General features: G+C 70.6%; 49 protein-coding genes and 1 pseudogene (1 of these 50 running past the window's edge). 27 read left to right on the top strand and 23 right to left on the bottom strand.

The window, feature by feature from the left end:
- From rplB to GVL03_RS06440, 14 genes are all read right to left on the bottom strand, one after another.
- A protein-coding gene (gene rplB, locus GVL03_RS06505) for a 50S ribosomal protein L2 (protein WP_159500180.1) crosses the window boundary here: on the bottom strand, positions 1 to 787 show its 5' portion. It extends 53 nt beyond the left edge of the window; 787 of the gene's 840 nt are visible here — the first part of the coding sequence; its start codon is at positions 785 to 787; its stop codon lies off the left edge, out of view.
- 24 nt (positions 788 to 811) lie between these two features.
- Positions 812 to 1,111: a 50S ribosomal protein L23 gene (gene rplW / locus GVL03_RS06500; RefSeq protein ID WP_159500179.1), complete on the bottom strand. Its 300-nt coding sequence runs from the start codon at positions 1,109 to 1,111 to the stop codon at positions 812 to 814.
- Positions 1,108 to 1,767 (bottom strand): 50S ribosomal protein L4, encoded by a 660-nt coding sequence (gene rplD / locus GVL03_RS06495; protein ID WP_159500178.1) that lies wholly within the window; start codon positions 1,765 to 1,767, stop codon positions 1,108 to 1,110. Before rplD ends, rplW begins: the two co-directional genes overlap by 4 nt.
- Positions 1,768 to 1,771: 4 nt before the next feature.
- Positions 1,772 to 2,431 carry a 50S ribosomal protein L3 gene (rplC, locus tag GVL03_RS06490; protein WP_159500177.1) on the bottom strand — a complete coding sequence of 220 codons (660 nt, stop codon included), beginning with the start codon at positions 2,429 to 2,431 and terminating at the stop codon, positions 1,772 to 1,774.
- A gap of 8 nt (positions 2,432 to 2,439) precedes the next feature.
- The gene (gene rpsJ / locus GVL03_RS06485) at positions 2,440 to 2,748 is read right to left on the bottom strand and encodes a 30S ribosomal protein S10 (RefSeq protein WP_045246810.1); all 309 of its coding nucleotides are present in this window, start codon (positions 2,746 to 2,748) and stop codon (positions 2,440 to 2,442) included.
- A gap of 526 nt (positions 2,749 to 3,274) precedes the next feature.
- Positions 3,275 to 3,799: a hypothetical protein gene (locus GVL03_RS06480; RefSeq protein ID WP_159500176.1), complete on the bottom strand. Its 525-nt coding sequence runs from the start codon at positions 3,797 to 3,799 to the stop codon at positions 3,275 to 3,277.
- Between the two features lie 235 nt (positions 3,800 to 4,034).
- Entirely contained in the window at positions 4,035 to 5,228 is a 1,194-nt protein-coding gene (gene tuf, locus GVL03_RS06475; RefSeq protein ID WP_159500175.1) for an elongation factor Tu, read from the bottom strand.
- Positions 5,229 to 5,431: 203 nt separating this feature from the next.
- Positions 5,432 to 7,546 carry an elongation factor G gene (gene fusA, locus GVL03_RS06470; protein WP_159500174.1) on the bottom strand — a complete coding sequence of 705 codons (2,115 nt, stop codon included), beginning with the start codon at positions 7,544 to 7,546 and terminating at the stop codon, positions 5,432 to 5,434.
- Between the two features lie 126 nt (positions 7,547 to 7,672).
- Positions 7,673 to 8,143: a 30S ribosomal protein S7 gene (gene rpsG, locus GVL03_RS06465; RefSeq protein ID WP_150893261.1), complete on the bottom strand. Its 471-nt coding sequence runs from the start codon at positions 8,141 to 8,143 to the stop codon at positions 7,673 to 7,675.
- Positions 8,144 to 8,148: 5 nt separating this feature from the next.
- A complete protein-coding gene (rpsL, locus tag GVL03_RS06460; RefSeq protein WP_018171438.1) occupies positions 8,149 to 8,517 on the bottom strand; it encodes a 30S ribosomal protein S12 in 369 nt (122 codons plus the stop codon).
- A gap of 288 nt (positions 8,518 to 8,805) precedes the next feature.
- Positions 8,806 to 10,437: a DUF5684 domain-containing protein gene (locus GVL03_RS06455; RefSeq protein WP_159500173.1), complete on the bottom strand. Its 1,632-nt coding sequence runs from the start codon at positions 10,435 to 10,437 to the stop codon at positions 8,806 to 8,808.
- Positions 10,434 to 11,108 (bottom strand): spermidine/putrescine ABC transporter substrate-binding protein, encoded by a 675-nt coding sequence (locus GVL03_RS06450; protein WP_159500213.1) that lies wholly within the window; start codon positions 11,106 to 11,108, stop codon positions 10,434 to 10,436. The genes GVL03_RS06455 and GVL03_RS06450 overlap by 4 nt, the downstream gene beginning before the upstream one ends.
- A gap of 69 nt (positions 11,109 to 11,177) precedes the next feature.
- Positions 11,178 to 11,660: a hypothetical protein gene (locus GVL03_RS06445; RefSeq protein WP_235038044.1), complete on the bottom strand. Its 483-nt coding sequence runs from the start codon at positions 11,658 to 11,660 to the stop codon at positions 11,178 to 11,180.
- Positions 11,661 to 12,623 carry an ABC transporter gene (locus GVL03_RS06440; RefSeq protein ID WP_159500172.1) on the bottom strand — a complete coding sequence of 321 codons (963 nt, stop codon included), beginning with the start codon at positions 12,621 to 12,623 and terminating at the stop codon, positions 11,661 to 11,663.
- A gap of 116 nt (positions 12,624 to 12,739) precedes the next feature.
- Between GVL03_RS06440 and GVL03_RS06435 the strand changes: the two genes are divergently transcribed.
- On the top strand, positions 12,740 to 13,330 hold the full coding sequence (locus GVL03_RS06435; protein ID WP_159500171.1) for a hypothetical protein: 591 nt from the start codon (positions 12,740 to 12,742) through the stop codon (positions 13,328 to 13,330).
- A 39-nt stretch (positions 13,331 to 13,369) separates the two neighbouring features.
- On the opposite strand, the gene GVL03_RS06430 is transcribed toward GVL03_RS06435, so the two are convergent.
- The 5 genes from GVL03_RS06430 to GVL03_RS06410 all read right to left on the bottom strand — a co-directional run bounded on the left by GVL03_RS06430 (position 13,370) and on the right by GVL03_RS06410 (position 24,803).
- Positions 13,370 to 13,978, bottom strand: a complete 609-nt coding sequence (locus tag GVL03_RS06430) for a hypothetical protein (protein ID WP_159500170.1) — start codon at positions 13,976 to 13,978, stop codon at positions 13,370 to 13,372.
- A 153-nt stretch (positions 13,979 to 14,131) separates the two neighbouring features.
- Complete coding sequence (gene rpoC, locus GVL03_RS06425; protein WP_159500169.1) at positions 14,132 to 18,007, bottom strand: DNA-directed RNA polymerase subunit beta'; 3,876 nt, start codon at positions 18,005 to 18,007, stop codon at positions 14,132 to 14,134.
- A 131-nt stretch (positions 18,008 to 18,138) separates the two neighbouring features.
- Positions 18,139 to 21,642, bottom strand: coding sequence for a DNA-directed RNA polymerase subunit beta (gene rpoB, locus GVL03_RS06420; protein ID WP_159500168.1), 3,504 nt, complete (start codon positions 21,640 to 21,642; stop codon positions 18,139 to 18,141).
- 501 nt (positions 21,643 to 22,143) lie between these two features.
- Entirely contained in the window at positions 22,144 to 24,054 is a 1,911-nt protein-coding gene (locus GVL03_RS06415; RefSeq protein ID WP_235038043.1) for a 5-oxoprolinase/urea amidolyase family protein, read from the bottom strand.
- The gene (locus GVL03_RS06410; protein ID WP_159500167.1) at positions 24,048 to 24,803 is read right to left on the bottom strand and encodes a 5-oxoprolinase subunit PxpA; all 756 of its coding nucleotides are present in this window, start codon (positions 24,801 to 24,803) and stop codon (positions 24,048 to 24,050) included. The genes GVL03_RS06415 and GVL03_RS06410 overlap by 7 nt, the downstream gene beginning before the upstream one ends.
- Before the next feature lie 142 nt (positions 24,804 to 24,945).
- On the opposite strand from GVL03_RS06410, the gene GVL03_RS06405 reads away from it, so the two are divergent.
- The 6 genes from GVL03_RS06405 to GVL03_RS06380 all read left to right on the top strand — a co-directional run bounded on the left by GVL03_RS06405 (position 24,946) and on the right by GVL03_RS06380 (position 29,926).
- Positions 24,946 to 25,812, top strand: a complete 867-nt coding sequence (locus GVL03_RS06405) for a spermidine synthase (RefSeq protein ID WP_159500166.1) — start codon at positions 24,946 to 24,948, stop codon at positions 25,810 to 25,812.
- A 201-nt stretch (positions 25,813 to 26,013) separates the two neighbouring features.
- Positions 26,014 to 27,069: an ABC transporter substrate-binding protein gene (locus GVL03_RS06400; protein WP_159500165.1), complete on the top strand. Its 1,056-nt coding sequence runs from the start codon at positions 26,014 to 26,016 to the stop codon at positions 27,067 to 27,069.
- Positions 27,070 to 27,101: 32 nt separating this feature from the next.
- Positions 27,102 to 27,905: an ABC transporter ATP-binding protein gene (locus GVL03_RS06395; protein WP_159500164.1), complete on the top strand. Its 804-nt coding sequence runs from the start codon at positions 27,102 to 27,104 to the stop codon at positions 27,903 to 27,905.
- Entirely contained in the window at positions 27,902 to 28,747 is an 846-nt protein-coding gene (locus GVL03_RS06390; protein WP_159500163.1) for an ABC transporter permease, read from the top strand. Before GVL03_RS06395 ends, GVL03_RS06390 begins: the two co-directional genes overlap by 4 nt.
- A gap of 132 nt (positions 28,748 to 28,879) precedes the next feature.
- Positions 28,880 to 29,407: a hypothetical protein gene (locus tag GVL03_RS06385; protein WP_159500162.1), complete on the top strand. Its 528-nt coding sequence runs from the start codon at positions 28,880 to 28,882 to the stop codon at positions 29,405 to 29,407.
- Between the two features lie 30 nt (positions 29,408 to 29,437).
- Positions 29,438 to 29,926 (top strand): SprT-like domain-containing protein, encoded by a 489-nt coding sequence (locus GVL03_RS06380; protein WP_159500161.1) that lies wholly within the window; start codon positions 29,438 to 29,440, stop codon positions 29,924 to 29,926.
- A 227-nt stretch (positions 29,927 to 30,153) separates the two neighbouring features.
- Here the strand turns inward: GVL03_RS06380 and GVL03_RS06375 are convergent, their stop codons facing one another.
- Complete coding sequence (locus GVL03_RS06375; protein ID WP_159500160.1) at positions 30,154 to 30,783, bottom strand: 2-phosphosulfolactate phosphatase; 630 nt, start codon at positions 30,781 to 30,783, stop codon at positions 30,154 to 30,156.
- Positions 30,784 to 31,062: 279 nt separating this feature from the next.
- Here GVL03_RS06375 and GVL03_RS06370 point away from each other — a divergent pair, with 279 nt between their 5' ends.
- Complete coding sequence (locus GVL03_RS06370; RefSeq protein WP_159500159.1) at positions 31,063 to 31,563, top strand: hypothetical protein; 501 nt, start codon at positions 31,063 to 31,065, stop codon at positions 31,561 to 31,563.
- 186 nt (positions 31,564 to 31,749) lie between these two features.
- Here the strand turns inward: GVL03_RS06370 and GVL03_RS06365 are convergent.
- Positions 31,750 to 32,175 (bottom strand): annotated as a pseudogene (locus GVL03_RS06365) (LuxR C-terminal-related transcriptional regulator); the annotation flags it as partial.
- A 54-nt stretch (positions 32,176 to 32,229) separates the two neighbouring features.
- A complete protein-coding gene (locus GVL03_RS06360; protein WP_159500158.1) occupies positions 32,230 to 33,597 on the bottom strand; it encodes a PLP-dependent aminotransferase family protein in 1,368 nt (455 codons plus the stop codon).
- Between the two features lie 180 nt (positions 33,598 to 33,777).
- On the opposite strand from GVL03_RS06360, the gene GVL03_RS06355 reads away from it, so the two are divergent.
- The 11 genes from GVL03_RS06355 to GVL03_RS06305 all read left to right on the top strand — a co-directional run bounded on the left by GVL03_RS06355 (position 33,778) and on the right by GVL03_RS06305 (position 46,867).
- Entirely contained in the window at positions 33,778 to 34,626 is an 849-nt protein-coding gene (locus GVL03_RS06355; RefSeq protein WP_159500157.1) for a nitrilase-related carbon-nitrogen hydrolase, read from the top strand.
- A 16-nt stretch (positions 34,627 to 34,642) separates the two neighbouring features.
- Positions 34,643 to 36,085, top strand: a complete 1,443-nt coding sequence (gene hydA / locus GVL03_RS06350; RefSeq protein ID WP_159500156.1) for a dihydropyrimidinase — start codon at positions 34,643 to 34,645, stop codon at positions 36,083 to 36,085.
- A 41-nt stretch (positions 36,086 to 36,126) separates the two neighbouring features.
- Positions 36,127 to 37,143: a TIGR03842 family LLM class F420-dependent oxidoreductase gene (locus tag GVL03_RS06345; RefSeq protein WP_159500155.1), complete on the top strand. Its 1,017-nt coding sequence runs from the start codon at positions 36,127 to 36,129 to the stop codon at positions 37,141 to 37,143.
- A gap of 107 nt (positions 37,144 to 37,250) precedes the next feature.
- Positions 37,251 to 38,114 carry an ABC transporter permease gene (locus GVL03_RS06340; RefSeq protein ID WP_159500210.1) on the top strand — a complete coding sequence of 288 codons (864 nt, stop codon included), beginning with the start codon at positions 37,251 to 37,253 and terminating at the stop codon, positions 38,112 to 38,114.
- The gene (locus tag GVL03_RS06335) at positions 38,111 to 38,926 is read left to right on the top strand and encodes an ABC transporter ATP-binding protein (RefSeq protein ID WP_159500154.1); all 816 of its coding nucleotides are present in this window, start codon (positions 38,111 to 38,113) and stop codon (positions 38,924 to 38,926) included. Before GVL03_RS06340 ends, GVL03_RS06335 begins: the two co-directional genes overlap by 4 nt.
- Positions 38,926 to 39,708 (top strand): ABC transporter permease, encoded by a 783-nt coding sequence (locus tag GVL03_RS06330; RefSeq protein ID WP_159500153.1) that lies wholly within the window; start codon positions 38,926 to 38,928, stop codon positions 39,706 to 39,708. Before GVL03_RS06335 ends, GVL03_RS06330 begins: the two co-directional genes overlap by 1 nt.
- 63 nt (positions 39,709 to 39,771) lie before the next feature.
- Positions 39,772 to 40,923: an ABC transporter substrate-binding protein gene (locus GVL03_RS06325; RefSeq protein ID WP_159500152.1), complete on the top strand. Its 1,152-nt coding sequence runs from the start codon at positions 39,772 to 39,774 to the stop codon at positions 40,921 to 40,923.
- A 74-nt stretch (positions 40,924 to 40,997) separates the two neighbouring features.
- Positions 40,998 to 42,305, top strand: a complete 1,308-nt coding sequence (locus GVL03_RS06320; RefSeq protein ID WP_159500151.1) for an aspartate aminotransferase family protein — start codon at positions 40,998 to 41,000, stop codon at positions 42,303 to 42,305.
- A 91-nt stretch (positions 42,306 to 42,396) separates the two neighbouring features.
- On the top strand, positions 42,397 to 43,890 hold the full coding sequence (locus tag GVL03_RS06315; RefSeq protein ID WP_159500150.1) for a CoA-acylating methylmalonate-semialdehyde dehydrogenase: 1,494 nt from the start codon (positions 42,397 to 42,399) through the stop codon (positions 43,888 to 43,890).
- A gap of 243 nt (positions 43,891 to 44,133) precedes the next feature.
- Positions 44,134 to 45,582 carry a DUF6421 family protein gene (locus GVL03_RS06310; protein WP_159500149.1) on the top strand — a complete coding sequence of 483 codons (1,449 nt, stop codon included), beginning with the start codon at positions 44,134 to 44,136 and terminating at the stop codon, positions 45,580 to 45,582.
- A 199-nt stretch (positions 45,583 to 45,781) separates the two neighbouring features.
- Positions 45,782 to 46,867: a low specificity L-threonine aldolase gene (locus tag GVL03_RS06305; RefSeq protein ID WP_200847079.1), complete on the top strand. Its 1,086-nt coding sequence runs from the start codon at positions 45,782 to 45,784 to the stop codon at positions 46,865 to 46,867.
- Positions 46,868 to 47,139: 272 nt separating this feature from the next.
- Here the strand turns inward: GVL03_RS06305 and GVL03_RS06300 are convergent, their stop codons facing one another.
- Positions 47,140 to 47,769: an NUDIX hydrolase family protein gene (locus tag GVL03_RS06300; protein ID WP_159500147.1), complete on the bottom strand. Its 630-nt coding sequence runs from the start codon at positions 47,767 to 47,769 to the stop codon at positions 47,140 to 47,142.
- Between the two features lie 95 nt (positions 47,770 to 47,864).
- Between GVL03_RS06300 and GVL03_RS06295 the strand changes: the two genes are divergently transcribed.
- The 8 genes from GVL03_RS06295 to GVL03_RS06260 all read left to right on the top strand — a co-directional run.
- Positions 47,865 to 48,524, top strand: a complete 660-nt coding sequence (locus GVL03_RS06295; RefSeq protein WP_159500146.1) for an alpha/beta hydrolase — start codon at positions 47,865 to 47,867, stop codon at positions 48,522 to 48,524.
- Between the two features lie 124 nt (positions 48,525 to 48,648).
- Positions 48,649 to 48,804 carry a hypothetical protein gene (locus tag GVL03_RS06290; RefSeq protein WP_159500145.1) on the top strand — a complete coding sequence of 52 codons (156 nt, stop codon included), beginning with the start codon at positions 48,649 to 48,651 and terminating at the stop codon, positions 48,802 to 48,804.
- Between the two features lie 103 nt (positions 48,805 to 48,907).
- Positions 48,908 to 50,653: an ABC-F family ATP-binding cassette domain-containing protein gene (locus GVL03_RS06285; protein ID WP_159500144.1), complete on the top strand. Its 1,746-nt coding sequence runs from the start codon at positions 48,908 to 48,910 to the stop codon at positions 50,651 to 50,653.
- 154 nt (positions 50,654 to 50,807) lie between these two features.
- Positions 50,808 to 51,782, top strand: a complete 975-nt coding sequence (locus tag GVL03_RS06280; RefSeq protein WP_159500143.1) for an intradiol ring-cleavage dioxygenase — start codon at positions 50,808 to 50,810, stop codon at positions 51,780 to 51,782.
- Between the two features lie 33 nt (positions 51,783 to 51,815).
- On the top strand, positions 51,816 to 52,067 hold the full coding sequence (locus GVL03_RS06275) for a twin-arginine translocase TatA/TatE family subunit (protein ID WP_159500142.1): 252 nt from the start codon (positions 51,816 to 51,818) through the stop codon (positions 52,065 to 52,067).
- Positions 52,064 to 52,873 (top strand): twin-arginine translocase subunit TatC, encoded by an 810-nt coding sequence (gene tatC, locus GVL03_RS06270; RefSeq protein WP_159500141.1) that lies wholly within the window; start codon positions 52,064 to 52,066, stop codon positions 52,871 to 52,873. The genes GVL03_RS06275 and tatC overlap by 4 nt, the downstream gene beginning before the upstream one ends.
- Positions 52,854 to 53,414 (top strand): hypothetical protein, encoded by a 561-nt coding sequence (locus GVL03_RS06265; RefSeq protein WP_159500140.1) that lies wholly within the window; start codon positions 52,854 to 52,856, stop codon positions 53,412 to 53,414. The genes tatC and GVL03_RS06265 overlap by 20 nt, the downstream gene beginning before the upstream one ends.
- A gap of 231 nt (positions 53,415 to 53,645) precedes the next feature.
- On the top strand, positions 53,646 to 57,671 hold a 4,026-nt coding region (locus GVL03_RS06260; RefSeq protein WP_159500139.1), incomplete at its 3' end, for a DEAD/DEAH box helicase.

Raw genomic sequence — 57,671 nt, 5'->3', positions numbered from 1 at the left:
CCTTGTTGGCGTGACGGGTACGGCCCTCAGGCTGGCCCCACGGCGTGACCGGGTGGCGTCCACCGCTGGTCTTGCCCTCACCACCACCGTGCGGGTGGTCGACCGGGTTCATCGCGACGCCGCGGACGGTCGGGCGGATGCCCTTCCAGCGGTTGCGGCCGGCCTTGCCCCAGTTGATGTTCGACTGCTCGGCGTTGCCGACCTCGCCGATCGTCGCACGGCAGCGCGCGTCGACGTTGCGGATCTCGCCCGAGGGCAGACGCAGCTGAGCGTACGGGCCGTCCTTGGCGACCAGACGCACCGAGGCGCCCGCCGAACGGGCCAGCTTCGCTCCGCCGCCGGGACGCAGCTCGATCGCGTGGATCACGGTACCGGTGGGGATGTTGCGCAGCGGCAGGTTGTTGCCGGGCTTGATGTCGGCCGAGGCGCCCGACTCCACGATGTCGCCCTGCTGCAGCTTGTTCGGCGCGAGGATGTAGCGCTTCTCGCCGTCCAGATAGTGCAGGAGCGCGATGCGCGCGGTGCGGTTGGGGTCGTACTCGATGTGAGCGACCTTCGCGTTGATCCCGTCCTTGTCGTTGCGACGGAAGTCGATCACGCGGTATTGACGCTTGTGCCCACCGCCGATGTGGCGGGTCGTGATGCGGCCCTGGTTGTTCCGGCCGCCGGTCTTGGCGAGCGGACGGAGCAGCGACTTCTCAGGCGTCGATCGCGTGATCTCGGCGAAGTCCGCCACCGACGAGCCACGGCGACCCGGGGTCGTCGGCTTGTACTTGCGAATAGCCATAATCTGTGTCCTCTATCCCGACCGTCAGCCGACTGCCGTGAAGATGTCGATGGTGCCCGACTTCAGCGTGACGATCGCGCGCTTGGTGTCCTTGCGCTTGCCTGCGCCGAAGCGGGTGCGGCGGACCTTGCCGACGCGGTTGATCGTGTTGACCGAAGCGACCTTGACGCCGAAGATCTTCTCGATGGCGAGCTTGATCTCGGTCTTCGTCGCGCGGGTATCCACGTAGAACGTGTACTTACCCTCGTCGATGAGACCGTAGCTCTTCTCCGAGACGACCGGCTTCAGGATGATGTCGCGCGGGTCCTTGTTCACGGCGGTCATGCCGAGACCTCCTCGGTGGCGGTCTTCGACGCGACGAAGGCGTCGAAGGCGGCCTTGGTGAAGACGATGTCGTCGGAGACGAGCACGTCGTAGGCGTTCAGCTGGTCGAAGGTCAGCACGTGGACGTACGCGAGGTTGCGCACGCTCTTCACGCTGATCTCGTCGCCACGCTCGATGACGACGAGGACGTTCTTCGTCGGCGCGAGGGTGGCGAGCACGGTCGCGGCGGTCTTGGTCGAGGGCACGCCCTCGATGCCGAAGGTCTCCACGATGTGCAGACGCTCGCCGCGGGCGCGGTCGCTCAGCGCGCCGAGAAGGGCCGCTGCGACCATCTTCTTGGGGGTGCGCTGCGAGTAGTTGCGCGGCTTCGGACCGTGGACGATGCCACCGCCGGTCATGTGCGGGGCGCGGATCGAGCCCTGACGGGCGTTACCGGTGCCCTTCTGCTTGAACGGCTTGCGGCCGGCGCCGGAGACCTCGCCACGACGCTTGGTCGAGTGCGTGCCCTGGCGTGCCGCGGCGAGCTGCGCCACGACGACCTGGTGGATGAGCGGGATGTTCGTCTTGACGTCGAACAGCTCGGCGGGCAGCTCGACCGAACCGGTCGTCTTTCCGCCGGCGGCCTGGACGTCGAGCGCGAGAGTCGAGTCAGCCATGTGCTCAGGCCCCCTTCACTGCGTTGCGGACGTAGACGATGCGGCCACGCGCGCCGGGGACGGCGCCCTTGACGAGCAGCAGACCCTTCTCGGCGTCGACGGCGTGCACCGTCAGGTTGAGGACGGTCACGCGCTCGCCACCCATACGGCCGGCCATGCGCATGCCCTTGAAGACGCGGCTCGGGGTCGACGATGCGCCGATCGAGCCGGGCTTGCGGTGGTTGCGGTGCGAACCGTGCGAGGCGGACACACCCTTGAAGTTGTGGCGCTTCATGACGCCGGCGGTGCCCTTGCCCTTGCTGGTGCCGACCACGTCGACCCGCTGTCCGGCATCGAAGACGCCGTCGACCGTGAGCTCCTGACCGAGTGAGTAGTCAGCGGCGTTCGCGGTGCGGATCTCGGTGACGTGGCGACGCGGGGTGACGCCCGCTGCGTCGAAGTGGCCCTCGAGGGGCTTCGTGACCTTGCGCGGGTCGATCTGGCCGGCGGCGATCTGGACGGCGTTGTAGCCGTCCTTCTCGGGCGTGCGCACCTGCGTGACGACGTTCGGGGTGATCTGGATGACCGTGACCGGGACGAGCTTGCCCTGCTCGTTCCAGACCTGCGTCATGCCGAGCTTGGTGCCGAGAAGGCCCTGGGAGATCTTGGAGTTGATGTCAGCCATGTCGAGCCTCAGAGCTTGATCTCGATGTTGACATCGGCCGGGAGGTCGAGACGCATCAGCGAGTCGACGGCCTTGGGCGTCGGGTCGATGATGTCGATGAGGCGCTTGTGGGTGCGCATCTCGAAGTGCTCGCGGCTGTCCTTGTACTTGTGCGGCGACCGGATGACGACGACGACGTTCTTCTCGGTCGGCAGGGGCACGGGGCCCACGACCGTCGCGCCGGCACGGGTCACGGTGTCGACGATCTTGCGCGCCGAGCTGTCGAGCCCCGCGTGATCGTACGACTTCAGGCGAATGCGGATCTTCTGTCCCGCCATTGTCTGCTCACTCTCTTTCTCGCGTCATACCTCTGCGCCTGTTCGGCGGCAGGGCATCGGACGCACGGTGACGCTTTCGCGCCAGGGCACTCCCCCCGCTCTCACGGGGAGTCGGCACCACTGTTCTCATGTCAGACCGGAGCCGGTGGCCCCGGTCCCGCACCTCGCACGCGCGAAGCGCCCGTCTCCGGGTCGCGTGGTGTGGGATGTGATGCACTTCGTCTCGGGCTTACGCCTTCGCTCAGTACGAGTTCTGCTGCCCGCGGCCTAGGCCGTCGCGCTCTCGCGCCGCCTATGCACTGCCCTGGCAGTGATCCGGGGCGTGAGCCGCCGGAATGTGGAACCTGAACAGTCTACGTGTCGCCCGGGCGTGTCGCAAACTCGGGCGTGTCGCGATCGGCGTGTCGCGGCATCCTGGAGGATGCCGGGCTCGTCCGCGGCGCCGGGCGGTCGGAACACCGTCCGGACACACGCAGAACCCCCGGGGCCGTATGGCCCCGGGGGTTCTGCGTGTCTACGTGAGGCGTCAGACGCCCTGGCGCTGACGACGGACCGCGAACACCGTCACGGCGAGACCGCCGAGCAGGAGCACGCCGCCGCCGATCCAGACGCCCATGAGGGACGCACTGTCGACACCGGTGGCCGGCAGGCCGCCGCCGGCGGCCGACGCCGTGATGGTGACCGTGGCGGAGGCGTTCGAGGACGCACCCGTACCAGTGAGGGTGTACGTGCCGGTCGCGTTGCTCGGAAGCGTGACCGTGACCGAGACGGCGCCCGTCGACGAAGCTGCCTTCGTGAGAGACGTCGAGTTGACGACCGTCTTGACGGCCGCAAGCGTGGCGCCCGCGGCGTTCTCACCGGTCAGGGTGAAGTTGACACTCTCGTTCGGCGCGAAGCCCGTGAACGGGACGGTGACGGTGCCGCCGGGGGCGACGGTCACACTCGTGCCGCCGGGGGCGACCGGCGTGTAGGCGTTGGCGGCGGCAGGGACAGCAACCATGGCTGCGACCGCGATGACGACCGCAGCGATCTTTGTGCGAAGGCTCTTCATAATGATCTCCGTGGGGGTCTGAGGCGAAGCCTCATTGACGTGGAATAGGCCATGGGAGCGGTCTACGACGAATCATAGGTTTCTACCCCCACCCGAAGACTAGCGGCATGTTCAGCCGATTCACAAGTTCTGCGGGGGGCCGTGACGTTTCTTTACCTGCGCGAAACGTCCGGCAGGAAGGAAGCGGCCCCCGGGCCGAGGGTCCGGGGGCCGCTCATCCTGCGGATTCTCGCGGCTACTTGACGATCTTCGTGACCGTGCCGGCGCCGACGGTGCGGCCACCCTCACGGATCGCGAAGCCGAGACCCTCTTCGAGGGCGATCGGCTGGATCAGCGCGACCGTCAACTCGACGGTGTCGCCCGGGAGGACCACCTCGGTGCCCTCGGGCAGCGTGATGACGCCGGTGACGTCGGTCGTGCGGAAGTAGAACTGCGGGCGGTAGTTCGTGTAGAAGGGGTTGTGACGGCCGCCCTCCTCCTTGGAGAGGATGTACGCCGTGCCCTCGAAGTCGGTGTGCGGCGTGACCGAACCCGGCTTGACGATGACCTGCCCGCGCTCGACGTCGTCGCGCTTGGTGCCGCGCAGCAGCAGACCGGCGTTCTCGCCCGCCCATGCCTCGTCGAGCTGCTTGTGGAACATCTCGATACCCGTGACCGTGGTCTTGGTCGTCGGGCGCAGGCCCACGATCTCGACCTCGGAGTTGATGGGCAGGATGCCGCGCTCGACACGACCGGTGACGACCGTGCCACGACCGGTGATCGTGAAGACGTCCTCGACCGGCATCAGGAAGGGCTTGTCCTTGTCGCGCACCGGCTCCGGGATCGACTCGTCGACCGCGGCGACCAGGTCGACGATCGACTGGACCCACTTCTCGTCGCCCTCGAGCGCCTTCAGCGCCGAGACGCGGACGACCGGGGCGTTGTCGCCGTCGAAGTCCTGGCTGGAGAGCAGCTCGCGGACCTCGAGCTCGACGAGCTCCAGGATCTCCTCGTCGTCCACGGCGTCCGACTTGTTCAGCGCGACGAGCAGGTAGGGCACGCCGACCTGCTTGGCGAGCAGCACGTGCTCACGCGTCTGGGCCATCGGGCCGTCTGTGGCGGCGACCACGAGGATCGCGCCGTCCATCTGGGCGGCACCGGTGATCATGTTCTTGATGTAGTCGGCGTGGCCCGGGGCGTCGACGTGGGCGTAGTGACGCTTCGGGGTCTCGTACTCGACGTGCGAGATGTTGATCGTGATGCCGCGCTGGCGCTCCTCGGGAGCGGAGTCGATCGACGCGAAGTCGCGCTGGACGTTGGTGGCCGACGGGTACGTGTCGGCGAGCACCTTCGAGATCGCGGCGGTGAGCGTGGTCTTGCCGTGGTCGACGTGACCGATCGTTCCGATGTTCACGTGCGGCTTGGTCCGCTCGAACTTGGCCTTAGCCACTGGGTCCTCCTCAGGACGGTTGTGTAGGGATCCCGGGCACTGGTTTGCGACCGGTTCGCTACGGGGTTGGTTCTCAGTTTAGTAGAGAGTGCGGTGTGAAGTTGTGAGCCCGTCGGGAGGCTTCGATCGACTCCCGACGGGAACCAGCGGAACCGGGATGCGGCGGCGGACCGCCGCATCCCGGGCGAGGCCTCCGGCGGAGGCTACTCGCCCTTGTTCTTCTGGACGATCTCGTCGGCCACGGCACGCGGGACGTCCGCGTAGCTGTCGAACTCCATCGAGTACACGGCGCGGCCGGAGGTCTTCGAGCGGAGGTCGCCGATGTAGCCGAACATCTCCGACAGCGGCACGTTGGCCCGGACGACCTTGACGCCGGCGGCATCCTCCATCGACTGGATCTGACCGCGGCGGGAGTTCAGGTCGCCGATGACGTCGCCCATGTACTCCTCGGGCGTACGCACCTCGACGGCCATGATCGGCTCGAGGATGACCGGGTTCGCCTTGCGGACGGCCTCCTTGAAGCCCATGGAGCCGGCGATCTTGAACGCCATCTCGGACGAGTCGACGTCGTGCGACGCGCCGTCGAGCAGGATCGCCTTGACGCCCACCATGGGATAGCCGGCGAGCACGCCGACGTTCATGGCGTCCTGGAAGCCCTGGTCGGTCGGCGAGATGTACTCGCGCGGGATGCGGCCACCGGTGACCTTGTTCTCGAACTCGTAGGTCTTCTCGGCCGTGACCTCGAGCGGCTCGAGAGCGAACTGGATCTTGGCGAACTGGCCGGAGCCGCCGGTCTGCTTCTTGTGCGTGTAGTCGTGGCGCTCGACGGCCTTGCGGATCGTCTCGCGGTACGCGACCTGCGGCTTTCCGACGTTCGCCTCGACCTTGAACTCGCGCTTCATGCGGTCCACGAGGATGTCGAGGTGCAGCTCGCCCATGCCCTTGATGACCGTCTGGCCGGTCTCGCCGTTCTGCTCGACGCGGAAGGTCGGGTCCTCCTCGGCCAGCTTCTGGATCGCGATGCCCAGCTTCTCCTGATCCGCCTTGGTCTTCGGCTCGATCGCGACCTCGATGACCGGCTCCGGGAACGTCATCGACTCGAGGACGACCTGGTTGTTCGAGTCCGACAGGGTGTCACCGGTGGTGGTGTCCTTCAGACCGATGACCGCATAGATGTGGCCCGCGGTGACGGAGTCGACCGGCATCTCCTTGTTGGCGTGCATCTGGAAGATCTTCCCGATGCGCTCCTTCTTGCCCTTGGTCGCGTTGACGACCTGGGCGCCGGAGTCGAGGTGCCCCGAGTAGACGCGGATGTAGGTGAGGCGGCCGAAGAACGGGTGCGTCACGATCTTGAACGCGAGCGCCGCGAACGGCTCCTCGCGGTCGGCGTGACGCTCGATGACGATCTCCTCGTCCTTCGGGTCGTGCGCCTCGATGGCCGGCACGTCGAGGGGCGACGGCAGGTAGTCCACGACCGCGTCGAGCATCGGCTGCACACCGCGGTTCTTGAACGCGGAGCCGCACAGGACCGGGTAGAGCTCGCCCGCGACGGTGAGCTTGCGGATGGCGCCCTTGACCTCGGCGACCGTGAGCTCCTCGCCGCCGAAGTACTTCTCCAGCAGCACGTCGTCGGACTCTGCGACGGTCTCCAGCAGCTGCTGACGGTACTCCGCGGCACGGTCGACCAGATCGGCCGGGATCTCCTGGATCTCGTACTTCGCGCCCATCGTCACGTCACCCTTGGCATCGCCCGGCCACACCAGCGCGCGCATCTCGACGAGGTCGACGACGCCCACGAAGTCGTTCTCCGCACCGATCGGCAGCTGCAGCACGAGCGGCTTCGCCTTCAGGCGGTTGATGATCGTGTCGACCGTGAAGTAGAAGTCCGCGCCGAGCTTGTCCATCTTGTTGACGAAGCAGATGCGGGGGACGTCGTACTTGTCGGCCTGGCGCCACACGGTCTCGGACTGGGGCTCGACGCCCTCCTTGCCGTCGAAGACGGCGACGGCGCCGTCGAGGACGCGGAGCGAGCGCTCCACCTCGACGGTGAAGTCCACGTGACCGGGGGTGTCGATGATGTTGATCTGGTTCTTGTCCCAGAAGCAGGTCACCGCGGCGGACGTGATCGTGATGCCGCGCTCCTGCTCCTGCTCCATCCAGTCCGTCGTCGCCGCACCGTCGTGGGTCTCGCCGATCTTGTGGTTGACGCCCGTGTAGAACAGGATGCGCTCGGTCGTCGTCGTCTTGCCGGCATCGATGTGCGCCATGATGCCGATGTTGCGGACCTTGTGGAGGTCGGTGAGCACTTCTTGTGCCACGGGGTGTCCTTATCTGATGGTCAGACGGGTGTCTATGGTTGATCTCCGGCGCCGGGTCGCGAGACACGACCCGGGGCGGTAGCCGGGGGCCAGAGATGGCCCCCGGCTACCGCTGCTGAGCTTCGCTCACCAGCGGTAGTGCGCGAACGCCCGGTTCGACTCGGCCATCTTGTGGGTGTCCTCGCGGCGCTTGACCGCGGCACCGAGGCCGTTCGAGGCGTCGAGGATCTCGTTCTGCAGGCGCTCGGTCATCGTCTTCTCACGACGGCCCTTCGCGTAGCTGACGAGCCAGCGCAGCGCGAGCGTGTTCGCGCGGTGCGGCTTGACCTCGACCGGAACCTGGTAGGTCGAGCCGCCGACGCGGCGGCTCTTGACCTCGAGGGTGGGACGGACGTTGTCGAGCGCCTTCTTGAGCGTCGCGACGGCGTCCTGGCTGTTCTTCGCCTCGACGCCGCGGAGGGCGTCGTAGACGATCGACTCGGCGAGCGACTTCTTGCCGTCGACGAGGATCTTGTTGACGAGCTGGGTGACGATGGGGGCACCGTACACCGGGTCGTTGACGACGGGGCGCTTCGGGGCGGGACCCTTACGAGGCATCTTCCTTAACCCTTCTTCGCGCCGTAGCGGCTACGGGCCTGCTTGCGGTTCTTGACGGCCTGGGTGTCCAGGGCGCCGCGGACGATCTTGTAGCGGACACCCGGAAGGTCCTTCACACGACCGCCGCGCACGAGCACGAGCGAGTGCTCCTGCAGGTTGTGGCCCTCACCCGGGATGTAGGCGGTGACCTCGGTGCCGTTGCGGAGCTTCACACGGGCGACCTTGCGCATCGCCGAGTTGGGCTTCTTGGGCGTGGTCGTGTACACGCGGGTGCAGACGCCCGCCTGCTGCGGGTTCGCCTTCAGAGCCGGCGCCTTGGTCTTCGAGACCTTCGGCGAGCGGCCCTTGCGAACCAACTGCTGAATGGTTGGCACGTTCTCTCCTTGTTTGTGCTGCACGGTGACAGCGTCGTGGTCTCCCCCGATCCACCCGGATTCTTGCGCTCCGTGTCGGTTCGGGCTCACGCGGACCCACCGAGACGGCAGAATGACTGACGCCTGTTCGTGGTGGATATGCCGTGGGGGTGCCCTGTTCGCAGAGCCTTCCCTGAGATGGCGGCTCCGGCGCTCCGCATCGCACCGAGGCACGACACTGGGCGCGCATGAGCGCACACCCGGTCAATGATACGCGCCCCCGGGGGAAGGGGTCAAACGCGAGTCGTCTCAGGCGTCCGCGCGCATGAGGCGCAGGACCGCATCGCCGAGCAGGAACGTCCCCTGCACCTCGCGATCGACGCCCGGGGCGACCTCGACCTCCGCGTCACCCTCGAGCACGACGACTCCGTTGGTGGAGCCGAGGTCGGCGATCATCCAGACGTCCGCGCGGCGACGGAGCAGGGCGTGGGTCTTCGAGACGGTGCGGGTCTCGTCGACGACGAGCACGAGCTGCGCTCCCGGGGCCGAGTGGACCGGCACGGGACGACGTCCGAGCACCGCGCTGTCGCCGGACAGCTCGAACGGCGTGCCGTCCGGCAGCAGCAGAGCCCACTTCGGGCGACGACGGGAGGCGATGACGGTGTCCTCGACGAAATCGCCGACTCCCGGCCGGGAGGCCGAGACGGATGCGGTCGCCGACCGCGGCGGTCCGGCGGTCGGCGAGCCGACCACGGCCGACACCTCGCCCGAGGCCTCGGGGAAGGCATCCGACTCGGGCAGGTACGACTCGCGCAGGACCGGAGGGGATGCGGGGGGTGCGAAACCCGCCGACGACTCCGCGACGGGGGCGTCGGCCGGCGCGACGGGCGCCTCTGGCGTCGGCGGAGCACTCGCTGCGACCGCGTCGGCTGCGGGAGCCTGGGCCGGGGGGACCGGACGCGCCCAGTCGGGGATGTCGACCGCGGCTTCCCCCGCGTCGTCGGCCCGATCGGACTCGTCCGCCTCCTCCACGATCGCCGGCTGCCACCACGACATGACCTGCGGCGCGGGGGTCTCAGGCTCGGCGGCGGGCGGCGCGTACGGGTCGGCCCCGGGCGGCGCGTACGGGTCGGCCCCGGGCGGCGCGTACGGGTCGGCCCCGGGCGGCGCGTACGGGTCGGCCCCGGGCGACGCGGAGGGGTCCGTGGCGGGGGCGGACTGCACGGCCGCGGCGTAGACGTCGGCCGAGAGCGTCGCGTACGGGTCGACGGCGGGCGCGACGTACGGATCCGCCGCGGGCACGACGAAGGGGTCTACGGCGGCCGCGGGGGCACGGTAGGGCTCTCCCCAGGCCGGCGCCGGGGCGACGTCGGCGCCGAACGCGGGCGCGGCGGCCGGCGACGGCCCGACGGTGGGCATGGGCGGCGCGGGCGGGATCCACGCCGACGGCGACGGCACCGATCGCCGGGCGGCCAGGTCGTCGTGGCCACGGTCGAACTGCGCCGAGAACGACTGCAGATCGTCGCCGCCGCGCGCCTCACGGGCGCTGGACCGACCGGGCACGGGGTGAACGGGTCGCGAGGCACCGAAACCCAGCACGCTCGCCCACACCGGGAACAGTAGAGCGGCGAGCACCGTCATCCCGGCACCGTGCCCGAACGCCGCGTTGATGCGATGGGCTGCGGTGACGACCGCGACGAACACGAAGATCGGGCCGAAGACCGGGATGAGCAGAAGCAGGAGCAGCCATCCGGACAGCCCGCCGAGCCCCAGCAGCACGACCTGGTTGTAGACCGGCACCCAGGCCTTCCACCGCTCGACGCCGAGCTTGGCGAAGACCGCGCCGAGGCCGATCGCGGTCCAGACGTAGACGAGGAGCCCGAAGATCACCGACGGGAGGAGTACCGCCAGCACGTACCAGGAGGGAAGGGAATCAGTCATTGAGGTGCCTCTGGGGTCGGTTCGTCGAAGTCGCGGGGGTCGAACGGGGCGTCGAGCGATCGGGTCAACTCTTCCAGCATGGCGGCGATCTGCGGTTCGACGTACTGCGAGACGGCGCCCTGGATCCGGATGCGGTGGTGCAGAAGGACGGCGCACACCTCTCGCCCGACCATGCTCGCGTAGTCGTCGGCGAGACCGACCTCCTGTCGGAGTGCGGCCTTCGCCTCGTCGCTGAGCGGCGGGAGAGCGGGGACGTCGGCGTCGGAATCGGCCGCGAGTCCCGAGATCGTGAAGAGGAAAGGCGCTCCCGGCAGCGGATCGGGATCGAGCGGCAGGCCGTCGAACTCCGGCTCGAGCCCCTCCGCGGGGCGGTAGCTGCGCGCGCGGTTCCGGGCGGCCTGCTGGTCGAGCTCGGCCTGCAGGAGGGGCAGGTTCCGGGCGGTGTACTCCGCGACGGAGTGGTCGATCACGGCCTTCGCGCGAGTGGACAGCCCGTGCTGCACCCCGTGCGGCACGTCCGACCCGAGACCGGCCGCCGAGAGGATCGGAGAGCCCAGGCATCTCCGGCACACGGCGACGCGCCCGCGGTGGGTCGCCGGCTCCCAGCGGGGCAGCCAACGCAGCCAGGCGTCCACCGCCTGGCTGACCTGCGTCTCGAGCGAACGCTCCACGGTCTCCACGGTATCCGTCATCGGCGGTTCATCCGTGTTTTGACCGCAATGCATCGGCGTTCAAGGGGGTCATTCGTCCTCGTCGCGCTCCCACGGCCACCTGGGCCGCCTCGCCCGCGTGCGGACGAGCGCGATCGCCGCCCATGCCGCGACGGCGGCCGACGCGGCGATCACGGCCCCCGGCCACCCGACCAGGAGCGACCCCGTGACGGCGACGGCCCGCGCCGGTCCGCCCGTCACCGCGAGCGCGGCGGCACCCGCGACCGTGCCGTACGCGAGATAGGCGGCCAGAGCCCCCCAGAACGCCCCGACGAACCGCGGATGCGGCGCGCGCACCGTCGTCCAGACCACCCAGGCGAAGGCCCCGCCCGCTCCGACCAGCCCGACGGCTCCCGGCACGGGACCGAGCCCCGGCACCTCGACGACCTCGGTGTCCGTCGCCAGGCTCGCGAGCCCCAGGCCCGCGATCACGAGCGTGAAGAACCCGATCGTGGCCAGCGCCAGGGAGACGGACGGCGACACCGATCCCGAGGGTTCGGTGCTGCCCGACATCTACGGACGGAGCAGCTGCGGACCGGCCTCGAGCGTGCGCTCGTACTCGCGCTGCGCCTGCTCGTTGAGCTCGGTGATGCGCCTGCCACGGGCGGACACCCACGCGCCGAACCAGATGGTCAGCTCACGACCGAGCACGAAGGCGAGGATCGCCGAGGGGAAGAAGAGCTGAGCCTCGAGGAGCTCACGGCCTTCGCGCGCCGTCAGCGTCCAGAACGGGGCCTGGAAGAGCACGCCGAGCAGGTATCCGCCGTACGAGGCGACACCGACCAGCAGACCCCAGATGACCCAGTGGGCCCAGCGCCCACGGTTCAGGATCGCACCGAGCAGCCAGAAGGCGAGGTAGAACGCGACGACGGGGACCCAGAAGATCGGGGCCACCACGATCGCGGTCGCGTACTCGGCCGCCGAGGCCGCGTCGACGCTGCCGAGGAGGAAGCCGAATCCGAAGATGACGGCGAAGAACAGCACGGCGAACGCGAGCGCCGCCAGCAGGCCGATCGCACCCGCCGCGCCTCGGTTGCCGAGGGGACGGGGCGCCTCGGGCGCCTGGACGAAGATCGGCTGCGGAGCGCTGTACGCCGGTTCCGCGACGGGATGGACCGGCTCCGGCTCCGGCTCGGTCGCCGGCGCGGCGGAGGACACGGGCTCGTCGATCGGATCGAGGGGGACGGAGTCGGGCCGGTCGTACCAGGGCACCTCGTCGTCCGCGGGCGTAGCGGCGCGGTCGGTCGGCTCCACGGACTCGACGACCACCGTCTCCTCGACAGGCGCCCCGTCGGCATCCGTGCCGCTCGCGGCGATCACGGTCTCCTCGACGACGACCTCGTCGTCGCCCGGGGCGGCATCCCGCTGGGCCGCCTCGGCCTCGGCGAGTCCCTCGTTGGCGCGGCCCACGACATCCTCGACCGAGTTGGGCTCGTCGACGGGGTCTCCGGCCGACGGCGTCTTCTGGTCACTCATCGCATTCCGCTCCTCACGCGGGGCTGGCGCCCGCCCTCGTGAGATTACTGCTCCGTCGCCCGCGTGCCGCGGAGGCGCGCAGGCGCGTGGGCGGATCGTCGGGCTAACGTGGAGTCATGCTTCGCGTCCGTGCCGCCGTCGGTGTCTTCTCCGGCGCGCTCCTGATGGTCGCCCTGGCGGCGTGCGCCCCCGATCCCTCGAGCGGCCCGTCGCGGACACCGCCTTCGGGTGGCACGGCCCCGGCCGCCTCGTCGACGCCCACGGCTACCCCGACTCCCACGGCGACGTCCGTCGCCCTCCCGGCGGACTGCGAGACGCTCGTCTCCGATTCGGTGCTCGCCCAGCTCGCCGACATCCCCCTGAACGACCCGGCGAACGGGGTCGCCGTCGGCGTCCAGGGCGACGGGAGCCTCGTCTGCCTGTGGCGGCAGCCCGAGGCGGACACCACCTCTCTCCAGACCACGGTCTCGCGGATGTCCCGCGGCCCCGCTCTCGACCTGCTCAACCGGCTCGCGGACGACGAGGGCTTCACCTGCTACACGCCCGACGGCGGCACGCGCTGCGAGAAGGTGTGGATCAACGAGCAGTACCCGGTCAACGACGGTCGCACGCTCTTCTGGCGCGACGACGTCCTGATCGACACGCAGTACTCGAACCTCGCGCCGAGCGGGTACACCGACTCGGTCATCGCCCACGTCTTCGGCTGAGCGCCTCGGCGACGCGCCGTCCGAGCCCGCCCGGGCGCGTCAGGGCCAGAGCTGCGGACCCATGCGCTCCAGGTAACGGTCGGGGCGCCAGCCGGTGAAGACGTTCGAGACCCAGACGCCGGCGCGGACGACCTGTTCCTCCACCCCGTCGGCGGTGGCGCGCTCGCACCGGATGCCGTCGCCGAAACCGGTACAGCCGAACCCGTTCGTCTCGAGCGTCGCACGGGCGACGGCGGCCGCATCCGGGGAGACGTCCGAGACCGTCGTCACGATGTGGCCGGTGTTCGTTCCGGCGAATGCGCAGGTGACGCGCACCTGCGGCGCGAGCGCGGTCGCGAGACTCTCCACCGAGGTCGTCGGCGGCGCCGTGTCCTGCACCGGATCGCCACCCGCCCGCTGCGTGAGCGCCGCCCAGAGAGCCTCGGTGTAGAGCCCCCGACACACCGGCGTGGCCGTCTCGACGTCGTCGGACGGCGCCGTGCCGGCCGCCTCCGGCGCGGAGGCGGCCGCGCGCAGGGTGTCCCCCATCAGCTGCACGCTCGCCGGGATCGCCGGGATCGCCAGCACGACGAGCACACCGACGACGGCGGCGCAGCCGAGCCCGACCACCCATGCCACGGCGCTGTTGCGCCCACCGATCCGTGCCACGTCCCCTCCCCCGTCCACGGTAGACGCGCACCGCGGCAGCGAGCGGCAGCGGCGCGCGGCGCGGAACGCCGCGGAACGCCGAAGTGCCCCGAGCACGAGGCTCGGGGCACTTCGGGACCGTCCGGATGCGGCGGGCGGCCGCATCCGGCCCGATCAGTTGTAGGTGCCGGGCGTGAAGTCGTCCGTCGAGAAGCTGTCGAAATCGACGTAGCTCAGATCGGAATCGCTGTACGCACCGTCGGACGCGAAGATGCGGTTGGGGTACCGCTCGCTCTTGGCCTCCTCCGTCGCCTCGACCGTGACATTGCGGTACTTCGCGAGCCCGGTTCCGGCGGGGATCAGCTTTCCGATGATCACGTTCTCCTTCAGGCCCACCAGCGGGTCGCTCTTGCCCTCCATCGCGGCCTGCGTCAGCACGCGGGTCGTCTCCTGGAACGACGCGGCCGACAGCCACGACTCGGTCGCGAGCGACGCCTTGGTGATACCCATCAGCTCCGGACGGCCCGACGCGGGACGCTTGCCCTCGCCCACCGACTGGCGGTTGATGTCGATGAAGCGACGCGAGTCGACGAGCTCGCCCGGAAGCAGCGTCGTGTCGCCGTGGTCGACCACGGTGACCTTCCGCAGCATCTGGCGCACGATGACCTCGATGTGCTTGTCGTGGATCGGCACACCCTGCGAGCGGTACACGCCCTGGACACCGCCGACGAGGTACTTCTGCACCTCGCGGGCGCCCATGACGCGCATGATCTCCTTCGGGTCGAGCGTTCCCACCTGCAGCGCCTGGCCGACCTCGACGCGCTGGCCGTCCTCGACGAGGAGGGTGGCGCGCTTGAGCACCGGGTAGACGTGCGGCTCGTCGCCGTTGTCGGGCGTGAGGATGACCTTCTTCTGCTTGTCGGTCTCCTCGATCGTGATGCGCCCGTCGGCCTCGGCGATCGGGGACGCACCCTTGGGGGTACGCGCCTCGAAGAGCTCCTGGACACGCGGCAGACCCTGCGTGATGTCCTCGGCCGACGCCGAGCCACCGGTGTGGAAGGTGCGCATCGTCAGCTGGGTGCCCGGCTCGCCGATCGACTGGGCCGCGATGATGCCGACGGCCTCGCCGATGTCGACGACCTTTCCGGTCGCGAGCGAACGGCCGTAGCACTTCGCGCAGACACCGACCGCGGAGTCGCAGGTCAGCACCGAGCGCACCTTGATGGAGGTGACGCCCGCCTCGACCAGGCGGTTGATCAGCACGTCGCCGACGTCGGAGCCCGCCTCGGCCAGCACCGTGCCGGACTCGTCCACGACATCCGCGGCGAGGGTACGGGCGAACACCGAGTTCTCGACGTTGGCGTCCTTGACCAGTGCCCCGTCGGCGCCCGCGGCGGCGATCGGCAGCTCCAGCCCCTTCGAGGTCGCGCAGTCCTCCTCACGGATGATGACGTCCTGCGAGACGTCCACGAGGCGACGCGTGAGGTAACCCGAGTCGGCCGTACGCAGGGCCGTGTCGGCCAGGCCCTTACGGGCACCGTGCGTCGCGATGAAGTACTCCGCCACCGACAGCCCCTCGCGGTACGAGGAGATGATCGGACGGGCGATGATCTCGCCCTTCGGGTTGTTCACAAGGCCCCGCATACCGGCGATGTTCCGGATCTGCAGCCAGTTGCCACGGGCGCCCGAGGACACCATCCGGTTGATCGTGTTGTCGGCCGGGAAGTGCGCCTTCATCGCGACCTGCACCTCGTCGGTGGCGGCCGTCCAGATCTTGATGAGCTCCTGACGACGCTCGGCGTCGGTCGTGAGGCCCTTCTCGTACTGTGCCTGGACCTTCGCCGCCTGCTTCTCGTAGCCGGCGATGATCTCGGCCTTGTTGGGCGGCGTGAGGACGTCGCTCAGCGCGACGGTGACACCCGAGCGCGTGGCCCAGTGGAAGCCCGCGTCCTTGATCCGGTCGAGCGAGGCCGCGACCTCCACCTTCGGGTACTCCTCGGCGAGCTTGTTCACGATCTGCGACAGCTTGCCCTTGTCGGCCTGCTCGCGGACGAACGGGTACCCCTTGGGCAGGGTGTCGTTGAAGATCGCCTGGCCGAGCGAGGCATCCAGGAGGCCGTGGCGCTCGTAGCCTTCGGGGGCTTCGCCCTCGAGGAACGTGAGACCCGGGACGCGGATGCGGACCTTCGCCTGCAGGTCGAGGGTTCCCTCGTCCTTCGCCAGGATCGCCTCGCCGACCGAGCCGAACACGCGTCCCTCACCGGCCGCACCCTCCTTGACCGTGGTCAGGTGGTGAAGGCCGATGATCATGTCCTGCGACGGCAGGGTGACCGGACGCCCGTCGGAAGGCTTCAGGATGTTGTTCGAGGCGAGCATCAGGATGCGCGCCTCGGCCTGGGCCTCGACCGACAGCGGCAGGTGGACAGCCATCTGGTCGCCGTCGAAGTCCGCGTTGAAGGCGGCGCAGACGAGCGGGTGCAGCTGGATGGCCTTGCCCTCGACGAGCTGGGGCTCGAAGGCCTGGATGCCCAGGCGGTGGAGCGTGGGGGCGCGGTTGAGCAGCACCGGACGCTCGCGGATGATCTCCTCGAGCACGTCCCAGACCTCGGGGCGCGTGCGCTCCACGGCGCGCTTGGCGGCCTTGATGTTCTGCGAGTGGCCCAGGTCGATCAGACGCTTGATCACGAACGGCTTGAACAGCTCGAGCGCCATCTGCTTGGGCAGACCGCACTGGTGCAGCTTCAGCTGGGGTCCGACGATGATGACCGAACGGCCCGAGTAGTCCACGCGCTTGCCGAGCAGGTTCTGGCGGAACCGGCCCTGCTTGCCCTTCAGCATGTCGCTGAGGGACTTCAGCGCACGGTTGCCCGTGCCCGTGACCGGACGACCGCGGCGGCCGTTGTCGAACAGCGCGTCGACGGCCTCCTGCAGCATGCGCTTCTCGTTGTTGACGATGATCTCGGGAGCCCCGAGGTCGATCAGACGACGCAGACGGTTGTTGCGGTTGATCACGCGGCGGTACAGGTCGTTCAGGTCGCTGGTCGCGAAGCGGCCGCCGTCGAGCTGCACCATCGGGCGCAGCTCCGGCGGGATGACCGGCACGACGTCCAGCACCATCGACGCGGGGCTCATCCCCGTGGTCAGGAACGAGTTGACGACCTTGAGGCGCTTGATCGCACGGATCTTGCGCTGGCCCTTGCCCTCCGAGATCTGCAGGTGCAGGCTCTCGGCCTCGGCGGCCAGGTCGAACGCCTCGAGGCGACGCTTGATCGACTCCGCGCCCATGTGGGCCTCGAAGTACTGACCGAACCGGTCGACGAGCTCGTTGAAGACCTCGTCCTCGGGCTTCAGGGCGCCGACCTCGAGCGAGCGGAAGTCCTCCCAGACGCGCTCGAGCTTGCCTATCTGCTCGTCCGCGTTCTTGCGGATCGAGGACATGTCCTTCTCGGCGGCGTCCTTGACCTTCTTCTTCGCGTCGGCCTTGGCGCCCTCCGCCTCGAGAGCGGCGAGCTCCTCCTCCAGCTTGGCCAGACGCGCCGCCACACGGGCGTCGCGGCGGTCGCCGAGGTTCTTGATCTCCAGGCGCAGGTTGTTCTCGTGCGTCGGGAGGTCGCGGTGACGCGCCTCCTCGTCGACCGAGATCACCATGTAGGCGGCGAAGTAGATGACCTTCTCGAGGTCCTTCGGCGCCATGTCGAGCAGGTACCCGAGGCGCGAGGGCACGCCCTTGAAGTACCAGATGTGCGTGACGGGAGCGGCGAGCTCGATGTGCCCCATCCGCTCGCGACGGACGGAGGACTTGGTGACCTCCACGCCGCAGCGCTCGCAGACGATGCCCTTGAAGCGGACGCGCTTGTACTTGCCGCAGGCGCACTCCCAGTCACGGCTGGGTCCGAAGATCTGCTCGCCGAACAGGCCGTCCTTCTCCGGCTTCAGCGTGCGGTAGTTGATCGTCTCGGGCTTCTTGACCTCGCCGAAGGACCAACGACGGATGTCGTCGGCGGTCGCGAGGCCGATGCGAAGCTGATCGAAAGTGGTTGATTCGAGCACTGGTTCTCCTGTGTCTCAATGATTCTCAAAGTTGGCGGAGAGATGTCGGTTCGGCGACGCTGGCACCGGGACTGGCGGGCGACGGCCGAAGGCCGTCGCGGGCATGCGTCGCCGAGCCGACATCCAGAGCCCTAGATCTCGTCGATCGACGAGGACTCGAAGCGGCTCGAGATGTTGATGCCCAGCTCTTCTGCTGCGCGGAACGCGTCATCGTCCGTGTCACGGAGGTTGACCGGCGTGCCGTCGGCCGAGAGGACCTCGACGTTCAGGCAGAGCGACTGCATCTCCTTCATCAGCACCTTGAACGACTCGGGGATGCCGGGCTCCTGGATGTTCTCGCCCTTGACGATCGCCTCGTAGACCTTCACGCGGCCGAGGATGTCGTCGGACTTGATCGTCAGGAGCTCCTGGAGGGCGTACGCGGCACCGTATGCCTCGAGCGCCCACACCTCCATCTCGCCGAAGCGCTGTCCGCCGAACTGCGCCTTCCCACCCAGCGGCTGCTGCGTGATCATCGAGTACGGACCGGTGGAGCGCGCGTGGATCTTGTCGTCCACCAGGTGATGCAGCTTCAGGATGTACATGTAGCCGACCGAGATGGGCGCCGGGAACGGCTCACCCGAACGACCGTCGAACAGACGGGTCTTGCCCGTGCGGTCGATGAGTCGCTCGCCGTCCCGGGTCGGGAGCGTCGAGTCGAGCAGACCCGCGATCTCGTCCTCGAACGCGCCGTCGAACACCGGGGTGGCGACCTTCGTCCCGGGAGACGCCTCGCGGGCGACCTCGGGCAGGTGGGCGGCCCATTCGGGGGTGCCCTCGACCTTCCATCCCTGCTGGGCGATCCAGCCGAGGTGGAGCTCGAGCACCTGGCCGAAGTTCATGCGCCCCGGGATGCCGAGCGGGTTCAGGATCACGTCGACCGGCGTGCCGTCGCTGAGGAACGGCATGTCCTCGACGGGCAGGATCTTGGCGATGACGCCCTTGTTCCCGTGGCGGCCGGCGAGCTTGTCGCCCTCGGTGATCTTGCGCTTCTGGGCGATGTAGACCACGACACGGCGGTTGACGCCCGAGCCGAGCTCGTCATCGCCGTCCTCGGCGTTGAACTCCTTGACCGCGATGATCGTGCCCTGCTCGCCGTGGGGCACCTTCAGCGACGTGTCGCGGACCTCGCGGCTCTTCTCGTTGAAGATCGCGCGGAGCAGTCGCTCCTCGGCGCTCAGCTCGGTCTCCCCCTTGGGGGTGACCTTGCCGACGAGGATGTCGCCGGGGCGGACCTCGGCGCCGATGCGGATGATGCCGCGCTCGTCCAGATCCTTCAGCAGGTCGGGGCTCACGTTCGGGAGGTCCCGCGTGATCTCCTCCTTGCCGAGCTTCGTGTCGCGGGCGTCGACCTCGTACTCCTCGATGTGGATCGAGGAGAGGGTGTCGTCCTTCACGAGCTCCTGGCTCAGGATGATGGCGTCCTCGAAGTTGTGACCCTCCCACGTCATGAACGCGACGAGGAGGTTCTTGCCGAGCGCGAGCTCGCCGTTCTCCGTCGCCGGGCCGTCGGCGATGACCTCGCCGGCCTCGATGCGGTCGCCCGCCGAGACGATGACGCGCTGGTTGTAGGACGTGCCCTGGTTCGAGCGGTCGAACTTGCGCAGGAAGTAGTCCTGCGTGCCGCCCTCGTCGAGCTGGATGGTCACGACGTCGGCCGAGACCTCGGCGACGACACCGGACTTCTGCGCGGTGACGACGTCACCGGCGTCGATCGCGGCGTAGCCCTCCATGCCGGTGCCGACCACGGGCGACTCGCTGCGCACGAGCGGCACGGCCTGACGCTGCATGTTCGCGCCCATGAGCGCGCGGTTCGCATCGTCGTGCTCGAGGAACGGGATGAGCGACGTCGCGACGGAAACCATCTGGCGCGGTGAGACGTCCATGTAGCCGATCTCGTCGACCGGGAAGAGGTCGACCTCGCCGCCCTGTCCGCGGCGGGCCAGGACGCGGTCCTGCGTGAAGCGGCCCGAGGCGTCGAGCTCGGCACCGGCCTGCGCGACGATGAAGTCGTTCTCCTCGCTCGCGGTCAGGTAGTCGATGTCCGTCGTGACCAGGCCGCTGACGACGCGGCGGTACGGGGTCTCGATGAAACCGAAGGAGTTGATCCGCGCGAACGACGCGAGCGAGCCGATCAGGCCGATGTTCGGGCCTTCCGGAGTCTCGATCGGGCACATGCGGCCGTAGTGCGAGGGGTGGACGTCGCGGACCTCGACGCCGGCACGCTCGCGCGACAGACCGCCCGGGCCCAGCGCCGAGAGGCGCCGCTTGTGGGTCAGGCCCGCGAGCGGGTTGTTCTGATCCATGAACTGCGACAGCTGCGACGTTCCGAAGAACTCCTTGATCGCCGCCACGACGGGTCGCACGTTGATCAGGGTCTGCGGCGTGATCGCCTCGATGTCCTGCGTGGTCATGCGCTCGCGGACGACGCGCTCCATGCGCGACAGACCCGTGCGGACCTGGTTCTGGATGAGCTCGCCGACCGCGCGGATGCGGCGGTTGCCGAAGTTGTCGATGTCGTCGATGTCGATGCGGATGTCCGCGGTCTTGCCCGCGCGGACGCCCTCGAACGTGGCGTCGCCGCGGTGCAGGCGCACGAGGTACTTGATCGTCGCGACGATGTCCTCGACGGTCAGCACCGAGTCGCTGAGCGGCTTGTCGAGACCGAGCTTCTGGTTGATCTTGTAACGACCCACCTTCGCGAGGTCGTAGCGCTTCGGCGAGAAGTAGAAGTTGTCCAGCAGCGCGCGGGCGGCCTCGGCGGCGACCTGCTCGCCCGGACGGAGCTTGCGGTAGATGTCGCGAAGGGCATCCTCCTTGGTGAGGATGGTGTCCTTCTCGAGCGTCTCCTCGATCGAGGCGAAACCGGCGAACTCGCTCAGGATGTCCTCGCTGGACAGGCCGAGGGCCTTCAGGAAGACGGTGACGGACTGCTTACGCTTGCGGTCGATGCGGACGCCGACCTGGTCGCGCTTGTCGATCTCGAACTCGAGCCAGGCGCCGCGGCTGGGGATCACGCGGGCGGACACGATGTCCTTGTCGCTCGTCTTGTCGGCGACGCGGTCGAAGTAGACGCCCGGGGAACGCACGAGCTGCGACACGACGACGCGCTCGGTGCCGTTGATGATGAACGTGCCCTTGCCGGTCTGCAGGGGGAAGTCGCCCATGAAGACGGTCTGGGTCTTGATCTCACCGGTCTGGTGATTCATGAACTCGGCCTCGACGTAGAGCGGCGCGGCGTACGTCTTTCCGCGCTCCTTGCACTCCTCGATGGAGTACTTCTCGGGCTCGAGGTAGGGGTTCGTGAAGCTCAGCTGCATCGTCTCGCTGAGGTCTTCGATCGGGGAGATCTCCTCGAAGATCTCCTCGAGACCGCTCGTGCCGGGCACGTCGGTGCGGCCCGCGGCCTCGGCCTCGGCGACGCGCTGCTTCCATGCGTCGTTGCCGACCAGCCAGTCGAACGACTCGGTCTGCAGCGCGAGGAGGTCGGGGACCGTCAGCGTGTCGGAGATCTTGGCGAACGAGAGGCGGGATGCTCCGCGTCCGTTCCGGGGGGTCTTGGTGGTGGGGGTGCTTGCGTGGGGCGCGGCAGCCAAGGGATAACCTCCATGGCCCGAAAGGGCCTCGTGATCCTCGTGTCAGTGAGGCGGGTCACTGACATTCCGTGATGATGCAGAGGTCCTCCGCCTCGCGGCTGGCCTCTGTATCGGATGGAGTGCTCGATCATCCCCGAAGCGTCCGCACCGCACGCCGCTATCTGCGGGGGCACGTTCGCACAGCCGACCACCATATGAAGACAGGGGGATCTAGAGCGCAACTACCAACTATAGGCGCCAGGGCACGCCATGTCCAGTCGCATTCTTGACGACCTTCCCGACCTGCGGTATACGCGCGGGGGGTTCCTTGGTTGTTCCTTCGCGTGTGCGCGGGTTTCGGGTGCGGGCTCGGGCTCACACCACGACCGCGATGGCGCTCTTTACCGGGGATGGCGCGTGAAGTTCGAGGCGCCATCCCAGGTAATCGGCGCCATACCAGGTGGTAGGCGCCATCCCGGGTAACTGGCGCCGTCGCGGGAGGTGACGGAGGGGCGGGGCGGGTCAGCGCAGGGCGCGGCGGAAGCGGAGGCGGGCACCCGGCGCGGCCTGCGCCAGGCGGTCGAGCGCGGCATCCGTCACCACCGCGATCACCGGGTATCCGCCGGTCACGGGTCCGTCCGCGAGCAGGACGGCGGGGCGCCCGCTGGGCGGCACCTGCAGCGCACCGGGCACCATCCCCTCACTCGGCAGCTCGCCCGGCCGGATGCGGTCGAGCATCGGGCCGTCGAGCCGCATCCCGATCCGGTCGGCCTGCGCCGACACCGTCCAGTCCGCGTCGAAGAGCGCCCGATGCGCGGATGCGGCGAACCAGTCGGCCCGAGGCCCCGGCATGAGGTCGACCTCGACCGGGTCGGGCGGCCAGCCCCACGGGGCGATGTCGAGGGACGGCACGGGTGCGGCAGGCTCGGCGCCGACCGGAAGCTCGTCGCCGGCGCGGAGTGCGGCGGGGCCGAGGCCGGCCAGCGTGTCGGTCGACCGGGAGCCGACGGATGCGGACGCCTCGATGCCGCCGCGCACCGCGAGGACGGCCCTGGCTCCGTGCGTGAGCCAGCCGATCTCGAGGACCTCCCCGGCGGGCCAGCGCACGGCGGTGTAGCTGTCGACCGGGCGGCCGGCCAGGCGGATCGGCCCCCAGGCGCCCGTGATCGCGATCCACAGGTCGCGGTGGGCGCGAGCGGCGAGCCCGCCGAGCGCGACCTCGATCGCCGCCGCATCCTCGGCGTTGCCGACGAGCCGGTTCGCGAGCCGCAGCGCTCCTCGGTCGAGCGATCCGGAGCGCGCGATGCCCAGGCGGCCCCGCCCGGGCCGGCCGAGGTCCTGCACGGTCGCCGCCCCGGCCCGCTCGACGCGGAAGGCCCCGGGAGCCGATCCGGTCACCCGGGCCGCGTCCGGGGCCAGGGGCGTGGCGCCGGAGGTGCCGGCTCGGCCGGCGGTGCGGGGCGGAGCTTCGGGCGAGCCGGGCGCGACACGGATGCTGGATCGGTCGGGCGCGCGCGACTCGACGTGGGCCTCCGCGGAGCGGGGACTCTCCGAGGCGCTGGACCCGCCCGGAGCGCCGGAGTCGTCGCGCTCTCCCGAAGCGCGGGCGGCGCAGAGCTCGAGAGCAGGATCGGCGGGCGGCGCCTCGTCGGAAACACGCGGGACGGCGGGCGGTCCGGCGGAGCAGGTCACGCGAGACGAGCGCGTGACCGCGCGGAATCGCACGGAGGTGCCCGGGGAGAGCAGCACGGGATCGGCGGATGCCGGATCGAACAAGGTCGCGGACGTCGTGCCGATGAGGCGCCATCCGCCCGGGGTCTCCCGAGGATAGGCACCGCTGAACGCTCCCGCGAGCCCCACCGAGCCCGGCAGCACCCGCGGCCGCGGAGCATCCAGCCGCGGGATCTCGTAGGGCCAGTCGTCGCTGACGAGATAGCCGAACCCGGGGGCGAAGCCGGTGAACGCCACCCGCCAGCGGGCGCGCGAGTGCCGCTCCGCGAGCTCGTCGGCGGAGAGGCCGAGCGCCGCCGCCGCCGAGGCGAGGTCGGGGCCGTCATAGATGACGTCGAGGACGACGTCGTCGGGCGCGGATTCGACGACCGTCGAGCGTGCGGCGGAGCGGGTTGCCGAAGCGGAGGGTTCGGGAGCAGCCGGTTCGGGAGCGGCGCCCGTCGGGCACGTGGAGGCCGTGGGCAGGGATGCAGGCGCGGGCGCCGCATCCGCCACCCAGGCGCGCACCCGCGCCTGCCCGACGCGCGCCGGATCATACCGGACGAGCAGGGTGCGCGCGGCGGGCACGACCTCGTCGATGCCCGCGAGCGGGGATGCGGCGAGCGCGGCGGCGAGCGCCAGCACTCCGTCGAGGCCGTCGAGCTCGACGAGGACCGCCCGCTCCCCCATCGGCAGGATGCGGCGGCGTCCGCCGGTCACCACGGCGCGCGCACCTCGACCGCGGCTGCGGCCAGCGCCGCGCGCACGGCCCGCGCCATCGCGACCGCCGCGGGGCTGTCGCCGTGCAGGCAGAGGGATGCCGCATCCGGACTCACGATCGCTCCGTCCACGGCGACGATCTCGCCGTGCTCCACGAGCCGCAGCGCGCGGTCGGCGACCGCATCCGGATCGGAGAGGAGCGCGCCGGGAGCACCGCGGGGCACGAGCGCGCCGGATGCGGTGTATCCGCGGTCGAGGAACGCCTCGCGGAGGAAGGGGAGGCCTACGGCCCTGGTCGCGCGAGCCAGCTCGTCGCCGAGGCCGAGCACGGGCAGCGGCCGGCCGAGATCGGCGGCGAGGTCGGCGACCGCCGCGACGACGGCGGCCGCCGCCGTGGGGTGGATCCCCGCCGCGTGGTAGAGCGCGCCGTGCGGCTTCACGTAGCGGATATCGGCGCCGGCGGCTCCGAGGGCGGCGAGCTGCTGCGCGACGCTCTCGCGGAGGCCCTCGGCATCCATCGTCATCGCGGCGCGGCCGAAGCCGGGGCGATCGGGATACGAGGGGTGCGCCCCGATCGCGACGCCGTGACGCTGCGCACGCGCGACGGAGTCCCGCATGGAGAGGTCGTCGCCGGCGTGGCCGCCGCACGCCACGTTCGCGCTCGAGACGACCGCGAACATCGCCTCGTCGTCGGCCGTCGGCACCCCGTCGACCGTCTCGCCGAGGTCGGCGTTGAGGTCGATCGCGCGCATGGCCCCACGGTAGCGCCCGTCCGGTCCGGACGGGTGGGTGGAGGCGTCGGATCGAGGCCTCGGATGGTGGCGACATGGTGGGTGACGGCGGAGGGGCGGCGACGCACTGCCGGCGGTGCGGGGGCGGGGCTACGGTGGGTGCATGGCACGGGCGCGGCGCGAGGATGTCCCCCGGCCCGAGGCGCGCCTCTCCGACGGCTCGATCGCCCGGGTCGTGCCGTCGAGCTTCACGAGCGGGTACGAGCTCGAGGTGGCCGGGACGCCCCAATCGCACGTCGACCTCGACGATCCGACCCACCTGCACTTCGAGTACGTCGCGCGGATGGGCGCCGTGATCGACCGGCTCCGGATGCCGGGGCAGCCCCTCACCGCCGTGCACCTCGGCGGCGGGGGGCTCACGATCCCGCGGTACGTGGAGCACACTCGGCCCGGATCGCGCCAGCAGGTCATCGAGCTGGAGCCGGCGCTCGTCGAGCTGGTGCGGGCGGAGATGCCGCTGCCCCGGGGCGCGGCCATCCGCATCCGTATCGGCGACGCCCGGGAGGGTCTCGGTCGGCTGCCCGACGCCATGACCGGCAAGGTCGACCTTCTCGTCTCCGACGTGTACGCCGGCGCCCAGACCCCCGCGCACCTGACGACCGTCGAGTTCTACCGCGCCGCAGCCGACCTGCTCGCCCCCGACGGGGTGCTGCTCGTGAACGTCGCCGACGGCGCGGGGCTCGCGTTCGCCAGGCGTCAGGTCGCCACGGTGCGGGCGGTGCTCCCCGAGGTCGCGCTGCTCGCCGAGGTGCAGACGCTGAAGGGCCGGAGGTTCGGCAACCTGGTGATCGCCGCATCCGCCGCCCCGTTGCCGACCGAGTGGCTTCCGCGGCTGATGGCTGCGGGTCCGCATCCGGCGAAGGTCGCCCACGGCGAGGAGCTCGACGACTTCGTGCGCGGCGCGATCCCGGCCACGGATGCGGACGCCACCCCGTCGCCGCGGCCCGCCTCGTCGATCTTCGAGCGCTGAGCGCGGCGCGGGCGCCGTGACGGCATCTGGCGCGCCTGCTTTCCGCATGCATACATGAGAACTTATACATGCGAGAACGCGTATCAGTCCGCGCCTCATTGATACTTCTGCTCCGAACTCACGCGACAACATAATGGGGGGCGATCCAAACGCGGGTCGGCCTCAGCCATCCCGCGATCCCACACGATTCAAGGAGGAATTGTGTTCTCATTCATGCGCTCCGTCGGCGCCGCCTCGGCCCTGGTGCTCACCGCAGCCCTCGTCGCCGGCTGCACGGGCCCCGCACCCTCCGCGACGAACGACCTCGCGCACGTGACGGTAGCCACGCCGTCCCCCTCCGCCCTCGCGTGGATGTACTACTACATCGCCGAGCCCCTGGGCTTCTACGAGGAGGAGGGCCTCGAGGTCGAGCTCGTCGGCTCGGTGCCGGGGAACAACCCTGCGCAGGCGATCGCCACCGGGAGCGTCGAGTATGCGGGAGCCCAGCTGTCCCTCGCGCTTCCCGTGATCGAGTCCGACGACGCCGATCTGGTGTATCTCGGATTCAGCGACCGCTGGCCCTTCCGGATCAGCGTCCTCGACGACTCACCCATCACGTCGTACGCCGGTCTCAGCGGAAAGGAGATCGGCATCCGCGACGAGGGCGACGTCGCACCGGCGACCGCGATGCTCACCGACGCCGGGCTCGAAGAAGACGACTACGAGCTGGTCCGTCTCGGGCAGGGAGCGACCGTCGCCGCCTCACTGGTGTCGGGCGACATCGACGCGATGTACGCGTCGCCGCTCAACGAGAACTTCGTCAAGACGCAGACGGGCACCGCGGTCCGCCGCTTGCCGAGCGCCCACTTCGACGAGTTCGTCAACTCCGGGTTCCTCGCCGACCGTGCCCACATCGACGTCGGCACACGCATCGCCCGGGCGATCGCCAAGGCATTCGTCTGGTCGGAGGAGAACCTCGACAGCGCGATCGACCTGCTCGCCGAGGTGCAGCCGGAGGCTGTGACAGACAGGGATGCGGCGATCGAGACCATGAGCATCGGCATCGTGGACTCGTTGGAGCAGCTCCACACCGAATGGGACATCGACCCGAACGTCCTGGACGCACAGATCCAGGTGTTCTCGCCCGGCAGCACGCTGACCGCACAGGACATCGTCGACGACGATGCGCGCGCCGCCGTATGGGCCTTCGACCTGAATGCTCTTCGGGCCGCGGCGAGGGCGGGTGATGTCGCCGCGGCGAAAGGGCTGAACCACTGACCATCCGACCACGACGGAGGACATGAACGCCCATGGACGTCATATTCGATGCAATAGGCAAGTCGTACCAAACGCGAAGCGGACGACCGGTGCGGGCGGTGGCGCACGTCGACCTGGCGATACCCCACGGGACGTTCGTCTCCTTGGTCGGTCCCAGTGGATGCGGGAAGACCACGCTGCTGGATATCCTGCTCGGCGTGACGGCCCCGACGACCGGTCGGGTCCTTCTGGACGGCCGCGACCAGCACGACGGAGCGGAAACCTCGGCGGAACGCCCGGCGGTCGTGCTGCAGGCACCCACCCTCCTGCCCTGGCGCACGGTGCGGTCGAACGTGACCCTGCTGGCCGCATGCGGGCCGGCCGCGATGCGACGTCCACGACCGGTCCGGAACGAGGTGCGCGCGCGGGCGGACGCATTGCTGGATCTCGTAGGCGTCGGCGACTTCGCCGACCGGTACCCCTCGGAGCTGTCGGGAGGCATGCAGCAGCGCGTCGCAATCGCCCGTGCGCTGTTCACCCGATCGCCGCTCATGTGCTTCGACGAGCCGTTCAGCGCGCTCGACGAGTTCACCCGCGAATCGCTGCACGACGAGCTCCAGCGCATCTGGAGCACGGAGGGCTTCACCGCGGTCTTCGTCACGCACAACATCCAGGAGGCGGTCCTGCTCTCCGACCGGGTCATCGTGATGGCACCGCGGCCGGGGCGCGTCGTGGCCGACATATCCATCGACCTGCCGAGGCCGCGCCTGCACGAGCGCATGACCGATCCCGCTTTCGGCGACCTCGTGCTCCGGATCAGGGAAGCGCTGCGAGAGGGGCTGGTGGAGGCGGCATGACCACGACAGAGAACACCACTGCCACCCTGGCGGTCCTGGACTCCGGACGACTGCCGTCCCGCGCAGCGCTCGCATTCCTGGGGCGCTCGCTCCTCGTGGTCGGATTCGGGACGATCGTCGTGGCGATCGTCGAGGTCCTCACCGCGACGGGTCTCATCAGCCCCCTCGTGATGCCGCGGCCGTCGCTGGTCGCAAGCCGTGTCGTCGACATCCTCACCCAGGTCCTCACGGGCGGTGCGAGCGCGGCGTTCGCGTGGCAGACCGCATCCGCCCTGTTGGTGAGCCTCGTCGTCGCGGTCGGCCTCGGGGTGGCCATAGGCACCTTGCTGGCGCAGTCGAGGCTGGCGATGCTGACGCTCTACCCGTACGTCCTCGCCCTCAACGCCGCGCCGCGCGTCGTCTTCGCACCGATGTTCGTGATCTGGTTCGGCCTCGGCATGACCTCGCGCGTCGTGATGGCCGTGTCGATCGGCATGTTCCCCGTCATCGTCGGCACGCTCGCCGGTCTCGCGCGCGCCGAGGGACAGACGCACAAGCTCATGGCCGCCGCCGGAGCCAGCCGGTTCCAACGGTTCCGACTCGTGGAGTTCCCCTCGGCCCTGCCGTTCATCGTCGCAGGGAGCGAGACGGCCGCCGTTCTGGTCGCAGTCGGCGTGGTGATCGGCGAGTTCACCGCGGGGAACGAGGGACTCGGGTACCTCGTGATCGTCGCCCAGGAGAACTACGACCTGCCGACAGTCTTCGCGCTCGTCGTCATCATCGCGTTGATGGGCATTCTCCTGAACGGTCTCGTCATGCTGCTCGGCCGCCGATTCGTGTTCTGGGGCCGCGCCCAGTCCTGAGTCGCAGGTCTCGGGGCGAACCGGATACCGCGGCGCGCCCTCATCGGGGATGAGCGGGGCTTCAGGCACACTTGAGGGGCCGAGGTGCCAGGGCGAGGGGGCCGAGGCGTCGCCGACGCGGAGAGGAGAGTCGTGAGCTACATCAGGGGATACCACCCGGACACGCTGCGCGAGATCGTGGACCTGCGCGAATGCCGCGACCGCCTCGACGAGATCGGCCCGCAGCGGAGCCTTCCCGCCCTGATGGAGCGCGTCTGGCTGCTGAAGGTCACCGGCGAGCTGGATGACGCGCTGCTCGTCTCCGACCAGTCGGTGCGCACGGCCCGCATGGCCGGAACCCGCAAGGACCTGCTGCGCGCCCGCATCCTGCACGCCACCGTCCAGCAGGAACGCGGTCAGCTCGCGGCCGCCGATCAGGAGCTGACCGCCTGCGCCGAGGAGGCCGAGGGCCAGGGCTGGGCGGGGATCGCCGCCTTCGCCTACCAGCACCGCGGCAAGGTGCGCCTCGACGGCGACGACCTCGACGGCGCGCGCGCCGACTTCAAGCGCACCCTCTTCCTCCGCCAGCAGGCCGGGGCCCCCGAGGAGCAGCTCGAGTCGACGCTCCTCGCGATCGACTCGGTCGACCGCCGGCGCGTGGCCGCGTCCGTCGCCAGCTGAGTGTCGTAGATACGTTCTATCATCCCGATCATGTCGGATCTGCATCGTGTGCGCGTCTGGGCTGACGCGCTGATCGCCCTCCATCTCGACGAGTCCTGGGCCTTCGGGTTCGACAACGCCAAGCGCCGAGCGGGGCTGTGCGACTTCGGGCGCAGACGCATCAGCGTCTCGCGCTACCTCGCCGCCCGCTACGACGACGACGTGAACCATCAGACGCTGCTGCACGAGGTGGCGCACGCCCTGGCGGGACCGGCCGCGGGGCACGGCCCGCGCTGGAAGAAGGCGGCCCGGGAGCTCGGCTACACCGGTGGCACGACCCATCGCGGCGAGACGGCGACCGAGCTCGCGCGCTGGGTGGGCGTCTGCCCCGCGGGCCACGTCGCATACCGGCATCGCAAGGCCACCCGCACGACGTCCTGCGCCCTGTGCGCACCCCGCTTCGACGCCCGCCACGTCTTCACCTGGACGCGGCGAGAGATCACGCCCGCCGAACGGCTCGCCGCGATGACACCACGCTGAGCCTCCCGGGTCGGGGCTCGCCGGGCGCAGGCTCCGCGGCTCCTGACACCGCCGCCCACCCGCGGATGGAGAGGACCCGGTCGCCGGACGAGCGCAGCGAGACGAAGCGCACCAGCGGAACGGACGCACGGCGACCCCTCGTCTCGTCGCCGCGCTCCCCGCTCGGGGACCGAGAAGCGGCGAACCTCGGAAACGGTCCAGGTCGCCGACCCGAAGACGAGCCGGGCTCAGACCGCGGAGAACACGCCCCCCTGCAGGGCGGGCACCGCATCCGTCGCATCCAGCTGCGCCGCCGCCAGCACCTCGTCGCGCGCGCCGGCATCGAGCAGCGCCTGACCCGACCCGCTCGCGGTGAGCAGGTGCCGCACCGCGCTCCGGAGCCCACGGAACGCCTCAGCGGATGCGGCCGCCTCGGGCGAGGTGTGGTCGAGGCCGAGCGCGCCGAGGGCGTCGATCACAGCGCCGGCGCCGAGCTGGTCCTCGACCGCGAACCGCACGCCCGCATCCGTGCGCGCCCCTACGGCGATCACCGTGATCGACGTGCGCGCGCCGCGCGCCTGCTGTTCGGCGAGCACCGCACGGGCGGTGGCCGAGGCGTTGCGGAGCCCGCCGACGAGCACGCGGGCGCCGGCCGCGGCGGCGGCGGCCGCCACCTCCGCAGCATCCGCTGCGTCGTCCCGGCCCCGCACGTCGGCGAGGTCCACCGCGGTTCCGTCGGCGATCGCGTCCGCCGTCCGCGATGAGAACGACAGCACGTCGACGATGACGACGACATCGGATGCGGCGAGCCGGGCGAGCCCCTCGGCGCCCCACTCGAAGCGGATCTGATAGCGGGACTGGTCGAACGCGGAAGGCATCCGCCCAGCGTATTGCGCGCACCGGTGGCGCGCCCGTCGCATGACGGTCCGCGACAGGGGCCCATGGACGGCGGGGCATGGGCGCGGCGGCTTCCCGTGCACGAGCGGCGGCGAACGAAGCGGGCGTTGCAGACCGTGGAGCGGCGGGCCGCGGCGACGGGCGGCCGAGCGGCAGGGGGCAGACGGAGGTAGACGAGCGACGAGCGACGCAGCCTACCGGCGCGCGAACGCCCGGTCAGCCCCGGCCGCGCCGGACGGGTGCGGTGCGACACTGGGGTCGTGCGCATCCTGCTGAAGTTCACGATCGACTGCGATCCGGATGCAGCGTGGCGCGCGCTGCACTCGCCGCGGGCGGTCGCCGAGATCTACGGTCCGTTCGTCGACATGCAGCCGCTCGCCCCCCTGCCGACCAGCTGGTCGCCCGGCGATGATGCGGCCGTCGGCCTCTTCTTCGGCGGTCTCGTGCCGCTCGGTTCTCAGCTCATCTCGGTGAGCGATCGTTCGACCGAGGACGCGCAGGGGGACGTCAGGATCCTCCGCGACAGCGGAGCCCCGCTCACCGGGCCCCTCGCCGCGCTCGATGTGTGGGACCACCAGATGGCCGTGTCGACGGCGCCGGACGAGCCCGGCAAGACGCTCTGGCGCGACCGGCTCGTGATCGGCGGACGGGCGGCTCCGGCCCTGTGGCCGCTGCTCTGGAGCGCCTGGCAGTGGCGGGCGGCCCGCATCCGGGCTCTCGCTCCGACCTGGGCGCACGATCCCGAGCCGGCCGCGGACTGACGCGGCACCAGCCCACTTTCCATCCGATGGCTCCCCCTCAGTCGTCGGATGGGTGGGGCTCGTGTGAACAGATGGGACGCAGGAGGCGCTTGCGCAACAGATCGCCCGACGACTGGCGACCATCCCCGACGCAGACCGTCGGGCAAGGCGCCGCCCCGTGCCGCACGCGCCACGGCGACCGCGCCTTCAGGCGAGGCCGTGCTCGAAGGCGAAGACCACGAGCTGAACGCGATCGCGCAACGAGAGCTTGCCCAGGATGCGGCTGATGTGCGTCTTCACGGTCGCCTCCGAGAGGAACTCGCGCTCCGCGATCTCGGCGTTAGAGAGCCCCCGGGCGGCGAGTGCGAAGATCTCGCGTTCGCGCTCGGTGAGCGCGCCGTACTGCGGCGGCGCGGAGCGGGGCGCCGCATCCGGGAACCGGGCGAACAGCTCGCGGGTCGCCGCGGCCGCGATCACCGCGGACCCCGCGTGCACCGTGCGGATGGCGGCGAGCAGGAACTCCGGGTCGGCGTCCTTCAGCAGGAACCCGCTCGCCCCCTGGCGGATGGCGCGGGCCGCCGCCTCGTCGAGATCGAACGTCGTGAGCATCACGATGCGCGGCGGGTCGGGGTCGCGCAGCGGGCGCGCCCGCCGGCCGGGCCGTGCCCAGCGAGCCGGCAGCCGCCCTCAGCCGGTGGCGCGGGATGCGGCGACCAGCTCCGCCGCGACGGCCGCGGCGCCCCGGGTCACGAGGCCACCGGTCACCCGGACGAACCCGGGCGCGGCGCCGTCCACGTACGGCCCGTCCGCGTCCGGCGCGGCGCCCCCGGCGAGGAACGGCCCGCCCGCGGCGACGGCGATGCCGACCGCGGCGAGGTGCACGTGGGCGGCGCGCTCGTCGGCGACCGGCAGCCACAGGTTGATGCCGTCCGGCGGCGGGAGCGCGATGCCGTGACGGCGGAGGGCTCCGACCAGAGCCTCCTGCCGGTCGCGGTAGGTCAGCCGCGCCGCGCGCACCGCCTCGACCGCCTCGGTGCGCGTGAGCATGTCCAGCAGCACCGCCTGCAGCAGCCGCGACGTCCACCCCGGGCCCAGCATGCGGCGCGCGATCACGCGGTCGACGACGCGCCGCGGCCCGCCGAGCGCCGCGATCCTCAGATCCGGCCCGTGCGACTTCGAGAAGCTGCGCACATGCACGACCTGATCGGGCAGCCAGCGGCCGAGGGTGACGTCGGGCGCCATCGCGATCATGCCGGAGTGGTCGTCCTCGACGAGGATCACCCGGTCGCCGTCCCGTGCGGCGCGCACCGCGCCGGCGAGCTGCTGCGCGCGCCGGGTCGTCATCGAGGCGCCGGTGGGGTTCTGCGCCCGCGGCTGCAGGATCACGGCGGACGGATGCTGCGCGAGCGCCCGGGTCAGCGAGGCCGGCACGACGCCCTCGTCGTCGAGCTCGAGCGGCACGGCCTCGGCCCCCAGCGCGTCGAGCAGGTCGAAGAAGTACGGGAAGCCCGGGGACTCGACGGCCACCCGGTCACCGAACCGCACGACCTGGCCGAGCACCCGGGAGATCCCGTCGAGCGCTCCGTCGACGACCGTGATCGTCTCGGTCCGCGCCGGCCACGACGCCTCGAGCACCGCGGCGAGCTCGGGCAGCACCGGCAGGTCGTGATAGCGGCCCGCATCCGCGCGCAGCGAGACCCTGGCGAACGCGTCGCCGAGGGCCGGCAGCAGCGCCGGATCGGGCGTGCCCGACGACAGATCGAGCACCGCCGGATCGACGGGCCCCGCCAATCCCTGCAGCCGCCGGGTCAGCCAGTCTCGTCGCGGGGCACGGACGAAGCTGCCCGCGCGTCCCCGCGAGACGACGACGCCGGCACGGGCGAGCGCCTGCCAGGCGGAGCTGACCGTCGCCGGGCTCACGCCCAGATCGGCGGCGATCTCGCGCACCGTCGGCAGTCGGTCCCCGGGGGCGAGGACGCCGTCGGTCACCAGCCGGGCGATGACCGCGGCGATCCCCTGCGGCGAGCGATCGGGGAAATCCGCGGGAAGACGCATCGACAGCTCCGCTCTACCGGCGCAGGACGCCAGCGTTTACCATCGCGTCACAGGACGAAACCGAAGAGAAATGTTCAACCCGAAAGATAACAGAACAGCGCGGAGGCGCCGGCCGCCCCGCCGGCCACCGTCGCGGCACGGCTCCCGACGACGCGGCACCCCACACCCTGGAGGCGGACGATGACGACGATTCGCGCAGCGATCACGCAGACGACATGGACGGGCGACAAGGCCTCCATGCTCGACAAGCACGAGGTCTTCGCCCGGGATGCGGCGGCCCAGGGCGCGCAGGTGCTGTGCTTCCAGGAACTCTTCTACGGTCCGTACTTCGGCATCACCCAGGACAAGAAGTACTACCGCTACGCCGAGCCCGCAGACGGCCCGATCGTGCAGCGCTTCGCCGCACTCGCGAAGGAGCTGTCGACGGTCATGGTGCTGCCCATCTACGAGGAGCAGCAGACCGGCGTCTACTACAACACCGCCGTCGTGGTGGATGCGGACGGCTCCGTCAAGGGGATCTACCGGAAGAACCACATCCCGCACGTCGAGAAGTTCTGGGAGAAGTTCTACTTCCGCCCGGGCAACCTCGGGTACCCCGTGTGGGAGACCGCGGTCGGCAAGGTCGGCGTCATCATCTGCTACGACCGGCACTTCCCCGAGGCGTGGCGCGAGCTGGGGCTGAACGGCGCCCACCTCGCCTTCAACCCGAACGCCACGAAGCCGGGCCTGTCGAACCGCCTCTGGGAGGTCGAGCAGCCCGCCGCCGCGGTCGCGAACGGCTACTTCGTGCTGGCGCCGAACCGCGTCGGCCGCGAGGACAACGAGTACGGCGACGAGGCCGTCACCTTCTACGGCAGGAGCCAGATCGTCGACCCGCGCGGCAACTACGTCGGCGACCTCGGATCCGGCGAGCACGAGGAGCTCGTCATCCGCGACCTGGACATGGACCTCGTGCAGCAGATGCGCGACGACTGGCAGTTCTATCGCGATCGCCGGCCCGACTCCTACGGTGAGATCACGACCCCCTGAGCGAGCGGAGCACACCATGGCCACGACCCTCATCACCGGCGGCACCGTCGTCAACGCGACCGGCACCGGCGCCGCCGATGTCCTGATCGACGGCGAGACGATCGCCGCGGTGCTCGCTCCCGGCTCGACGCTGCTCGGCCACGACCTGGCCGCATCCGTCGACACCGTCATCGACGCGACCGGCAAGTACGTGATCCCCGGCGGGATCGACGCGCACACGCACATGGAGATGCCGTTCGGCGGCACCAACGCGAGCGACACGTTCGAGACCGGCACGCGGGCCGCCGCGATCGGCGGCACCACGAGCATCGTGGACTTCGTCGTGCAGTACCCCGAGCAGAACATCCTCGACCAGTACCGGGCGTGGCACGAGAAGGCCGCCGGCAACTGCGCGATCGACTACGGGTTCCACCAGATCCTCTCCGACGTGCAGGACTCGTCGCTGACCGCGATGGACGAGCTGATCGCCGAGGGGGTCACGAGCTTCAAGCTGTTCATGGCCTACAAGGGCGTCTTCCTCTCCGACGACGGCCAGATCCTGCGGGCCTTCCAGAAGGGCGCCGACAACGGCGCGATGATGATGATGCACGCCGAGAACGGCGCCATCATCGACGTGCTCGTGCAGCAGGCCCTCGCCGAGGGGAGGACGACGCCGTTCTTCCACGGCACGACCCGCCCGTGGCAGGCGGAGGAGGAGGCCACGCATCGCGCGATCATGATCGCCGATCTGACCGGTGCGCCGCTGTACGTCGTGCACGTGAGCGCGAAGCAGGCCGTGGAGCAGATCGCCGCCGCCCGGGACCGCGGCCTCAACGTCTTCGGCGAGACCTGCCCGCAGTATCTCTATCTCTCCCTCGAGGACCAGCTCGGCGCGTCGAGCGAGGAATGGGGGGACTTCGAGGGGGCCAAGTGGGTGTGCTCGACACCGCTGCGTTCGAAGCACGAGGGCCATCAGCACCACATGTGGCAGAGCCTGCGCACGAACGACATCCAGATGGTCTCGACCGACCACTGCCCGTTCTGCATGAAGGGGCAGAAGGACATGGGGATCGGCGACTTCTCGAAGATCCCGAACGGCATCGGATCGGTCGAGCACCGCATGGACCTCATGTACCAGGGGGTCGTCACGGGGCGGATCACCCTCCCGCGCTGGGTCGAGCTCACCAGCACCACGCCCGCGCGGATGTTCGGCATGTACGGCAAGAAGGGCGTCATCCAGCCCGGCGCCGACGGCGACGTCGTCGTGTACGACCCGAACGGTCACACCTCGATCGGCATCGGAGCGGGCAGGACGCACCACATGAACATGGACTACTCGGCCTGGGAGGGCTTCGAGATCGACGGGCACGTCGACACCGTCGTCTCGCGCGGTGCCGTCGTCGTCGACGACAGCGGCTACGTCGGATCGAAGGGCCACGGCGCATACATCAAGCGCGGGCTCAGCCAGTACCTCATCTGACCGCATCCGCCGCCCTTCACCCGACACGAAAGGGGCACGACATGGACTTCGGCGTCGTCCTGCAGACGAACCCGCCCGCCGCCCGCACGGTGCAGCTCGCCCAGCTCGCCGAGGCGCACGGGTTCAGCCACGTATGGACCTTCGACTCGCACCTGCTCTGGCAGGAGCCATACGTCGTGCACTCGGCGATCCTGAACGCCACCAAGCGCATCACGGTGGGGCCGTTCGTGACGAACCCGGCGACGCGCGACTGGACGGTCACCGCATCGGTGTTCGCGACGCTCAACGAGATGTACGGCAACCGCACGATCTGCGGCATCGGCCGCGGGGACTCGGCCGTGCGGGTGACGAACGGCAAGCCGACGACGCTGAAGGAGCTGCGCCAGGCGATCCACGTCATCCGGGAGCTCGGCAACTCGCGACCGGTCGAGCACAACGGCGCGACGCTGCAGTTCCCGTGGAGCCGCGGCTCGGAGCTCGACGTGTGGGTCGCCGCCTACGGCCCCCTCGCGCTGAAGCTCACCGGCGAGGTCGGCGACGGCTTCATCCTGCAGCTGGCCGACCTCGACATCGCCGAGTGGATGATCCGCGTCGTCAAGGATGCGGCGGCCGCCGCCGGACGCGACCCCGAGTCGATCGCGTTCTGCGTCGCGGCCCCCATGTACATCGGCGACGACATCGACCACATGCGGGACCAGTGCCGCTGGTTCGGCGGGATGGTGGGCAACCACGTCGCCGACATCGTCGCGAAGTACGGCGCGGACGGAGACGTGCCGGCGGCCCTCACCGACTACATCGCGGGGCGCGAGGGATACGACTACAACTCGCACGGCAAGTCCGGCAACGACCACGTCGACTTCGTGCCCGATGAGATCGTGGACCGGTTCTGCATCCTCGGCACCGCCGATCAGCACATCGCGAAGCTCGAAAAGCTGCGCGAGCTCGGCGTGACGCAGTTCGCCGGATACCTCCAGCACGACAACAAGGAGGAGACGCTGCGGGTCTACGGCGAGACCGTGATCCCCGCCCTCTCGGACCGCATCACGGCCAAGCGATGACCACGCCCGCCTCGCCCGAGCCCGGCGCCCCCGCCGTCGGAGTCGCCGACGTGGACGGGACCGCGAGACGCCGGGGTCCGAGGCGCCGTCGCCCGGGCGGGCGGGGAATGCTGCGGCCCGTGGCGTACGGCATCGCCGGCGTGCTCGCCATCGCGGTGCTGTGGGAGCTCTACAAGCTGCTCGGCCCGGCCGACGGCGTGGTGATCGGGGGGCTGCGCGTGCTGCCGCGCACGACCGACCTCGCGATGCCGCACGTGTGGGAGATGGCCGCGCGACTGCTCGAGCCGGTCACCTCCTCACCGTCGGCGAAGCCGCTCTGGCTCGAGGTGCTGCTGGCCTCCCTCGTCACCCTCGGCATCGCGGCCGTCGGCTGGCTCGTCGGCATCGTCGTCGGCTTCGCGTTCGCGCTGCTGATGCAGCGGTGGCGGCTGGCCGAGTGGGCGCTGCTGCCGTGGATCGTGCTGAGCCAGACCGTGCCGCTCATCGCCTTCGCACCCATCGTGAAGAGCTGGGGGTCGCGGGTCGAGATCGGCGCGTTCCAGTGGGCGGACTGGATGAGCGTCGCGCTCATCGCCAGCTACCTCGCCTTCTTCCCGGTCGCCGTCGGCGCGCTCCGCGGGCTCCAATCGCCCGACCGCATCCACACCGAGCTGATGCACACCTACGCCGCGAGCTCGTGGCAGACGCTCCTGCGCCTGCGACTCCCCGCCGCCGTGCCCTACCTCATCCCGGCCCTCCGCCTCGGAGCCGCCGGCGCCGTGGTCGGCGCGGTCGTCGCCGAGGTGTCGACGGGACTCCAGGGCGGCATCGGCCGCATCCTGATCCAGTACGCGGGGCAGGCCTCGGGCGACCCGGCCAAGCCCTGGGGACCGATCTTCGGAGCGATCCTGCTCGGACTGGTCGCCGCCGGCTCCGTGGCCCTCCTGGGCGTGGTGCTGAAGAACTACCGACGCGGAGAGGACAACGCGTGACACAGGACATCGTGCCGGGCACCCCGGCCGTCACGGTCACGGGGGTCGACAAGACCTTCGAGACCCGGAGCGGCCAAGTGCATGCGCTGCAGGGCATCGACCTCGAGGTCGCCGCGGGCGAGTTCGTCTCCCTCATCGGACCGTCCGGATGCGGCAAGTCGACGCTCATGCGCCTGATCGCCGATCTCGACCAGGCGACGAGCGGGTCGATCTCGGTCTTCGGCAAGCCGCCCGGCCGCGCGCGCCGGGACCAGGACTACGGCATCGCGTTCCAGCAGGCGGGCCTGCTCCCCTGGCGGACGGTCGCCGGCAACGTCTCGCTGCCGCTCGAGCTGCACGGCGACCGGGGCCGCGCCGGACGGGTCGCGGAGCTGCTCGAGATGGTCGGCCTGTCGGACTTCGGCGACCGCTATCCCGACCAGCTCTCCGGGGGGATGCAGCAGCGCGTCGCGATCGCCCGCGCCCTGGCCGAACGACCCAAGCTGCTGCTCATGGACGAGCCGTTCGGCGCGCTCGACGAGATGACGCGGGAGCGGATGCAGACCGAGCTCGTGCGCATCTGCGCCGAGACGGGCGCCGCGGTCGTGTTCGTGACCCACTCGATCCCGGAGGCGGTGTTCCTCTCCGACCGGGTCGTCGTGATGTCGCCGCGTCCCGGCCGGATCCAGGAGATCGTGCCGATGCGACTCGAGAGCACGTCCTCGCGCACCGAGGCGCTGCGCGAGGACGAGACGTTCTTCGCGATGGTGACCGCCGTACGCGAGGCGCTGCACCAGGGCAGCCACGCGCCCCGCGGCGTGGAGAACCGGTGATGGCCGCGGTCGCGGCGGGGCCCGCACGCGACCGCGCCTGGCTGCGCGTCGCGGCGCCCGTGCTCGTGGGCGTCTTCGTGCTCGCGCTCTGGCAGATCCTGGTGACCGTCGGCGGGGTCAGCGACTACCTGCTCCCGAGCCCTGCGGCGATCGCCGCCGAGTTCGCCGCGTTCGCGCCCGCGATCGGCGCCGCCGCCCTCACCACCGGGACGAACGCACTCGTCGGGCTCGTCGTGGGATCGATCCTCGGCATCGGCCTCGCCGCCCTCGCCGCCCGGTGGCGGGTGCTCGACATGATGAGCGCCCCCGTCGTCGCCGGGCTCGCGGTCATCCCGATCGTCGCGCTCGCACCGGTGCTGAACTCGATGTTCGGCGCCGACAGCCAGGTCGGGCGGCAGACCATCGCCGCCCTCGCCTCCTTCGTGCCGGTCTTCGTCAACACCCTCCGCGGATTCCGGCAGGTGCTGCCCGTGCACCGCGACCTGATGCGCGCATACGCCGCGAGCCCGGGGCACGTGCTGCGCGCCGTGACCCTTCCGACGGCCGTGCCGTTCGTCTTCACCGGCATCCGGCTCGCGTCCTCGCTCGCCGTCATCTCCGCGCTCGTCGCCGAGTACTTCGGCGGCCCCCGCGGCGGTCTCGGCGCCATGATCTCGACCTCCGCCGCCACGAGCGCCTACGCGCGCGCATGGGCCTACGTGTTCGCGGCCATCCTGCTCGGGCTCCTCTTCTACGTCGTCGCCCTGCTGCTCGAGCGCCTGGCGGTCCGCCGCCCCCGCTGAGCCCCTTCCCGTCCTGACGCCACCCGGGCGCCGGAATGCACCACCGCACATGAAAGGAACGACATGAGACACAGCACACGCCGCATGCTCACGGCAGCCTCGCTCGCCGCCGTCGGCGCCCTCGTTCTCGCCGCCTGCTCGGGCGGCTCGAGCGGCTCGGGCTCGTCGGCCGACGCCGACGGCGACCTCACCCCGGTGAAGCTGCAGCTGCAGTGGCTGCCGCAGGGCCAGTTCGCCGGCTACTTCGCGGCCGTCGACCAGGGCTTCTTCGAGGAGGAGGGACTGGACGTCGAGATCATCCCGTCGGGCGGCGACATCGTGCCCCAGGACGCGCTCGCCAACGGGGACGTCGACTACGCCATCGCCTGGGTGCCGAAGGTGCTCGGCTCGATCGAGGCCGGGGCGGACCTCACCAACATCGCGCAGATCTTCCAGCGCTCGGGCACCCTGCAGGTGGCCTGGGCCGACTCGGGCATCACGTCGGTCGCCGACTTCGAGGGCAAGAAGATCGGGTCGTGGGGCTTCGGCAACGAGTGGGAGATCTTCGCCGCGATGGCCGCCGAGGGCCTGGACGCCTCGACCGTCGAGATCATCACACAGGACTTCAACATGAACGCGTTCCTGCAGGGCGACATCGACGCGGCCCAGGCGATGACCTACAACGAGTACGCGCAGCTGCTCGAGACGGTCGACCCCGACACGGGCGAGCTCTACACGCCCGAGGACTTCGCCGTCATCGACTACGAGGACACCGAGGGCGCCATGCTCCAGGATGCCATCTGGGCCGACACCGAGCGCCTCGAGAGCGACACCGAGTACCAGGAGACGACGGTCGCGTTCCTGAAGGCCGTCATCAAGGGCTGGGCGTACGCCGCCGAGGACCCCGAGGCCGCCTCGGAGATCACGATCGCCGCCGGCTCCGGATGGGGCCCGAGCCACGAGCTCTGGATGGTGAACGAGACGAACAAGCTCATCTGGCCGTCCCCCGACGGCATCGGGATCATCGACGAGGCCGCGTGGGACAAGACGGTGGCCGGGGCCCTGGCCGCGGTCAACGAGACGGGTGCGCACCTGATCACCGAGGAGCCGCCGGCGAGCGCATACTCGAACGAGTGGATCCAGAAGGCGCTGGAGGACCTGGAGGACTCGGGACTCGATCTCACCGGCGAGAGCTTCTCGCCGATCGAGGTCACCCTGCAGGAGGGCGGACAGTAGTCCGCCCGACGGTCGGGCGGGCACGGCCCGCCCGACCGTCACCCCGCGACGACGCGAAAGACGAGGAACCTCCCATGACCGACGGCCCCGGGCTCGACGCCCTCACCCACGACCTCGACCGCGCGCACGTGTTCCACTCGTGGTCCGCCCAGGCCGCCCTCGATCCGCTCGTGATCGCGGGCGGGCTCGGCACCCGGGTGTGGGACCACGCCGGCCGCACCTACCTCGACTTCTCCAGCCAGCTGGTGAACGTCAACATCGGGCATCAGCATCCGGCGGTCGTGAACGCCATCCGCGAGCAGGCGGAGCTTCTCGCCACGATCGCCCCCTCCACCGCGAACCTCACCCGCGGCGAGGCCGCGAAGCGCATCGTGGCCCGGGCGCCGGAAGGGTTCTCGAAGGTGTTCTTCACCAACGGCGGCGCCGACGCGAATGAGAACGCCATCCGCCTGGCTCGACTGCACACGGGCCGCGACAAGGTGCTCTCGCGCTATCGCTCGTACCACGGCAACACGGGTGCGGCGATCGTCGCGACCGGCGACTGGCGCCGCATCCCCAACGAGTACGCACGTGGGCACGTGCACTTCTTCGGCCCGTATCTGTATCGCTCCGAGTTCTGGGCGACCAGCCCCGAGGAGGAGACCGCGCGTGCGCTGCACCACCTCGAGCGGGTCGTGCAGGCCGAGGGCGCGAGCGGCATCGCCGCGATCCTCCTGGAGTCGATCCCCGGCACGGCGGGCATCATGGTGCCGCCTCCCGGGTATCTCGCGGGTGTCCGGGCGATCTGCGACCGCTACGGCATCCTCCTCATCCTCGACGAGGTCATGGCCGGCTTCGGCCGCACCGGCCGCTGGTTCGCCTTCCACGGGCACGACGTCGTGCCGGATCTCATCACCTTCGCCAAGGGCGTCAACTCCGGCTACGTGCCGGTCGGCGGCGTCATCATCTCGGACGAGATCGCGGCGACGTTCGACGAGCGCGTGTTCCCCGGCGGCCTGACCTATTCCGGCCATCCACTGGCTGCCGCATCCATCGTCGCGACCCTCGACGCGATGGAGTCCGAGGGCATCGTGGAGAACGCACGGCGCGTGGGGGCGGAGGTGATCGGGCCGGCGCTGCGGTCGCTCGGGGAGAAGCACGAGGTGATCGGCGAGGTGCGCGGCGAGGGGGTCTTCTGGGCTCTCGAGCTCGTCGCCGATCGCGCCACCCGCGAGCCCCTGCCGGCGGCGGCGATGGGCGCACTCAAGAAAGACCTGCTCGCGCGCGGCCTGCTGCCGTTCGTGCAGGACAATCGCATCCACGTCGTTCCGCCCTGTGTCGTCACCGACGACGACGTCGCGGAGGCGGTCGAGATCTACGACGCCGCTCTCGCGGCGCTGTAGTGCTGGTCGGACGACCACCCCGCGCAGACCCCAACCGGATGCGGCGCTGCATCCGGTTCACGAAAGAAGACGTGAGACAAGGAGAGATAACGTGAGCGAGACACTGGACCACTGGGTCGGCGGAGCCGCCTGGCCGGGCGAATCGACCCGCACCGCGCCCGTCTACAACCCCGCGCTCGGCGCCGTGCAGAAGGAGGTACGGCTGGCGAGCGCCGCGGATGTCGGCGCCGCCGTCGCCGCGACCGCCGCCGCCTGGCCGGCATGGCGCGACACCTCGATCGCGAAGCGCACCTCGGTGCTGTTCGCGTTCCGGGAGCTCCTCAACGCCCGCAAACACGAGCTCGCCGAGATCCTCACCTCCGAGCACGGCAAGGTGCTCTCGGACGCCCTCGGCGAGATCGCCCGCGGCCTCGAGGTCGTCGACTTCGCCTGCGGCGTCGGGCACCTGACCAAGGGCTCGTACTCCGAGAACGTCTCGACCGGCGTCGACGTCTACACCGTGCGACAGCCGCTCGGGGTCGTGGGCATCATCAGCCCGTTCAACTTCCCGGCGATGGTGCCGCTCTGGTTCTTCCCGATCGCGCTGGCGGCGGGCAACGCCGTCGTGCTGAAGCCGAGTGAGAAGGACCCCACCGCCTCGATCTGGCTCGCGGAGCTCCTGCGCGAAGCGGGGCTCCCCGACGGCGTGCTCACAGTCGTCAACGGCGACAAGGAGGCCGTCGACGCACTGCTCGACCATCCCGACGTCCGCTCGATCTCGTTCGTCGGCTCGACGCCCATCGCCCAGTACATCTACCAGCGGGCGGCCGCGAACGGAAAGCGCGTGCAGGCGCTCGGCGGAGCCAAGAACCACATGCTCGTCCTGCCGGATGCGGACCTCGACCTCGCCGCCGACGCCGCCGTGAACGCGGGCTTCGGCTCGGCCGGCGAACGCTGCATGGCCGTGTCGGTCGTGCTCGCGACCGACCAGATCGCCGACGCGCTCGTGACGAAGGTGACCGAGCGGATGGCGACCCTCCGCACCGGCGACGGCACCCGCGGCTGCGACATGGGCCCGCTCATCACCCGCGAGCACCGCGACAAGGTGGCCGGATACCTCGACGTCGCCGCATCCGACGGCGCGACGGTCGTGGTGGACGGGCGCGGGGTCGAGGTCGACGGCGCGGCGGACGGGTTCTGGCTGGGCCCCACCCTGATCGACCGCGTCCCGCTCGACTCGGCCGTGTACACCGACGAGATCTTCGGCCCGGTGCTGTCGATCGTGCGCGTCGCCGGGTACGAGGACGGCCTCGAGATCATCAACGGCAGCCGGTACGGCAACGGCACGGCGATCTTCACGAACGACGGCGGGGCCGCACGCCGGTTCCAGCGCGAGGTGCAGGTCGGGATGGTGGGAGTCAATGTGCCGATCCCGGTGCCCGTCGCGTACCACTCGTTCGGCGGGTGGAAGGCATCGCTCTTCGGCGACGCGAAGGCCTACGGTCCGCACGGCTTCGACTTCTTCAGCCAGGAGAAGGCGATCACGAGCCGCTGGCTTGACCCCTCGCACGCGGGCGTGAACCTGGGCTTTCCGCAGAACGCATAGACACGGGGGGCGTTCTCGCACCCAAGCCCGCTAGGCGGCGCGGTGGGATGCGGCCGCATGCCCCCGGCGGCCTGCGGGCGCCTCCCGCCAGTCCCGATGCCAGCGTCCACATCCCACCGCGGCGCTCCGCTCGCGAATCGGCCACGCGCAACCCTGGGTGAGCAGGATGCGGGCGGCTACCCTGGCGTCGTAAGCAATCCGCGCCGGATGTCCCGGCCTGGCCTCGCAGATCGGAGGTTCCCCATGTCCATCAGCGCCGCACACCCCATCCGTGAGCACAAGGCGATCGTCGGCGAGCCCGAGGTCGTCGAGGACGCCCAGAGCCTCGCGCGCGGCGTCGAGCAGGACCCGGCCTGGCTCGCGCTGAAGGACGCGGCGATCGCGCTGCAGGGGCTCCAGATGCAGGACGGCTCCGTGCCGGACGACGACGACATCCCCGCCGCGCGGATGCAGGTGAAGACGATCGTGAGCGCGATCCGCGAACTCGCTCCGCGGTTCCCGCACGATGCCGGGTACCTCGAGGCGCTCGTGGGCGACTTCCTGCGCTGGAGCGCCGAGGGGTTCGGCGTGCCGGACTTCTTCGACGCGCTCGTGGCGTTCCAGCCGCAGCAGCACCGCGTCGACGGTCTCCGGCACCTCGTCGTGTTCCCGATGTACACGCAGAACGGGTCCCGCGACCGCTACGTCGAGGCGGTGCTGGTCGAGGTCGTCTGGCCGGAGTTCATCGCCGCCCTCGAGGCCGAGTACACGAACCGGCTGTTCGTCTCTCTCCGGCTCGTGGACTTCACCCCGGGGTACGACACGAACTCCGCCGTGCTGTTTCCCGAGACGGTCGCGAGCTCCACGGTGCCGGTGTTCACCTGGGGAGCGATCTTCCAGGACCGCGAGGCCGCACGCTACCGGCACGTGGTGGCCGCGGCATCCGAGATCACGAAGCTCGACCTGCCCGAGGACGCCGCCAGGATGCTGACCGACCAGGCGCTCACCGAGCAGACGTTCGTGATGTGGGACATCATCCACGACCGCACGCACATGCGCGGCGATCTGCCGTTCGATCCGTTCATGATCAAGCAGCGGATGCCGTACTTCCTCTACGCGCTGGAGGAGCTGCGCTGCGATCTGACCGCGTTCCGGGAGTGCGTCCGCATCCGCGCCCGCCTGCAGGCCCGCCTCGACGAGGGCGACGAGCTCAGCGCCGCCGAGCGGGACATGCTGCAGCACGCGCGACTCGCGCAGTACGCGGTGGTGTTCGACCGGATCTTCCGGTTCGCGATCACCGGGTCGCGGGCGCGCAACTACGACGGGCTCGGCGGTCAGCTGCTGTTCGCGTGGCTGCACCGGCACGACGTGCTGCACTGGACCGACACGCGGCTCACGATCGACTGGGATGAGGTGCCGGATGCGGTCGTGGCCCTCGCCGACGCCATCGACCGGCTCTACTGGGAGTCGATCGACCGGCCGAAGACGGCGCACTGGCTCGCCGCCTACGAGCTCGTGCGCGGCGTGCTGACGCCGCATCCGGCCTCGCGCTGGGCGCGGGGGCTACCCGAGGAGGTGCTCGCGGGACCGCCGTCAGGCTTCACCGACGAGGTGCGCGAGGACGAGTTCCCGCTGTCGATGTTCTACGAGGCGCTGGAGCGGAAGATGCGCCCCGTGATCGCCTCGACCGAGGGCATCCGCGGCAGCGACTGACGGCTGCGGACTGACGGCTGCGGACTGACGGCTGCGGACTGACGGCTGCGGCCGGCCCGCGAGGTGCGGCGGCCTGCCCGCGACAGGAGGTCTGCTCCGGAACAGGACGATCGGCGCGGGATCGTCCTGTATTCGGGCAGTCCTCCTGTGCCGGGGACGCAGCTCCACGACCCGGCCGGAGACGACGTGGCTAGATTGGATGTCCGTGACCACTCTCCACGACCCCGCCGTCCGCGGCTTCGCCTCCGACAACTACTCCGGCGTGCACCCGGAGGTGCTCGCGGCGATCGAGGCTGCGAACGGCGGCCACCAGATCGCCTACGGCGAGGACGTCTACACGGCCCGCCTGCAGGACGTCTTGGCGCAGCACTTCGGCGCGGGTGTCGAGGCCTTCCCCGTCTTCAACGGAACCGGCGCGAACGTGACCGCGCTGCAGTCGATGCTCCCGCGCTGGGGTGCGGTCATCGCCGCCTCGTCCGCGCACATCAACGTCGACGAGGGCGGCGCCCCCGAGCGCGTGGGCGGCATGAAGCTGCTCACTGTGCCGGCCGAGGACGGCAAGCTCACCCCCGAGCTCGTCGACCGCGAGGCGTGGGGATGGGGCGACGAGCATCGGGCGCAGCCGCTCGTGGTGTCCATCACGCAGTCGACCGAGCTCGGCACGCTCTACACGCCCGACGAGGTCCGCGCCCTCGCCGACCACGCGCACGGGCACGGGATGCGGCTGCACCTCGACGGCGCCCGGATCTCGAACGCCGCGGCCTCCCTCGACGTGCCGCTGGCGGCCTTCACGCGGGACGCGGGCGTCGATGTGCTGAGCTTCGGCGGCACGAAGAACGGCGCGCTCGGCGCGGAGGCGATCGTCGTGCTGGAGCCGGCCGCATCCGCAGGACTCACGTATCTGCGCAAGCTCAACATGCAGCTCGCCTCGAAGATGCGCTTCGTCTCGGCGCAGCTCGTGGCGCTGCTCGAGGGCGACCTGTGGCTCCGGAACGCGCGTCACTCGAACGCGATGGCGCAGCGCCTGCGCGGGGGCGTCGAGGCGGGGCTCGCCGACGGCTCGGTGCGCGGCGTCGCGTTCACGCAGCCCACGCAGGCCAACGGCGTCTTCGCGACACTGCCCGGCGTGGTCGCGGATCGCCTGCGCGAGAGCTTCCGCTTCTACGATTGGAGCGGATCGGATGCGGCGCGCCGCGAGGTGCGCTGGATGTGCTCGTTCGACACGACCGAGCACGACGTCGACGCGTTCGTCGCCGCGATCGCCCGCGAGACCTCCGCATCCTGACCCGAAAGTCTCCCCGGAGTGGGGAGATCTCGCTTCCTTCGTCGGTCGTCAGCGACCCCGGCCGCTGACCCGAAAGTCTCCCCGCCCCGGTTCTGTTGAACAGGCGCATTGCCTGGACTTTCCCCACCCCACGGAGTGCCCCGCCAGGGGCGCGGAGAAGCTGAGCCGAGAGTCCGCCCCGAAGGTCTCCGCTCTCGGTCCCTGAGCGAGGAGCACAGCTCCGAGACGAAGGGGCGCGGAACCCGCTCCGTGGGCGCCGCGCCCGCCCGGGATCAGCGCAGCGCGCCCACCGAGGCGAGGCCGAGACGCACCAGGCTGCCCCGTCCGCCCTCCATCTCCGCGGCGAGCGCGTCGGATGCGGCCTCCGACGGCTCCATCCACGTCACCTCCAGAGCATCCTGGCGCGGCTCGCACGTGCCCGTCACGGGCACGACGTACGCGAGCGACACCGAGTGCTGGCGGTCGTCGTGGAACGCGCTCAGCCCCGGCATCGGGAAGTACTCGGCGACGGTGAAAGGCGTCGGCGACGGCGGGAGCAGCGGGAACGCCATAGGGCCGAGGTCGTTCTCGAGGTGTCGGAACAGCGCGTCGCGGACGGTCTCCCCGTAGCGCACGCGCCCGGACACGATCGTGCGGGTGATCTCGCCGAGCGGCGTCGCGCGCAGCAGGATGCCGACCTGCGTCACCTGGCCGAGCCCGTCGGTGCGCACCGGGATCGCCTCGACGTAGAGCATCGGCAGACGCCGGCGCATCTCGGCCAGCTCCACGTCGCTGAGCCACGCGGGGTTCGAGGCGCTGCCGGGCAGCGAACCGCCCGCGCTCCCGCCGAGACCCAAGGGGTCGCGCTCGGCGCTGTCGTCCTCGGGCTCGTTCGGATCGGGATCGGGAGTACGAACCGGCATGTGTCCTGTATACCCCACCGGCTCTCCCCGGTCGTCTGCGCGCCGGCGGTGCCCGATCCCTGGCGGGTGTCCGCGGCCGGTGTCAGGATGGTGCGGTGAACCTCACCGATGCCCTCGCCGACGACGTCGTCCTGTGGTCGGCCGGCTCTCCCGCCGGCAAGCCTCTGCTCGTGCTGCTGCACGGCTACGGCTCCGACGAACGCGACCTCTTCGGCCTCGTCCCGCACCTTCCCGACACGTTCGCCTACGCGGCCGTCCGCGCGCCCCTCGCGCCCTCGTGGCCCGCCCCCGGCTACTCCTGGTACCCGATCGAGGGTCTCGACGGACGGGACCCGCAGCGGGTGACGGATGCGGCGGAGCGCCTGGCCGAGTGGATCGACGCGCGCACCGAGGCCCCCGCCGTCGCGCTCCTCGGGTTCTCGCAGGGCGGTGCGGTCGCCCTGCAGGCGCTGCGGCTGCATCCGGAGCGGTTCGCGTTCGCCGTGAACCTCAGCGGCTACGCCGCGCCCGGGGTGCTGCCGGGCGACACGGTGCTCGCCGAGCGACGCCCGCCGGTGTTCTGGGGGCGGGGCAGCCATGACGAGGTGATCCCCGAGCCGCTCGTCACGCGCACGGTCGAATGGCTTCCCGCTCACGCGGACCTCAGCGGACGCGTCTATCCGGGGCTCGCGCACAGCGTGTCCGCGGAGGAACTGGCCGACGTCCGCCAGTTCCTCGAGAAGCAGCTCGATCGGCTCTCCGCCCCGCCGTCCTGACTCGAAAGCCCCGTCTTCTCGGTCCCTGAGCGAGGAGCACAGCTCCGAGACGAAGGGACGCGGTGCACTCCTTCGTCCGGCTCACCTGTCGCGTCCTGCCGGTCTCGGCGACCGGAGGCGACAGGTGAACGGCACTTTCGCCACCCTCCGCGCCGAGCCGAACGAAACCGACCCGGACGAAACCGAGCCGGACGAATCGGTGTCGCTGCCCTGTCGGGCGAGCCGCATCCGGGATATCGTGATGGTTCCTGTTCTTGAGCGAAAAGGCCTTTACCGGTGATCTCCTTCGACGGCTCCGCGACCACGCGCTGACCCCGTCGACCACCGTGCCCGCATCGCGGGCGCCCGGGTGTCAGTGCTTCCACCGACATCCCGGAGGCACCATGCCCGCTCCTCTGCCCGCGGTCGTCCTCGACCGCCTCTCGTTCTCGTGGCCCGACGGCACCCCGGCGCTGCACGACGTCTCCGGTACGTTCGGCGCGGATCGCACGGGCCTCGTCGGCCGCAACGGCTCCGGCAAGTCGACGCTCCTGCATCTCATCGCGGGATCGCTGACCCCGACGTCCGGACGGGTGTCGACCGTCGGCGACGTCGCCATGCTGACGCAGCGGCTGACGCTCGACGCCGACCGGCCGGTCGCCGATCTCCTCGGCGTGGCCGACACGCTTGCGGCCGTGCGCGCCGTGGAGTCGGGCGACGTCAGCCCGCACTGGTTCGACGTGATCGGCGACGACTGGGACGTCGAGGCCCACGCCGTCGCCGCGCTCGCGGACGCGGGACTGCCGCCGGACGCCCTGGACCGCTCGGTGTCGGAGCTCTCCGGCGGCGAGGCGACCCTCGTCGCCGTCGCCGGAGTCCGCGCCCGCCGGGCGGCGATCACGCTCCTTGACGAGCCGACGAACAACCTCGATCGCGACGCCCGCGCACGGCTCGGCGAGATGGTCCGCGGATGGCACGGCTCCCTCGTCGTCGTCAGCCACGACGTGGGTCTGCTCGACCTCATGGACGACACCGCGGAGCTCTACGACGACGCGCTCACCACGTTCGGCGGCGGCTACACGCGCTGGCGCGCCTGGGTGGACTCCGAGCAGGATGCCGCCCGCCAGGCCGAGCGCACCGCCGCGCAGGCGGTGCGCCGGGAGAAGCGCGAACGGATCGAGGCCGAGACGAAGCTCGCCCACCGCGCGCAGGTCGGCAAGAAGGCGCAGGCCGAGAAACGGGTGCCGGGGATCGTCGCCGGCGGGCGCAAGCGCGCGGCGCAGGTGTCGGCGGGCAGGCTGCGAGGTCTCGTCGAGGACCGGGAGGCCACGGCGCGGTCCGCCCTCGCGGCCGCGGAACACCGCATCCGGAACGACGACTCCGTGCGCATCGATCTGCCCGACCCGGCCGTGGCCGCGGGCCGGCGCATCGCCACGCTCGGCGACGGCGAGCGCACCTGGGTCGTGCAGGGCCCTGAACGCGTCGCGATCGTGGGCCCGAACGGCACCGGCAAGACGACGCTGCTGGAACGTCTCGTGCGCGGCGCCTCGAGCGCGGAGTCCTCGTCCGGGGATGCCGTTCGGGCCTCGCTCGGAGACACCGTTCAGGATGCAGGACATTCCAGCCGCAGCACGGCGCGGCCCGCGCCGAACAGCGGCGACGGCGCGCCGCGTCCGGCAGACGTCCTGCTTGCGGCACGGGGCACGGCGCACACCGAGCGCGTCGGCTACCTGCCGCAGCGTCTCGACAGGCTCCACGACGCCGCGTCGGTGCTCGAGAACGTGCAGAGGGCTGCTCCGCACGCACCGACGGCGCAGTTGCGTGATCGGCTCGCGCGGTTCCTGCTGCGCGGCGCGACCGTGGATCGCCCCGTCGCCGTGCTGTCGGGCGGAGAGCGGTTCCGGGTCTCGCTGGCGCAGCTGCTGCTCACCGACCCGCCGCCGCAGCTGCTCGTGCTCGACGAGCCGACGAACAACCTCGACCTCGACACCGTCGACCAGCTCGTCGACGCGTTGCGGGGGTATCGAGGCGCGGTGATCGTCGTGAGCCACGACGACGCGTTCCTCGACCGCCTGGGACTCGACCTCGCCCTGGAGCTCCGCGACGGCCGGATGCGGGAGACCTCGCGCGACACGGCGAACGAGGCATAGAGGACGCGAGCGGGAGGGCACGTGGCAGGCAGGCCGAGCCGCAGAGACCGACCCGTGGAGAACGGCACATAGGAAGGGCATAGCAGGGACAAAGCCCCGGGACGGGTCGATCACGGATGCTGGTGCACACGAAGCCGACCCTCTGGAGCCGATCATGACCCGTATCCCCGAACCGGAACAGACCCCCCAAGGACCCGCCTACGAAGGCCGCCTGCTCGACCGCGTCGACGAGGAGGTCGTCGACCAGGGCGCGCCGTTCGACATCCGCACTCTGATCAGCCGCCGCGGCGTGCTGAGCCTGGTCGGGCTCGGGGCGGGGGCCGCCGTGCTGGCCGCGTGCGCGCCCGCCGCGTCGTCCAGCAGCGGCACCTCCACGTCCACCGCCACGGCGACGCCGAGCCCGAGCGCCACCTCGACCACGACGGGCACGCTGCCCGCCGGCGAGATCCCCGACGAGACGGCGGGACCCTATCCGGCCGACGGCTCGAACGGCGTCGATGTGCTCGAGCAGTCCGGCATCGTGCGCAGCGACATCCGCTCGAGCATCGACGGCGGCGCCACCGCCGAGGGTGTGCCGATGACCTTCTCGCTCACCATCCTCGACATGGCGAACGACGACGTGCCGTTCGAGAACGTCGCCGTCTACGCCTGGCACTGCGACGCCCAGGGCGGATACTCGATGTATTCCGACGGCCTCGAGGACGTCACGTACCTCCGCGGCGTGCAGGTGGCCGACAGCACGGGAACGGTCACCTTCACCTCGATCTTCCCGGCCTGCTACACCGGCCGCTGGCCGCACATCCACTTCGAGGTCTACCCCGACGTCGACCAGATCACCGACGCCACGAACGCGATCGCGACCTCGCAGGTCGCCCTCCCGGAGGACGTCTGCAACACGGTCTACGCGCTGTCCGAGTACAGCGGGTCCAGCCGCAACCTGTCGGGGGTCACGCTCGACAGCGACAACGTGTTCGGCGAGGACGGCGGCGCGCTGCAGATGGCCACCGTCACTGGCGACGCCACGTCGGGCTACGCGGTCTCGCTGGTCGTCCGCGTCGACACGACGACGACTCCCTCCCTCTCCGCCGCTCCGTCGGGGGGCGGTCAGGGAGGCGGCCCCGGCCGTTGATCCCCTTCCACCCGACCCGTTAGGACCACACCCATGCTGCAGAACCTCACCGGATGGCACGCGCTGATCATCCTCGCCGTCGTGCTCCTCGTCTTCGGAGCCGCCAAGCTCCCGGCGCTCGCCAAGAGCGTCGGCCAGTCCGTCCGCATCCTGAAATCCGAGACCGTCGACCCGGCGGCCCAGGATGCGGACGCCACCGCACCGGCTGCCGCGCCGGATCAGAGCGGTCGCCTGACCGCGATCTCGGCGCCCGGGCACACCGCGCCCGGGCACACCGGGTCATGACCACCGCCACCGCCGCGCCGACGCGGATGCCGCTCGCGGCGCACGCACGGGAGGCGCGCACGAGGGCGTTGCGCGCGGCGGTGGCCGTCGCGATCGGCGTCGTGGCCGGATACCTCCTGTCGGATCAGATCCTGGAGGTCCTGCGCACGCCGATCGCGGAACTCGCCGAGACCCGCACCGCGAGCCTCAACTACGACAGCGTGACCGGCGCGTTCGACCTGAAGCTCAAGATCGCCCTGTTCGCCGGCGTCGTCGTCTCGAGCCCGGTCTGGCTGTACGAGCTGTTCGCCTTCCTCGCCCCCGGGCTCACCCGGCGCGAGAAGAGGTACACGTTCGGGTTCCTCTTCTCGGCCCTGCCGCTGTTCGCGGCCGGCTGCCTCACCGGGTTCCTGCTGTTCCCGCACATGGTGGAGCTGCTGGCGGGCTTCGCCTCGACCGAGGACAGCTCGCTGCTGCAGGCGTCGTACTACGTCGACTTCGTCATGAAGATCGTGCTGTGCACCGGGATCGCCTTCGTACTGCCGGTCTTCCTCGTGCTGCTGAACCTCCTCGGAGTGCTCCCGGCCCGCACGATCGCCCGGGGCTGGCGAGTCGCGGTCGTCGCGATCGTCGTGTTCAGCGCCATCGCCACACCCGCGGCGGACGTGCTGTCGATGTTCTTCGTCGCGATCCCGATGGCGGCGCTGTTCGGCGGTGCGCTCGCGATCGCACACCTTCACGATCGCCGTCTCGAACGCAGGGCGGCGCGAGATGCCGCCGCGCCGCCCACACCCTCAGGAGACCACCGTGTTCGGATTGACCGCTGAGAAGCTCGTGCTCGTGCTGATCATCGCCGCCGTCGTCATCGGTCCGCGGCGGCTCCCCGGCTATGCGCGGACGCTGGCGGACGTCGTCCGCTCGCTGCGCAGCACCTTCGAGGCGGCGCGGACGCAGGCCGAGGCGGAGACCGGGATCCCCCTGGACCGCGCGCAGTGGCAGAGCCTCGATCCGCGCCGGTACGATCCCCGGCAGATCGTCCGCAACGCATTGATCGAGGCGCCCACAGCGTCTTCGGCGCCCGCGATGTCTTCGGCGCAGGACGCCGGTGGCGCGGATGCCTCGTCGACGACGGATGCGGTCACGTCGGAGGCGACGAGTACAGATGCGGAGGTCTCGCTGTCCGCAGCATCATCCTCGCCCTCCATGACCTCGCCGGCGATGTCCGAGGGCGGCGCCGCGCCTTCGGTCCCCTACCGGATCGTCGGATCCTCCGCACACCCCCGCCGCATCCGCATCCCCGCCGAAGAGACCGGACCCGGCGAGGACGGCAGCCGGGCGTCCGCGCCTGCGGCGAGCGTGCCGGCTTGACCCGCAGGGCGCCCTCAGCCGTCGGATGGAAGGCGGTATCACCGCTTCATCGGGGCACAGCAGCCGTCACCGGCCCCATGCGTCCGACGACTGAGGGAGCAATTCTCCCGCTTCGTCTCGCTTCGCTGGCTCAACGACCGGGCTCTCGCCCTCCCACGAAGGGCCCCGCCCCGTGTGCGCCCTGAGCGCAATCCCGGCCCCGATGTCGGAGGCACCCCCGATGATGGTCGGGTGAAGGATGTGCTGGACCGGTTCTCCCCTGCCACGCAGGACTGGTTCCGCGGCGCCTTCGCCGCCCCCACAGACGCGCAGGCGGGCGCCTGGACGGCCATCTCGCACGGCCGGCACGCCCTCGTCGTCGCACCGACCGGCTCGGGCAAGACCCTCTCGGCGTTCCTCTGGGCGATCGACAGCGTCTTCCGCGAACGACAGGCCGAGCCGCCCGCTCCTCCCGAGTCACACGGCGCGAAGCGCGCGAGGCGCGAGACGGATGCGGCGCGCACCCGCGTGCTCTACATCTCGCCGCTGAAGGCGCTCGGCGTCGACGTAGAACGGAACCTCCGCTCCCCGCTCGTCGGGATCGGCCAGTCCGCGCGTCGACTCGGCGTCGCAGCGCCCGCCGTCACCGTGGGCGTGCGCTCGGGCGACACGTCGTCCTCCGACCGTCGCAAGCTCGTCACCGATCCGCCCGACATCCTCATCACGACGCCCGAGTCCCTCTACCTGATGCTGACGAGCCAGGCGGGTCAGACGCTGCGGAACGTGCACACCGTCATCATCGACGAGGTGCACGCGGTCGCGGCGACCAAGCGCGGCGCCCACCTCGCGGTCAGCCTCGAGCGTCTCGACGCCCTGCTCGAGAAGCCCGCGCAGCGCATCGGACTGTCGGCGACCGTCCGGCCGATCGACGAGGTCGCGCGCTTCCTCGGCGGTGCCGCCCCGGTCGAGATCGTCGCGCCCCGGGCGACCAAGGCCTTCGACATGACGGTCGTGGTGCCGGTCGACGACATGCTGCATCCGCCGCCGCCCCCGGGCGAGCCGCCGCCTCCGCCACGGCCTTCAGGTGAGAGCGACGACGGGGACGGCGACTGGTTCACCCCGTCGGCGTCCCGTCCCGAGAGCACCGAGATGACCGGATCGCTCTGGCCGCACGTCGAAGAGGCCATCGTCGACCGCATCCTGAAGCACCGGTCGACCATCGTGTTCTCGAACTCCCGGCGCCTCGCCGAACGGCTCACCGCGCGGCTCAACGAGATCTACAGCGAGCGACTCGGACTCGATCTGCCCGAGAAGACCGTTCCGGCGGAGCTCATGGCACAGGCGGGTGCGACCGCCGGCGCCGAGCCCGTGCTCGCCAAGGCGCACCACGGGTCGGTCTCGAAGGAGCAGCGCGCGATCGTCGAGGACGAGCTGAAGTCGGGGGCCCTCCGCTGCGTCGTGGCGACGAGCAGCCTCGAGCTCGGCATCGACATGGGCGCGGTGGATCTCGTGATCCAGGTCGAGGCGCCGCCGTCCGCGGCATCCGGCCTTCAGCGCATCGGCCGCGCGGGCCACCAGGTGGGTGAGACCAGCCGGGCGGCACTGTTCCCCAAGCACCGCGGCGACGTGCTGCACACCGCGATCGTCACCGAGCGGATGCTGGCGGGCCAGATCGAGGCGATCCGCGTGCCGCAGAACCCGCTCGACATCCTCGCCCAGCAGACCGTCGCCGCCTCCGCCCTCGGCGCCATCGAGGTCGAGGACTGGTTCGAGACCGTGCGGCGCAGCGCACCGTTTCGCACTCTGCCGCGCTCCGCCTATGAGGCGACGCTCGACCTGCTCGCCGGGCGGTTCCCCTCCGACGAGTTCGCCGAGCTCCGGCCCCGCCTCGTGTGGGATCGCGACCAGGGCACGCTGACCGGTCGCCCCGGCGCCCAGCGCATCGCGGTCACGAGCGGGGGCACCATCCCCGACCGGGGGCTGTTCGGCGTGTTCGTGGCCGGCCAGACGCAGAACGCCCGGGTCGGCGAGCTCGACGAGGAGATGGTCTACGAGTCGCGGGTGAACGATGTGTTCACGCTCGGCACGACGAGCTGGCGGATCGTCGAGATCACCCACGACCGCGTCAACGTCGTGCCCGCGTTCGGCCAGCCCGGAAAGGTGCCGTTCTGGCACGGCGACGGCATCGGACGCCCGGCCGAGCTCGGCGAGGCCCTCGGCCGGTTCTCCCGCGAGGTGTCGGCGGCCGAGCCGGCGAAGGCGCACGAGCGGCTCGCCGACGCCGGCCTCGACGAGCGCGCACAGGACAACCTGCTCGCGTACCTCGCCGAGCAGCGCGAGGCCACCGGGTCCGTGCCGAGCGACCGCCAGCTCACGGTCGAGCGCAGCCGCGACGAGGTCGGGGACTGGCGCGTCATCCTGCATTCCCCGTACGGCATGCAGGTGCACGCACCCTGGGCCCTGGCCGTGAACGCCCGGATCCGCGAGCGCCTCGGGGTCGAGGGATCGGCGGTCGCGAGCGACGACGGCATCATCGCGCGCATTCCGGACGCGACCGCCGATCCGCCCGGTGCGGAGCTGTTCGTGTTCGACGCCGACGAGCTCGAGCAGATCGTGACCGACGAGGTCGGCGGCTCCGCGCTGTTCGCCTCCCGGTTCCGCGAGTGCGCCGCGCGGGCCCTGCTGATGCCGCGCACGAACCCGAACCGTCGCAGCCCCCTCTGGCAGCAGCGGCAGCGGTCGGCGCAGCTGCTCGAGGTCGCCCGTCGCCATCCGACGTTCCCGATCATCCTCGAGACGCTGCGCGAGGTGCTGCAGGACGTCTACGATCTGCCGGCCCTCACCCGGATCGCGCGGCAGATCGCGGACCGCCGCATCCGCCTCGTCGAGACGACGACGACGCAGCCGTCGCCCTTCGCCCGCGACCTGCTCTTCGGATATGTCGGCGCGTTCATGTACGAGGGCGACTCGCCGCTGGCGGAGCGGCGGGCGGCCGCTCTGTCGGTCGATCCCGCGCTGCTGTCGGAGCTGCTCGGCAAGATCGAGATGCGGGAGCTGCTCGACCCCGCTGTCATCGAGCAGTTCGAGCGCGAGGCGCAGCGCCTCGATCCCGAGCGCCGGGCGAAGGGCCTCGAGGGCGTGGCCGACCTGCTGCGTCTGCTCGGCCCTCTCGACGACGCCGAGATCGCCGCTCGACTGCGCGCCGAGGACACCCCGGAGGAAGGCTCGGCCGATCGCCGAGGGTCGCCGGCTCCTGGAGAGCCACCGGATTCGGAGAATCGACGAGATTCGGATGCTCTGGCGGCATCCGCCCCGAATACCGTCACATCCCCGAATCCCGTCACCGCCGGCCCCGGCGCGGAGCCGGGCCCGGCTCCGGCTCCGGCTCCGGAGGGAGCCGACGCGACCACTGGCCAGCGCGCCGCGAGCCCGGCGACGGCGTCCGCGCACGCCGAGGCGCTCGTCCGGGCGCGCCGCGCCATCCGGGTCACGATCGCCGGCGCGACCCGGATCGCCGCGATCGAGGATGCCGGGCGGCTGCGGGACGCCCTGGGAACGGCGCTTCCGGTCGGTCTGCCGCAGGCGTTCCTCGAGCCCTTCCCCGACCCCTTCGGAGACCTCGTCGCGCGGTATGCGCGCACGCACGGCCCGTTCACGGCGGACGCGGTGGCCGAACGGTTCGGCGTGGGCGTCGCGGTCGCGCGGCACACGCTCCAGCGGCTCGAGGCGTCCGGCCGCGTCACGAGCGGCTTCTTCCTGCCGGAGACACGCGCGCCGCGCGCCGATGAGACGGAATGGTGCGACACCGAGGTGCTCCGGCGTCTCCGGATGCGGTCGCTCGCCGCCATCCGCGGCAGCGTCGAGCCGGTGCCGCCCGAGGCCTTCGCCCGGTTCCTGCCGGCCTGGCAGCACCTCGCCCGGCCGCTCGAGGGGATCGACGGGACGCTCGCCGTGATCGAGCAGCTCGCCGGGGCGCCGATCCCGGCGAGCGCGTGGGAGTCCCTCGTGCTGCCCTCCCGGGTGCGCGACTACGCGCCGGCGATGCTCGACGAGCTCACCGCGACCGGCGAGGTGCTCTGGTCGGGCCACGGATCGCTGCCGGGACGCGACGGCTGGATCGCGCTGCATCCGGCCGACGCCGTGGGGCTCACCCTGCCGCCTCCCGACGACGAGGTGCCGCCTGACTCGCTCGACGCACGGGTGCTCGACGCGTTCTCGTCGGGCGGCGCATACTTCGCCGCGCAGGTGCGCGCGCTCACCGAAGCCGAGAACGAGCAG

It is taken from the genome of Microbacterium sp. 18062 (genome assembly GCF_902706225.1).
In the GTDB taxonomy this organism is placed as follows: domain Bacteria; phylum Actinomycetota; class Actinomycetes; order Actinomycetales; family Microbacteriaceae; genus Microbacterium.
Note: the sequence above shows the minus strand (reverse complement) of the source record. Positions and strands in the feature narration are given on the sequence as shown.

Coding starts and splice junctions, on each gene's coding strand:
- rplW (WP_159500179.1), bottom strand. CDS start 1,111: ATGACCGCCGTGAACAAGGACCCGCGCGACATCATCCTGAAGCCGGTC.
- rplD (WP_159500178.1), bottom strand. CDS start 1,767: ATGGCTGACTCGACTCTCGCGCTCGACGTCCAGGCCGCCGGCGGAAAG.
- rplC (WP_159500177.1), bottom strand. CDS start 2,431: ATGGCTGACATCAACTCCAAGATCTCCCAGGGCCTTCTCGGCACCAAG.
- rpsJ (WP_045246810.1), bottom strand. CDS start 2,748: ATGGCGGGACAGAAGATCCGCATTCGCCTGAAGTCGTACGATCACGCG.
- GVL03_RS06480 (WP_159500176.1), bottom strand. CDS start 3,799: ATGAAGAGCCTTCGCACAAAGATCGCTGCGGTCGTCATCGCGGTCGCA.
- rpsG (WP_150893261.1), bottom strand. CDS start 8,143: ATGCCTCGTAAGGGTCCCGCCCCGAAGCGCCCCGTCGTCAACGACCCG.
- GVL03_RS06455 (WP_159500173.1), bottom strand. CDS start 10,437: ATGACTGATTCCCTTCCCTCCTGGTACGTGCTGGCGGTACTCCTCCCG.
- GVL03_RS06445 (WP_235038044.1), bottom strand. CDS start 11,660: ATGTCGGGCAGCACCGAACCCTCGGGATCGGTGTCGCCGTCCGTCTCC.
- GVL03_RS06440 (WP_159500172.1), bottom strand. CDS start 12,623: ATGAGTGACCAGAAGACGCCGTCGGCCGGAGACCCCGTCGACGAGCCC.
- GVL03_RS06435 (WP_159500171.1), top strand. CDS start 12,740: ATGCTTCGCGTCCGTGCCGCCGTCGGTGTCTTCTCCGGCGCGCTCCTG.
- GVL03_RS06410 (WP_159500167.1), bottom strand. CDS start 24,803: ATGCGCGCGATCGACCTCAACGCCGACCTCGGCGAGACGGTCGACGGG.
- GVL03_RS06405 (WP_159500166.1), top strand. CDS start 24,946: ATGGCACGGGCGCGGCGCGAGGATGTCCCCCGGCCCGAGGCGCGCCTC.
- GVL03_RS06395 (WP_159500164.1), top strand. CDS start 27,102: ATGGACGTCATATTCGATGCAATAGGCAAGTCGTACCAAACGCGAAGC.
- GVL03_RS06390 (WP_159500163.1), top strand. CDS start 27,902: ATGACCACGACAGAGAACACCACTGCCACCCTGGCGGTCCTGGACTCC.
- GVL03_RS06380 (WP_159500161.1), top strand. CDS start 29,438: ATGTCGGATCTGCATCGTGTGCGCGTCTGGGCTGACGCGCTGATCGCC.
- GVL03_RS06375 (WP_159500160.1), bottom strand. CDS start 30,783: ATGCCTTCCGCGTTCGACCAGTCCCGCTATCAGATCCGCTTCGAGTGG.
- GVL03_RS06360 (WP_159500158.1), bottom strand. CDS start 33,597: ATGCGTCTTCCCGCGGATTTCCCCGATCGCTCGCCGCAGGGGATCGCC.
- GVL03_RS06355 (WP_159500157.1), top strand. CDS start 33,778: ATGACGACGATTCGCGCAGCGATCACGCAGACGACATGGACGGGCGAC.
- hydA (WP_159500156.1), top strand. CDS start 34,643: ATGGCCACGACCCTCATCACCGGCGGCACCGTCGTCAACGCGACCGGC.
- GVL03_RS06345 (WP_159500155.1), top strand. CDS start 36,127: ATGGACTTCGGCGTCGTCCTGCAGACGAACCCGCCCGCCGCCCGCACG.
- GVL03_RS06340 (WP_159500210.1), top strand. CDS start 37,251: ATGCTGCGGCCCGTGGCGTACGGCATCGCCGGCGTGCTCGCCATCGCG.
- GVL03_RS06330 (WP_159500153.1), top strand. CDS start 38,926: ATGGCCGCGGTCGCGGCGGGGCCCGCACGCGACCGCGCCTGGCTGCGC.
- GVL03_RS06325 (WP_159500152.1), top strand. CDS start 39,772: ATGAGACACAGCACACGCCGCATGCTCACGGCAGCCTCGCTCGCCGCC.
- GVL03_RS06320 (WP_159500151.1), top strand. CDS start 40,998: ATGACCGACGGCCCCGGGCTCGACGCCCTCACCCACGACCTCGACCGC.
- GVL03_RS06310 (WP_159500149.1), top strand. CDS start 44,134: ATGTCCATCAGCGCCGCACACCCCATCCGTGAGCACAAGGCGATCGTC.
- GVL03_RS06305 (WP_200847079.1), top strand. CDS start 45,782: ATGTCCGTGACCACTCTCCACGACCCCGCCGTCCGCGGCTTCGCCTCC.
- GVL03_RS06300 (WP_159500147.1), bottom strand. CDS start 47,769: ATGCCGGTTCGTACTCCCGATCCCGATCCGAACGAGCCCGAGGACGAC.
- GVL03_RS06285 (WP_159500144.1), top strand. CDS start 48,908: ATGCCCGCTCCTCTGCCCGCGGTCGTCCTCGACCGCCTCTCGTTCTCG.
- GVL03_RS06280 (WP_159500143.1), top strand. CDS start 50,808: ATGACCCGTATCCCCGAACCGGAACAGACCCCCCAAGGACCCGCCTAC.
- GVL03_RS06275 (WP_159500142.1), top strand. CDS start 51,816: ATGCTGCAGAACCTCACCGGATGGCACGCGCTGATCATCCTCGCCGTC.
- tatC (WP_159500141.1), top strand. CDS start 52,064: ATGACCACCGCCACCGCCGCGCCGACGCGGATGCCGCTCGCGGCGCAC.